The sequence below is a fragment of the Geomicrobium sp. JCM 19038 genome, from assembly GCF_000698125.1.
Classification (GTDB): Bacteria; Bacillota; Bacilli; order Bacillales; family Marinococcaceae; genus Geomicrobium_A.
Window position 1 is genome coordinate 57,672 of sequence record NZ_BAXA01000013.1, and the last position, 54,471, is coordinate 112,142.

58 protein-coding genes, 7 pseudogenes and 1 riboswitch (1 of these 66 cut by a window edge) are annotated in these 54,471 nt (G+C 40.5%); of the genes and pseudogenes, 11 read left to right on the forward strand and 54 right to left on the reverse strand.

Features of this window, described 5'->3' with window-relative positions; all coding sequences use genetic code 11:
• From JCM19038_RS15380 to JCM19038_RS15395, 5 genes are all read right to left on the reverse strand, one after another.
• On the reverse strand, positions 1-716 hold the 5' portion of the coding sequence (locus JCM19038_RS15380; protein ID WP_042419716.1) for a hypothetical protein. Its footprint begins 94 nt before the window's first position; only the first 716 of its 810 coding nucleotides appear in the window; the start codon lies at positions 714-716; its stop codon lies off the left edge, out of view.
• 783 nt (positions 717-1,499) lie between these two features.
• A complete protein-coding gene (locus JCM19038_RS25150; protein WP_307190048.1) occupies positions 1,500-1,721 on the reverse strand; it encodes a hypothetical protein in 222 nt (73 codons plus the stop codon).
• A complete protein-coding gene (locus JCM19038_RS15385; RefSeq protein WP_307190049.1) occupies positions 1,718-2,905 on the reverse strand; it encodes a sodium/glutamate symporter in 1,188 nt (395 codons plus the stop codon). The genes JCM19038_RS25150 and JCM19038_RS15385 overlap by 4 nt, the downstream gene beginning before the upstream one ends.
• Positions 2,906-3,317: 412 nt before the next feature.
• Positions 3,318-4,163 carry a CoA ester lyase gene (locus tag JCM19038_RS15390; protein WP_042419719.1) on the reverse strand — a complete coding sequence of 282 codons (846 nt, stop codon included), beginning with the start codon at positions 4,161-4,163 and terminating at the stop codon, positions 3,318-3,320.
• Positions 4,164-4,230: 67 nt separating this feature from the next.
• Complete coding sequence (locus JCM19038_RS15395) at positions 4,231-4,683, reverse strand: MaoC family dehydratase (protein WP_238554453.1); 453 nt, start codon at positions 4,681-4,683, stop codon at positions 4,231-4,233.
• A gap of 91 nt (positions 4,684-4,774) precedes the next feature.
• Between JCM19038_RS15395 and JCM19038_RS21990 the strand changes: the two are divergent.
• A pseudogene (locus tag JCM19038_RS21990) lies at positions 4,775-5,629 on the forward strand (LysR family transcriptional regulator); the annotation flags it as partial.
• A 31-nt stretch (positions 5,630-5,660) separates the two neighbouring features.
• On the opposite strand, the gene JCM19038_RS23885 reads toward JCM19038_RS21990, so the two are convergent.
• The gene (locus JCM19038_RS23885) at positions 5,661-6,836 is read right to left on the reverse strand and encodes an acyl-CoA dehydrogenase family protein (protein ID WP_042419722.1); all 1,176 of its coding nucleotides are present in this window, start codon (positions 6,834-6,836) and stop codon (positions 5,661-5,663) included.
• A 189-nt stretch (positions 6,837-7,025) separates the two neighbouring features.
• Here JCM19038_RS23885 and JCM19038_RS15405 point away from each other — a divergent pair, with 189 nt between their 5' ends.
• The gene (locus tag JCM19038_RS15405; RefSeq protein WP_042419724.1) at positions 7,026-8,177 is read left to right on the forward strand and encodes a CaiB/BaiF CoA-transferase family protein; all 1,152 of its coding nucleotides are present in this window, start codon (positions 7,026-7,028) and stop codon (positions 8,175-8,177) included.
• An 84-nt stretch (positions 8,178-8,261) separates the two neighbouring features.
• Here JCM19038_RS15405 and JCM19038_RS15410 read toward each other — a convergent pair whose 3' ends face one another.
• The 8 genes and pseudogenes from JCM19038_RS15410 to JCM19038_RS15440 all read right to left on the reverse strand — a co-directional run bounded on the left by JCM19038_RS15410 (position 8,262) and on the right by JCM19038_RS15440 (position 14,017).
• Complete coding sequence (locus tag JCM19038_RS15410) at positions 8,262-8,453, reverse strand: hypothetical protein (protein ID WP_042419726.1); 192 nt, start codon at positions 8,451-8,453, stop codon at positions 8,262-8,264.
• 17 nt (positions 8,454-8,470) lie between these two features.
• A complete protein-coding gene (locus tag JCM19038_RS15415; RefSeq protein ID WP_042419729.1) occupies positions 8,471-8,692 on the reverse strand; it encodes a hypothetical protein in 222 nt (73 codons plus the stop codon).
• A gap of 35 nt (positions 8,693-8,727) precedes the next feature.
• A complete protein-coding gene (locus JCM19038_RS15420; RefSeq protein WP_042419733.1) occupies positions 8,728-9,171 on the reverse strand; it encodes an NUDIX domain-containing protein in 444 nt (147 codons plus the stop codon).
• A 31-nt stretch (positions 9,172-9,202) separates the two neighbouring features.
• Positions 9,203-10,171, reverse strand: a complete 969-nt coding sequence (locus tag JCM19038_RS15425; protein WP_238554454.1) for a proline dehydrogenase family protein — start codon at positions 10,169-10,171, stop codon at positions 9,203-9,205.
• A gap of 37 nt (positions 10,172-10,208) precedes the next feature.
• Positions 10,209-11,399, reverse strand: a complete 1,191-nt coding sequence (locus tag JCM19038_RS15430) for a DUF418 domain-containing protein (RefSeq protein WP_042419735.1) — start codon at positions 11,397-11,399, stop codon at positions 10,209-10,211.
• A 146-nt stretch (positions 11,400-11,545) separates the two neighbouring features.
• Complete coding sequence (locus JCM19038_RS15435) at positions 11,546-12,550, reverse strand: acyl-CoA thioester hydrolase/BAAT C-terminal domain-containing protein (RefSeq protein ID WP_042419738.1); 1,005 nt, start codon at positions 12,548-12,550, stop codon at positions 11,546-11,548.
• Positions 12,551-12,637: 87 nt separating this feature from the next.
• On the reverse strand, positions 12,638-12,958 hold the full coding sequence (locus JCM19038_RS21995) for a CHY zinc finger protein (RefSeq protein WP_081831850.1): 321 nt from the start codon (positions 12,956-12,958) through the stop codon (positions 12,638-12,640).
• Positions 12,959-13,109: 151 nt separating this feature from the next.
• Positions 13,110-14,017, reverse strand: a pseudogene (locus tag JCM19038_RS15440) (DMT family transporter).
• 131 nt (positions 14,018-14,148) lie between these two features.
• Between JCM19038_RS15440 and JCM19038_RS15445 the strand changes: the two are divergent.
• Positions 14,149-14,811: a GntR family transcriptional regulator gene (locus JCM19038_RS15445; protein ID WP_042419744.1), complete on the forward strand. Its 663-nt coding sequence runs from the start codon at positions 14,149-14,151 to the stop codon at positions 14,809-14,811.
• A gap of 119 nt (positions 14,812-14,930) precedes the next feature.
• On the opposite strand, the gene JCM19038_RS15450 is transcribed toward JCM19038_RS15445, so the two are convergent.
• The 7 genes and pseudogenes from JCM19038_RS15450 to JCM19038_RS15475 all read right to left on the reverse strand — a co-directional run bounded on the left by JCM19038_RS15450 (position 14,931) and on the right by JCM19038_RS15475 (position 21,348).
• A complete protein-coding gene (locus JCM19038_RS15450) occupies positions 14,931-16,286 on the reverse strand; it encodes a tripartite tricarboxylate transporter permease (protein WP_042419747.1) in 1,356 nt (451 codons plus the stop codon).
• A 12-nt stretch (positions 16,287-16,298) separates the two neighbouring features.
• On the reverse strand, positions 16,299-16,532 hold the full coding sequence (locus JCM19038_RS15455) for a hypothetical protein (RefSeq protein ID WP_042419750.1): 234 nt from the start codon (positions 16,530-16,532) through the stop codon (positions 16,299-16,301).
• Positions 16,525-16,680 (reverse strand): hypothetical protein, encoded by a 156-nt coding sequence (locus tag JCM19038_RS23890; RefSeq protein WP_238554455.1) that lies wholly within the window; start codon positions 16,678-16,680, stop codon positions 16,525-16,527. Before JCM19038_RS23890 ends, JCM19038_RS15455 begins: the two co-directional genes overlap by 8 nt.
• A pseudogene (locus tag JCM19038_RS15460) lies at positions 16,677-17,815 on the reverse strand (hydroxymethylglutaryl-CoA reductase, degradative). The gene JCM19038_RS23890 and the pseudogene JCM19038_RS15460 overlap by 4 nt, the downstream one beginning before the upstream one ends.
• A 117-nt stretch (positions 17,816-17,932) precedes the next feature.
• The gene (locus JCM19038_RS15465; RefSeq protein WP_052361791.1) at positions 17,933-19,291 is read right to left on the reverse strand and encodes a sigma-54-dependent Fis family transcriptional regulator; all 1,359 of its coding nucleotides are present in this window, start codon (positions 19,289-19,291) and stop codon (positions 17,933-17,935) included.
• A 304-nt stretch (positions 19,292-19,595) separates the two neighbouring features.
• A complete protein-coding gene (locus tag JCM19038_RS15470; RefSeq protein WP_042419754.1) occupies positions 19,596-20,003 on the reverse strand; it encodes a thioesterase family protein in 408 nt (135 codons plus the stop codon).
• 81 nt (positions 20,004-20,084) lie between these two features.
• Positions 20,085-21,348: pseudogene (locus tag JCM19038_RS15475) on the reverse strand (MFS transporter).
• Positions 21,349-21,510: 162 nt separating this feature from the next.
• On the opposite strand from JCM19038_RS15475, the gene JCM19038_RS15480 reads away from it, so the two are divergent.
• Positions 21,511-22,410 carry a LysR family transcriptional regulator gene (locus tag JCM19038_RS15480; RefSeq protein WP_042419757.1) on the forward strand — a complete coding sequence of 300 codons (900 nt, stop codon included), beginning with the start codon at positions 21,511-21,513 and terminating at the stop codon, positions 22,408-22,410.
• Between the two features lie 30 nt (positions 22,411-22,440).
• On the opposite strand, the gene JCM19038_RS15485 is transcribed toward JCM19038_RS15480, so the two are convergent.
• Positions 22,441-22,710, reverse strand: coding sequence for a hypothetical protein (locus tag JCM19038_RS15485; protein WP_042419762.1), 270 nt, complete (start codon positions 22,708-22,710; stop codon positions 22,441-22,443).
• A gap of 4 nt (positions 22,711-22,714) precedes the next feature.
• Entirely contained in the window at positions 22,715-24,067 is a 1,353-nt protein-coding gene (locus JCM19038_RS15490) for a sigma-54-dependent Fis family transcriptional regulator (protein WP_238554457.1), read from the reverse strand.
• Between the two features lie 185 nt (positions 24,068-24,252).
• Between JCM19038_RS15490 and JCM19038_RS15495 the strand changes: the two genes are divergently transcribed.
• The 3 genes from JCM19038_RS15495 to JCM19038_RS15505 are packed head-to-tail and all read left to right on the forward strand — an operon-like array spanning position 24,253 to position 27,205.
• The gene (locus JCM19038_RS15495) at positions 24,253-25,575 is read left to right on the forward strand and encodes an acyclic terpene utilization AtuA family protein (RefSeq protein ID WP_042419767.1); all 1,323 of its coding nucleotides are present in this window, start codon (positions 24,253-24,255) and stop codon (positions 25,573-25,575) included.
• Complete coding sequence (locus JCM19038_RS15500) at positions 25,559-25,867, forward strand: hypothetical protein (RefSeq protein ID WP_238554458.1); 309 nt, start codon at positions 25,559-25,561, stop codon at positions 25,865-25,867. Before JCM19038_RS15495 ends, JCM19038_RS15500 begins: the two co-directional genes overlap by 17 nt.
• A gap of 42 nt (positions 25,868-25,909) precedes the next feature.
• On the forward strand, positions 25,910-27,205 hold the full coding sequence (locus JCM19038_RS15505) for a CitMHS family transporter (RefSeq protein WP_042419769.1): 1,296 nt from the start codon (positions 25,910-25,912) through the stop codon (positions 27,203-27,205).
• 99 nt (positions 27,206-27,304) lie between these two features.
• Here the strand turns inward: JCM19038_RS15505 and JCM19038_RS15510 are convergent, their stop codons facing one another.
• The 22 genes and pseudogenes from JCM19038_RS15510 to JCM19038_RS15600 all read right to left on the reverse strand — a co-directional run bounded on the left by JCM19038_RS15510 (position 27,305) and on the right by JCM19038_RS15600 (position 41,536).
• A complete protein-coding gene (locus JCM19038_RS15510; RefSeq protein ID WP_052361793.1) occupies positions 27,305-28,009 on the reverse strand; it encodes a M15 family metallopeptidase in 705 nt (234 codons plus the stop codon).
• Complete coding sequence (locus JCM19038_RS22950) at positions 28,006-28,161, reverse strand: hypothetical protein (protein WP_193745151.1); 156 nt, start codon at positions 28,159-28,161, stop codon at positions 28,006-28,008. The genes JCM19038_RS15510 and JCM19038_RS22950 overlap by 4 nt, the downstream gene beginning before the upstream one ends.
• A gap of 84 nt (positions 28,162-28,245) precedes the next feature.
• Positions 28,246-29,352, reverse strand: a pseudogene (locus JCM19038_RS15515) (ATP-binding protein).
• Entirely contained in the window at positions 29,345-30,040 is a 696-nt protein-coding gene (locus tag JCM19038_RS15520) for a response regulator transcription factor (RefSeq protein ID WP_238554459.1), read from the reverse strand. The pseudogene JCM19038_RS15515 and the gene JCM19038_RS15520 overlap by 8 nt, the downstream one beginning before the upstream one ends.
• 160 nt (positions 30,041-30,200) lie before the next feature.
• Positions 30,201-31,034: a hypothetical protein gene (locus tag JCM19038_RS15525; RefSeq protein ID WP_042419774.1), complete on the reverse strand. Its 834-nt coding sequence runs from the start codon at positions 31,032-31,034 to the stop codon at positions 30,201-30,203.
• A gap of 16 nt (positions 31,035-31,050) precedes the next feature.
• Positions 31,051-31,350 (reverse strand): hypothetical protein, encoded by a 300-nt coding sequence (locus JCM19038_RS15530; RefSeq protein WP_042419778.1) that lies wholly within the window; start codon positions 31,348-31,350, stop codon positions 31,051-31,053.
• Between the two features lie 21 nt (positions 31,351-31,371).
• Positions 31,372-31,752 carry a hypothetical protein gene (locus tag JCM19038_RS15535; protein WP_152549477.1) on the reverse strand — a complete coding sequence of 127 codons (381 nt, stop codon included), beginning with the start codon at positions 31,750-31,752 and terminating at the stop codon, positions 31,372-31,374.
• A 35-nt stretch (positions 31,753-31,787) separates the two neighbouring features.
• On the reverse strand, positions 31,788-32,438 hold the full coding sequence (locus JCM19038_RS15540) for a saccharopine dehydrogenase NADP-binding domain-containing protein (protein WP_255343391.1): 651 nt from the start codon (positions 32,436-32,438) through the stop codon (positions 31,788-31,790).
• Between the two features lie 67 nt (positions 32,439-32,505).
• Positions 32,506-32,949, reverse strand: coding sequence for a GyrI-like domain-containing protein (locus JCM19038_RS15545; RefSeq protein WP_052361797.1), 444 nt, complete (start codon positions 32,947-32,949; stop codon positions 32,506-32,508).
• A gap of 116 nt (positions 32,950-33,065) precedes the next feature.
• Positions 33,066-33,464 carry a hypothetical protein gene (locus tag JCM19038_RS15550; protein WP_042419787.1) on the reverse strand — a complete coding sequence of 133 codons (399 nt, stop codon included), beginning with the start codon at positions 33,462-33,464 and terminating at the stop codon, positions 33,066-33,068.
• Positions 33,465-33,482: 18 nt separating this feature from the next.
• Positions 33,483-33,677 (reverse strand): hypothetical protein, encoded by a 195-nt coding sequence (locus JCM19038_RS15555; RefSeq protein ID WP_042419789.1) that lies wholly within the window; start codon positions 33,675-33,677, stop codon positions 33,483-33,485.
• A 138-nt stretch (positions 33,678-33,815) separates the two neighbouring features.
• Positions 33,816-34,064, reverse strand: coding sequence for a DUF3923 family protein (locus JCM19038_RS15560; RefSeq protein WP_042419791.1), 249 nt, complete (start codon positions 34,062-34,064; stop codon positions 33,816-33,818).
• A gap of 80 nt (positions 34,065-34,144) precedes the next feature.
• Positions 34,145-34,543, reverse strand: a complete 399-nt coding sequence (locus JCM19038_RS15565; protein ID WP_042419793.1) for a VOC family protein — start codon at positions 34,541-34,543, stop codon at positions 34,145-34,147.
• Between the two features lie 12 nt (positions 34,544-34,555).
• On the reverse strand, positions 34,556-34,702 hold the full coding sequence (locus tag JCM19038_RS22955; protein ID WP_193745153.1) for a hypothetical protein: 147 nt from the start codon (positions 34,700-34,702) through the stop codon (positions 34,556-34,558).
• Between the two features lie 92 nt (positions 34,703-34,794).
• Positions 34,795-35,607, reverse strand: coding sequence for an alpha/beta fold hydrolase (locus tag JCM19038_RS15570; RefSeq protein WP_238554460.1), 813 nt, complete (start codon positions 35,605-35,607; stop codon positions 34,795-34,797).
• Between the two features lie 94 nt (positions 35,608-35,701).
• Positions 35,702-35,878, reverse strand: a complete 177-nt coding sequence (locus tag JCM19038_RS22960) for a DUF6440 family protein (protein WP_193745154.1) — start codon at positions 35,876-35,878, stop codon at positions 35,702-35,704.
• A 216-nt stretch (positions 35,879-36,094) separates the two neighbouring features.
• A complete protein-coding gene (locus tag JCM19038_RS15575; protein ID WP_042419798.1) occupies positions 36,095-36,448 on the reverse strand; it encodes a small multi-drug export protein in 354 nt (117 codons plus the stop codon).
• 123 nt (positions 36,449-36,571) lie between these two features.
• Complete coding sequence (locus tag JCM19038_RS15580) at positions 36,572-37,297, reverse strand: ABC transporter permease (protein WP_042419800.1); 726 nt, start codon at positions 37,295-37,297, stop codon at positions 36,572-36,574.
• 17 nt (positions 37,298-37,314) lie between these two features.
• Positions 37,315-38,334, reverse strand: a complete 1,020-nt coding sequence (locus JCM19038_RS15585; RefSeq protein ID WP_042419803.1) for a LytTR family transcriptional regulator DNA-binding domain-containing protein — start codon at positions 38,332-38,334, stop codon at positions 37,315-37,317.
• Positions 38,335-38,787: 453 nt separating this feature from the next.
• Positions 38,788-39,003 carry a twin-arginine translocase TatA/TatE family subunit gene (tatA, locus tag JCM19038_RS15590; protein ID WP_042419805.1) on the reverse strand — a complete coding sequence of 72 codons (216 nt, stop codon included), beginning with the start codon at positions 39,001-39,003 and terminating at the stop codon, positions 38,788-38,790.
• Between the two features lie 25 nt (positions 39,004-39,028).
• Positions 39,029-40,756 (reverse strand): GMC family oxidoreductase, encoded by a 1,728-nt coding sequence (locus JCM19038_RS15595; RefSeq protein WP_042419808.1) that lies wholly within the window; start codon positions 40,754-40,756, stop codon positions 39,029-39,031.
• Positions 40,757-40,774: 18 nt separating this feature from the next.
• Positions 40,775-41,536, reverse strand: a complete 762-nt coding sequence (locus tag JCM19038_RS15600) for a gluconate 2-dehydrogenase subunit 3 family protein (protein WP_042419811.1) — start codon at positions 41,534-41,536, stop codon at positions 40,775-40,777.
• An 837-nt stretch (positions 41,537-42,373) separates the two neighbouring features.
• Between JCM19038_RS15600 and JCM19038_RS15605 the strand changes: the two genes are divergently transcribed.
• A complete protein-coding gene (locus JCM19038_RS15605) occupies positions 42,374-43,333 on the forward strand; it encodes an arsenic resistance protein (protein ID WP_042419814.1) in 960 nt (319 codons plus the stop codon).
• 90 nt (positions 43,334-43,423) lie between these two features.
• Entirely contained in the window at positions 43,424-44,284 is an 861-nt protein-coding gene (locus JCM19038_RS15610) for a hypothetical protein (protein ID WP_042419817.1), read from the forward strand.
• 64 nt (positions 44,285-44,348) lie between these two features.
• On the opposite strand, the pseudogene JCM19038_RS15615 reads toward JCM19038_RS15610, so the two are convergent.
• The 3 genes and pseudogenes from JCM19038_RS15615 to JCM19038_RS15620 all read right to left on the reverse strand — a co-directional run bounded on the left by JCM19038_RS15615 (position 44,349) and on the right by JCM19038_RS15620 (position 46,685).
• Positions 44,349-45,268: pseudogene (locus tag JCM19038_RS15615) on the reverse strand (ABC transporter substrate-binding protein).
• Positions 45,269-45,346: 78 nt separating this feature from the next.
• A riboswitch (TPP riboswitch) is annotated at positions 45,347-45,449 on the reverse strand.
• A 118-nt stretch (positions 45,450-45,567) separates the two neighbouring features.
• Positions 45,568-45,741 (reverse strand): hypothetical protein, encoded by a 174-nt coding sequence (locus tag JCM19038_RS22965; RefSeq protein WP_193745155.1) that lies wholly within the window; start codon positions 45,739-45,741, stop codon positions 45,568-45,570.
• A 62-nt stretch (positions 45,742-45,803) separates the two neighbouring features.
• Positions 45,804-46,685: a LysR family transcriptional regulator gene (locus tag JCM19038_RS15620; protein WP_042419820.1), complete on the reverse strand. Its 882-nt coding sequence runs from the start codon at positions 46,683-46,685 to the stop codon at positions 45,804-45,806.
• Between the two features lie 126 nt (positions 46,686-46,811).
• Between JCM19038_RS15620 and JCM19038_RS15625 the strand changes: the two genes are divergently transcribed.
• Complete coding sequence (locus JCM19038_RS15625) at positions 46,812-47,993, forward strand: Xaa-Pro peptidase family protein (protein WP_042419823.1); 1,182 nt, start codon at positions 46,812-46,814, stop codon at positions 47,991-47,993.
• A gap of 258 nt (positions 47,994-48,251) precedes the next feature.
• Positions 48,252-49,579 (forward strand): annotated as a pseudogene (locus tag JCM19038_RS23900) (ABC transporter substrate-binding protein).
• 133 nt (positions 49,580-49,712) lie between these two features.
• Here JCM19038_RS23900 and JCM19038_RS15635 read toward each other — a convergent pair.
• The 6 genes from JCM19038_RS15635 to JCM19038_RS15660 form a co-directional block, all read right to left on the reverse strand.
• Complete coding sequence (locus tag JCM19038_RS15635) at positions 49,713-50,831, reverse strand: DUF418 domain-containing protein (protein WP_042419827.1); 1,119 nt, start codon at positions 50,829-50,831, stop codon at positions 49,713-49,715.
• 80 nt (positions 50,832-50,911) lie between these two features.
• Positions 50,912-52,249 carry a gamma-glutamyltransferase gene (locus JCM19038_RS15640; protein WP_238554461.1) on the reverse strand — a complete coding sequence of 446 codons (1,338 nt, stop codon included), beginning with the start codon at positions 52,247-52,249 and terminating at the stop codon, positions 50,912-50,914.
• The gene (locus JCM19038_RS22420) at positions 52,215-52,589 is read right to left on the reverse strand and encodes a gamma-glutamyltransferase (protein WP_042419832.1); all 375 of its coding nucleotides are present in this window, start codon (positions 52,587-52,589) and stop codon (positions 52,215-52,217) included. Before JCM19038_RS22420 ends, JCM19038_RS15640 begins: the two co-directional genes overlap by 35 nt.
• Positions 52,590-52,858: 269 nt before the next feature.
• On the reverse strand, positions 52,859-53,134 hold the full coding sequence (locus tag JCM19038_RS15650) for a GNAT family N-acetyltransferase (protein ID WP_042419834.1): 276 nt from the start codon (positions 53,132-53,134) through the stop codon (positions 52,859-52,861).
• Positions 53,135-53,159: 25 nt separating this feature from the next.
• Positions 53,160-53,735, reverse strand: a complete 576-nt coding sequence (locus tag JCM19038_RS15655; RefSeq protein ID WP_042419837.1) for an NADPH-dependent FMN reductase — start codon at positions 53,733-53,735, stop codon at positions 53,160-53,162.
• A 99-nt stretch (positions 53,736-53,834) separates the two neighbouring features.
• Entirely contained in the window at positions 53,835-54,434 is a 600-nt protein-coding gene (locus tag JCM19038_RS15660) for an alpha/beta hydrolase (protein ID WP_042419838.1), read from the reverse strand.
• Positions 54,435-54,471: the final 37 nt, after the last annotated feature.

Consider the following 54,471-nt stretch of genomic DNA (forward strand, 5'->3'; position numbering starts at 1 on the left):
GTTGGTTGTTGAACGAAGAACGGAATTCCCTTGCCTACAACGTGGCTCCTAACTTCTAAGGCTTGACTCATCTTATCATTGTTAAAGCCAAAGTTATCAAACGTGTACACGTCTCCTGATTGCTCCACAACATGGATGGCAAATAATGCTGTTCTCGAAGGGGGCACATTAGTCGTACCTGGATTCCTCCGGATAAAAGGTTCAACAACGACATGATCCACTTCTTGCCAAGTTGCTTCTTGCCGCTCCGCGAATGATACGATCGACACGCCATCATGATCAATCACACGAACATGATCCCATGATATAAAAATCAACAGAGGCAACATCAGTAAGCTCGTAAAGAAGGGAATAAGCACACGTTTTTGTTTTATACCTTCACCAGACATAAGCGGAGCTACTGATATAATAAAGACGATAAACAGAATAACGATCAGCCACATGAATGAGTCATTCGCGTACAACATCATATAAAGCTCATCGCCTCGATTTAACGTATTTTCTTGAAGATCAAATAACCACATGAATCCGCCTATAGAGAAAGGTAAAAACAAGGCAAGATAAAAGAAAATCCGAGTATGATACCACAATCGTTGCTTAAGATTATGAAATCCATTTCGTACGCCAGTTCCTAAAAACCATACCGGAATTACAAACGTGAGTTGTATAAACAGATAGAATAAGATTTCACCTTCCTCAAACAAAGGATCGATCATTATGAAGGCCATCACCACGCAAACGCTTGTAAGCTAAAGCCAACAATGACACGCCAAGACCTAATCTTTGCTACTCCCTCACGCTTTTCAGTAGAAGTTTCACTCATCACTGATTCCCCCTCCATCGTTATTACCTACGTTTCGGAAAAGGAAAAAGTTTCTAGTGCATTAAAATTGAGAGAGAAATCATCCTAGACATACCAAGCCTTTAGAGGTTTTTGATAAAGTTTAATCAACCAGCTGAGGATTTCACCAATAAAATATACTGAGATAAATGTTCCGAAACCAATCGCCCCTTGCCCCTAACGATGTGCGACTATGCATGTCACTCCTTAATGAAATGGACGACATGAAGCAACGAGTTACCGAAAATGAGAACGGAGATGCCGGCACACATCGTGTCTCTTCGTCTTGTTCAAATTTTTTATTAGATTATATTAAACAGCATCGCAAACACTACCACCACTTGAAAGCTTATCATTAACAGAAAATATTAAGAGTGCTTTTCAAAATAAGCAAGTAGAACCAAACGTTATTATTGATGCAAAGATATTCAAATGGTCATCCAGCTAGTAAGCCAAGAAATGGGTGCCTCTGTTATTCCAGTCCAGTGCCTATCAATACCATATGACTCCATTACACTTAGACCGATTAAGGATTTTGATGATGTGATGGGACCTTCCATTATTAAATTGAAAGACTCACATCAATCTGTCGCCGCACGACAATTTTGGCAACTGATAACCAAAACATCACAACAAAAAATCAGCAAGGGAATCACCCCTACGCTGATTTTTGTTTTCCAAAATAGAATACACCTAGTATCCAAAATAAAATCATTAAGACAGTTACACCAATGAACGACGGCATTAAACCGAACTGGATAATAAACGGCATCGCCGCTGCTGTTACGAGACCTCCACCGACCATCGGTTCAAAGAAGACCTGTTTATATCCAAACGCTTTCATTGCTGGTGTTTCTTGTTTCGGATCGACGATTTTCATAAGCATGATTCCAGTTGCCGCAACCCCCATCGATTGTCCATAATCACCAATACCACGCTCAAACAATGACTTGGAATCATACGAGGAGCAAGATACAGGAACAAGACGACGTTAATTACAATACCAGCAACCGCTAGAATAATGAACTCCCAAATGTTTGCCCCAATAACAGACAAGCTAAGTGTCGCTAATGCACTAAGAATTAAAAAGTCGAGTGCTGTGTTTTGAATGCGTAAAACCGTCTCGCGGTCAACCAACGACTTCTTATCAAAACGAGACATGAACACTTGCAAAATAATACCGCCGATCATTGCAAATGGAAACAACGGAACGTGGGCAATTAACTCTATACCTGATGCTGCGTACCAAGTGACTTGCTCAACCCATAGAAGCCCTTCCAAAATCCAATAACCGATAAAAATGGCGATCGCAACGAGACCTAAATGAAAAGCCAATGGCTCAATCGATACGCTTGAAGTCGTCTGCTTTCCAGAAGATTGACGGTTTTCAACGTCAATAATTCCTGATTGTTGTTCAAACGACAGCTCATCAGGGTGTGATAGCGTTGACAATTTCCCGCGACGAGCAGCAATGTTAAGCATGATGATTCCGATGATTACACCAGTCAAAAGACCAATAGTCGCAAGACCTAAAGCTAAATCATACCCTTCTTCAAACCCTAAGGAAACGAAACTTTCTTGCAAACCAGCAGCCGTACCATGTCCTCCGACAAAACTAATTTCAATCAAAGCACCTGCTGCAGGACTCATACCAAAAACAGGTACAAGAATTGTCATTGCAAGCAAAATACCCACTGCATATTGTGCCCACGTCATCACATAACCAAGTGAAATTTGTGGTCCACCGACTCTCCAAATTTCAGATAGTTTTGGAAGTACAAAGCCAATGAATAACGTTGCAAACACGACATTAATTAATAAACCCGGAAGTTGAGACCAAACGTCCATCATTTCTTCCGTAAATAACCCATAAGAAGTTGAACCCTCTGAGGAGAAAAATCTTCCTAATACCTCTGGTCCTAAGAACAGAGCTAAAAAACCACCAATTAACGAACTTGGCAAGAAAAGTCTTTGCAGCAATGGCGATTTGACGCGAATCCACTTACCAAGCATTAAAACCATGCTAAGCACTACGAGCGCAAAGCCGATAACCTGTAATGACATAACATCCAATCCTTCACTAACCGAGTTTCATATGTAGCTACGTTTAACCAAATACTAAATAATATTTTTATATAATATTATATGGGACAACGCCCTATATTCTATGTGATAAATTATAGAAAAGCAATGCAAAAAATAATTTATCAACTTATAATAAAAGTTTTCAAACAAAGTTTTAGAATGACAATTTTCTGCAAAACAAGTTGTTATTTTGTTCCCTCTTTTTAGAATTTAAATGATCACCTACTATAGAATTTTTCCGCTTCAGACGATCGTACTATCCTTTTTAAGGTCTATAGTGGGATACTTAATTCACAAGGTTCTTTAGCTTTATATCGCATAGTTCTCTGCTCTTGTTCCGCGCTCGCCCTCTCTTGCTACGCGCTCCTTGACCTAAAAAAGCGAAACGGCTCTAGAGCCGTTTCGCTTTTTTAGTCTCATATTGATCTATCATTTTCATAGCTTGATCGTAGACAGGATAGTCGACCATTTTTCCATCGACTTGGATTGATGCTATCCCTTGTTGTTGAGCGTCTTCGAAGGCTTTCTTAATCGTTTTAGCTGTTGTGTATTCTTCACTCGTTACTGAATAAATACTATGAAGGTGTTCAATTTGATTCGGGTGAATTAATAGTTTCCCTCGAAAGCCGAGCGCTTTATGAACGGTGCTTTCTTTTCGGAAGCCATCTGAATCTTTGAAATCCGTATAAACAGAGTCGATCGGTGACTCTAGTCCTGCGGCTCTCGATGCAAGGACGACTTGTGATCTGGCATGAAGTAATGAAGTCCCATCTTCTGTTTTCTCAATGCTCAAATCTAGACAATAGTCTTCCGCACCAAACGCTAATTGACGAATGCTTGGAGAGGCCTTTGCAATTTCCATCACATTCCACATACCTTCAGCACTTTCGATAATTGGTACGATCTCGTTGCATCTCGATGTTTGCGCCTCAATCGTTTGAATGTCTTTTGCACTCGTTACTTTTGGAACCATTAACGAATAGCTGATAAGCTCTTCAACTGCTCGTAAATCGTCTTGCCAATACTCCGTTTCTAAATCGTTAATTCGAATAAACAGATGTTGTGGTGATTGTTGTTGCAACGCGTAAATGAGCATCGCTCTAGCATCAGCCTTACTCTCTTTTGCTACCGCATCTTCTAAGTCAAAAATCACTGCATCGGCGTCTGACTCAATGCCTTTTGTGATTAATTTCTCTGAACTCGCCGGAACGAACAACCAAGAAAGTGGTCGAATCATTGTTGTTTCAACACTTTATTCAAAAGTTCGTGCTTTTCTTTTGGCGCGTAATCTTTCTTGTAAACCATCATTGTGCGAAGGAAATGAATGACAATTTTGCCGTCTTGATTATAGCATACGTCTTAATTCGAACGATACCTACGTTATCTCGAGACTTTGATTCTCGCTTCTCTAGTATTTCACTATAGGAATGAATCGTATCGCCTTCAAAAACCGGATTAGGAAGTTTCACCTCATCCCAACCTAAGTTTGCCATGACGTTTTGGGAAACGTCTGACACTGATTGACCTGTGACAAGCGCAATCGTAAATGCCGAATTGACTAACACTCGGTCGAAATCCGTTTGCTCTGCGTAAACTCTATCAAAGTGGATGGGATTTGTATTTTGTGTGAGTAATGTGAACCATTGATTATCTGTTTCTGTTACGGTTTTGCCTAGCGGGTGAGGGTAAACATCTCCGATTTCAAAATCCTCATAGAACCTTCCATTCCACCCTTGCTTGATTTCATTAACTGTCACATTCAACACCCTTCCTATTTATTATTCACAAACGTTGCAGTAGTATAAAAATAACGAATGTTTATACATCATTGGAGTGAACGCTATGGATATGTCTCAACTAAAAAACTTCATTATTACCGCTGAACAAGGCAGCATGACAAAAGCTGCTGATCTGCTAATGCTCTCACAACCTGCATTGAGCCGTTCGATCACATCACTAGAGACAGAATTAGGTGTTCCATTGTTCGACCGTAGAAACCGAAAGATTGTTCTTAATCGTTTCGGCAAGACATTTCTTACTGAAGCAAAACAAATTCTTCAGCGCTGGGATCACACACGAACGTCAATCTCAAACATGGTCGATCCTGAATCTGGGAGCGTATCGATTGCATTTGTCCACAGTTTGGGAATTGCGTACGTTCCTAAATTGCTAAAGACGGTAAAAGAACACGAACCGAAATTTTCTCTTTCCTTACAAGAAGTGAACGCCAATGCCATTATCAAAAGTTTATTAACGAATGATATCGATTTTGGCTTTGCCACACAGTTCCAAACATTCGCCGAGCTAGAATACCAACAACTGTTCAAAGACAATCTCGTACTCGTCGTTTCCATTAATCATACGTTTGCCAAAAGAGATCAAGCCGTTACTCTTGATGAATTAACCAAGGAACCGCTCATTCAATACAGTCCCGGAACCGAGCTTAAGAAATTACTCGACGCAGCTTTCGCGGACAAAAACAAGTCGATGAACATCGCCTACGAAGGACTCGAGATTAACAGCATTATCGGAATGGTCAAAGCCAACTTAGGTGTAGCGTTTATGGCTGAGTCGATTGTCGATTCCTTATCAATGACCGGTCTTCAGAAAGTTGCTGTTGAGAACTTCAAAGTGGAACGCCCGATCTACTTCATCCACAAAAAACAAGGCTTTCTTTCCAATGCCGCGACTCACTTCAAGCAGATGGTGTTGGACTTCCACCACCTACACTCCGTTAATACGAACGAGGCATTTTTAAGACATGTTGTCCGAGGTATGAAAGAATCATGTTGTTATTCACCGGGGCGACTTGATACATTCTCGTTTCACGGAACTTCCGCTCTACATCGTACTCATCAACAAAACCGTTGCCGCCGAATGTGTTAATACACGCATTTGCGGCTTCCCAACTCGATTCACTAGCCAAATACTTCGCCATGTTCGCTTCTTCCCCGCACTTCTCGTTTTGGTCAAACTTCGTTGCGGCTCTGTCTCGAATGGCTTCTGCTGCCTTAACATTGGCATATGCCTTTGCAATTGGAAATTGAATGCCTTGGTTAGAACCAATTTTCCGATTGAATACCTCACGTTCGTTTGCATAATTCGTCGCTTGATCAATAAAGAAATACCCATCGCCAATCGCTTCAGAAGCAAGCAAAATTCGTTCTGCATTCATCCCATCAAGTACGTACTTAAAACCTTTTCCTTCTTCTCCGATTAGCGCCTTTTTTGGAATGTGCATGTCTTTGTACCAGATTTTATTCGTCGCGTAATTGAACATCGTTCGTACCGGCTCAATCGCAAGGGAATCTGGTTGATTTGCTCGTATTTCCCTAAGATCGATAAGAAATAAGCTAATGCCATCTGTTTTCTTTTCTACTTGTTCAAGTGGAGTTGTTCGTGCGAGTAGCATTAATAAATCCGACTGCTCAATGCGACTCGTCCAGTTCTTATGTCCATTCACAATGTAACCATCGCTCGTCTTCACAGCTTCCGTTTCAATAGCCGATGTGTTCGAACCCGCTTGAGGTTCTGTAATGGAAAACGACTGAAAACGAATGTCGCCTTTTGCAATGCCTGGTAAGTATTCTTTTTTCTGCGCTTCACTTCCATGCTTTAAAAGCGCACCCATCGTGTACATCTGAGCGTGACAACCAGCTGCATGTCCGCCGCTTCGATGAATTTCCTCAAGAACAACGTTAGCTTCGGTAATGCCATACCCTTTTCCACCGTACTCTTCTGGGATTAATACCGATAAATATCCTTTCTCCGTTAACGTGTTCACAAACTCATACGGATACTCGCGGATTAGATCTAAATCTCTCCAATATTTATTTGGAAACTCACGAAGCAACGCACGAACTTCGCTTCGTAGTGTCTCAACATCCACCTCATCATGTTTGACTACCATGCGACACCCTCCTTTTGTTTCTTATATTGTAATCGTTTTAAATGTCAGAAAACAATCGCAACTGTGCATAGAATGCATAACAAAAACGCATCGATGCAAATTCTGAATCTAACTTATGCAAGATTGCGATTGTTCTTCATAAGAGGGATCGATAGACTATGACTAACTTAAATGAAGGAGGCGTAGCGTATGCAACCACTAAAAGGCATTACTGTCGTATCAATCGAACAAGCAGTCGCCGCCCCATTTGCAAGCCGCCAACTAGCGGACCTAGGTGCTCGCGTCATAAAAATCGAACGTCCTGAAGGTGACTTTGCTCGAGGTTACGATGATACCGTGAATGGTATGTCGAGTTTTTTCACTTGGCTTAATCGTTCTAAAGAATCCGTCGTCCTTGATCTAAAGGATAAAGAAAATAAAGAACTACTAGATTCGATCTTGAGTCAGGCCGATGTTTTCCTACACAACTTAGCGCCTGGGGCAATCGACCGACTCGGGTTTAGTAGTAAGCCACTTCGTGAACAGTATCCGAACTTAATTACTTGCAGCATTTCTGGATACGGGGAAACCGGTTCTTACACGAATAAAAAAGCGTATGATTTACTCATCCAATGTGAAACAGGTGCTGTTTCTGTTACCGGGACCGAAGACACCCCTTCGAAAACGGGCATTTCCATCGCTGATATCGCTGCTGGGATGTACGCTTTTAGCGGCATTCTTTCAGCTATTATCGCAAGGGGCCAAACCGGGAAAGGGACTCACTTAGACATTTCAATGCTTGAGGCACTCGGGGAATGGATGGGATTTCCAATGTACTATGAAGGGATTGGTGATAAGAAGTTGAACCGTACCGGTGCAGCGCACGCATCCATCTATCCATACGGCCCTTTTGAAACGTCAGATAAGACGATTTTCATTGGCGTACAGAACAATCGAGAATGGGCAATGTTCTGTGAAAAAATCCTTGAGGACAAGACGCTAGCGACCGATGCTCGCTTTGCGGATAATGCGCGCCGCCTCGCCAACAAAGAACGTTTAGGAGCAATCATTCAAGAGAAGCTGCAAAACCTTCTTTCAGCAGATGTGATCGAACGGCTCGATTCAGCTTCTATTGCCAATGCCAACCTTAACGATATGACTGCATTTCGAAATCATCCTCAATTAAAAGAACGTTCACGATGGACGAAAGTTGGCAGCCCCGTTGGTTTTGTTGACGCGCTGCTTCCACCGATCAACAGTGAAGACTTTGATATTGTTATGCAACCAATCCCAGAGATCGGCGAGCATACCGAGCTTGTGAGAGAAGAATTCCAACAAAAACGAAGAGAACAATCGTTGTGATACTCCCCCTCTTACTTAGATGGGTGGAATGCCAGGAATGATGTAATTCGAAATCAAAAAAAGCTGTTGAGAGTCAACAGCATGCTAATTAATCCTATGCAAATATGTAGCAAAAACGAGCAGGGCGACAGACATTCCTGTCGTCCAGTTCATAAACGGAACATGGAACAGTGTCGTATAAATAAGATTCAAGCCGATGATGACGACACTACAAAGAATGAGAAATGGTACAACAAACCGTTCAAACTGAATTGACCTTCCGAATAATTGAATCATATGATTCCCCCTATTGATCAAACCAATCGTCTTCTTAAAAACTGGCGTATCGATCGCATTCGATCCATAACCCAAGTTGCTACTAAGCCAAGAAGAACAGGCAATAGCGAACGAGCCGCTTGCAACACCTCTTCATAGTTGCTTCCTATGAGGAATGAATGACGAGTGACGTTCTGATCTATAATTGACAAACCCACATAACAAATCCCTGCAAATAGTAACAGTTGGAAAGGCATCACTTAAACTACTCCTCTCATCTAGTATACGTTCATTTCTAATTCACATCACCCAAATAGATAACCGCTTCATCTGTTTGTAAGACTTGGGCTACAAGTGCTTTTGGATATAACCGAATCGATGGTAGTTGGTCTTTATGAATCCACTCCATCCCGACCTGGTGTGAGTCTGGATTGCTTGGCTTCACTTCGTCGCCAATGATCGAGCACGCAAAATAAAACTCAATTTGATGCACATCCCCATCGAAAGACGCGAATTCATGATGTTTTCCAATGTACTCCCTAAGGTGAAGTAACTCTCGTACGTCAACTTTCTTCCCGACTTCTTCTCTACATTCGCGAATGAGCGTTTGTTGGAGTGTTTCACCGTGCTCTTGACCGCCTCCTGGAAACAAATAGAAGTAACCGTCACGATCCTCGTTCTTCGTTAATAATACACAATTGTCGTCAATGATGATGGCTTTTGCTGAGTTACGGATCATGATTATCTCCCTCTTGCACTTCAATGAATGATTAATACTGCTTTAACGCATCTGATTTCCCTTGAATGAGATCCGTAAATGCTTGATAAATGTTCGGAGGGTACTCGGCAATACGGTGAACAAGGTAAAGGTACCATTCACTTCCATAGGTAAGGTAAATTCTTACAGAAGCTCCGTCTGCTTTTAGGCTTTCGCTTAATTCAGGACGAACCCCATATAGAAATTCTGCCTCAATCCATTCATAGCTGAAATACTCTTTTTCTTGAATGTGACTAAGAATGTGTTCATCATGCGTAGCGATCGATACAGCCTTTCTTTCTTTCACACACATTCTAACCAATTCTACATAACGTTCATTTAGCTCATCAGAACGGGCAATATGAAGATCTTCAGGTTCTTCATACGCACCTTTTACAATCCGTACAGGTCCTTTAAACTGAAGTAATGTTTCTAGATCTGATTTCGAGCGATGCAAATGGGCTTGAATAGTTACACCGACGTTCGTGTAATCGAACGCAACGTTTTCGTATACAGCTAGTATATCATCGGTTTTCGAAGATTCTTCCATACTAATCATAAGATGAATGTCTTGTTTCTCGGCCGCTTGCGCTAATTCCCTCAAGTTCTCTTCTGCGAATTCAAGGTCAACGAGCAAACCGATATGAGACAAGTCAAAAGAAACTCTCGCTTCAAATTCGTTTTCGCGACACGCTACGATTAGCGCTAAAAATTCGTCTTTCGCTCGTATGGACTCTTCACGTGTCGTCGTGTTTTCACCAATAAATTCGAGGGAAATCCGATAACCTTTATCTAGTAGCTCCTCACCAATCGCCAACGCATCGGATTTCGTTTCCCCAGTTACAAATCGCTTTGCCGCTCGTTGTAACAACGGAAATAACAAATCAGAATGTTGAATATGCTCTTTCACTTCTAAGTTTCTTGCTACTGATTTCATAGATTTTGCGAATTCTAATTCTACGACACTCATCTCTCTCTTCATGTAGCTTACACTCCTATTCATCTAGCTGTTGATGTTCTCATCGTTTTTTTAGCGGTTGCCTTTTCCCGTACGTTGCCGTACGCCATAGCCACTCCATGGGTCCGTAATGAAATGCTTTTAGCCAGTAATAGCTCACCAGTATTTGAATTAGGAATACAACGACAACAACCGCCAATCCTAATCGTAGATTCAAAGAGCCAAACAACCCGAATCCTGCAAAGAATCCTACACCGATGATGGACTGCAACAAATAATTGGTTAGAGCCATTCTACCTACAAACTGAAATGGCTTTAGGATCTTCTGCCAACGACTGCTTTGCAATAACCATAATAATGAAGAAAAGTAGAATAATGAGTGACTAATCGCACTAAACATCATAAACATTTGGATATAGACATCACTTCGGGCGCCTAGGTCAAACATATCAAAGTAAAGTGAAAACATGACCCCACTGATGGTTAGACTCAGTATGAATGTGATTAGCCACAAACGCTTTATAAAGCTTTTCTTCTCTTCAAAATGGGAGACCAACTTCGATTTGCCAATAGAAAGACCAAGTAGAAACATAAACAATGCCGTCAACATTGAAAATGGAGTACTCTTTAGAACCGGAATGACTTCATGACTAAATCGATAAACAATCCAGTCGATATAGCTTGCGTTATGATAAACCGAAACGGCTTGTTCGACTTGTACAGCATTTGCATCCCTTGTTCCTTCAATCCCAGCTTCAAGTTTTTCCTGAGGTACGAACAGCGTTGCTACCACTAACAGAAACAATAGACTGGCAAATAAACAAATCCATACGATGATTGTCTTCAATTTTCTTCGATAAAATACTAACAACACAACCCCTGCCACCGCGTAACTATGCAAAATATCGCCATACCATATAAAAATTAGATGAAGTAAACCGATGAAAAATAAAATGAGCATCCGTCTTATGTATAACTTGCGATACATGTTGCCTTTTTCTTGTGCACGACTTAGAAAGATATACGACCCAAGCCCAAACAGAATGGCAAACAATGAAAAGAATTTATTTTGAATAAAAAGGTCAATGAATAGCTGAATCCACTGATCACTGCCTTCGCTCAATGGAGGGTCTGAAATAAACAAATGAGGAATTTGAAAAAGCGAAATGTTCGCGATGAAAATCCCAAGTAGTGCGATTCCCCGAATGATGTCAATGGAATGCCAGCGATCTTCGGGTGCAAGCGGAGACAATTCTGAAGTCGTTGCTATATCGATTACCTCCTATCGCCCAATTTTATCTGTTAATTCTAACATTGATTGTTTTCTATACGTAAAATCTTAATAATTTTGTCGCAAAAAAACCTGTAAAACGGAATTTCTTCCTTATTTTACAGGCGTTAGTGTTGAACATTCTCTTCTAAAAACCTAAAAAGCTGTTGATCGCTATGCACTTTCGCTTCTTCATTTGCTTCTTCTGTACCGCCCAATGCCATCCCACCAAGATTCACCGGTCCTCCGAATGTGTGACCTGCGTCTTCATAGATGACGGCTTCCGCGTTATCTCCGATTTCTGCTGCAATTATCTCAGCCGCTTCGTCTCCTTGCCACATCGCATCTTCACGCGCACCAAAGAGTAAGGCTTTCCCGTTAAACATCGACGTATCAATCCGAGCTTCTTCAGTATTATCCGAGTTCTTCACCGCAGATTCATACGTCTCTCGGTATGCAATAGGTTTAGCAACAAGCATATCGACCATCATTCGCATCGTCGGTCCAAAATCCGCTTGATTAAAACTAATGTATGGCAACTCTTCTCCATCATACGTCCATGATGAACCAGCAGCTTCGCTAAAGTCTAAGCCCATGTACGTATAGTGACTCGGTGTGTACAACACTAAATGATTTATTTCTTCATAATAATTCGTCAAATTAAGTCCGAGTTCAGCGCCTTTTGAATAACCGATGACTGTCATCGGCTCACCTTCCAAATCCGAATGAATTAAAAAATCACCAAAGAATTCTAATGGGACTCTGTTCAAGGTTGTCGCCTGATTCGGTGCACCGAAGAAAAACAAAGCATACGTTTCATACCCTTTTGATGCAATGTTTTCTGCTACTTCGAAATTACTACTCCCTTCAGATCCGCCGAATACGATAATCGGCTCAGCTGCGATTGGCTCATCCGGAATAAAATGAAACCCATTCGCCATCCCACTTTCAAAGTGCTCTACCACTCCACCAGCAAATGCATCTGGATAGGCTTCATAACGATGATATTCAGGCACTTCCTCATCACCCCAACCGTAATGCTCCGCATTGTAAAACCGCAATCCAAAAACTCCTACAACTACAATTGCAACAACAATGCCGAGCGATAATAGAATTCGTAAAAAGATCTTCATGCCAACACCCCCTCTTATGTACATTATGTAACACTAACTCGCTTCATCACTTGCCTTAATAGCATTTGAAGAACCTTTTTCTCCCACTTAAGAAGACACATTCATATACAAATGATAGTGGTTGGCACACCTTTCGTTGAACGGTGAATGGCAATGGATACAAGCATCCGTTTTTAGATACTCATAAATCGTATGTTCTTTTTTGCACACACCACACAACATCGCTCGTTGATCAAATTCTTCGCGATCCCACGTTTTGCGAGCGTGGTTTTCACAAGCATCATGACACTGATAACAAGGGTAGTATTTACCACAGCATTTAAATTTGATGGCCACAATGTCTTTACTTGTGTGATAGTGGATACATCGTGTTTGATCGTCGGTAATGTGTCCATATACGTTGACCATACGTCGTTCACTTCCTTTTATGAGAATTCTTGTAGACTTGTAAAGTATCTTCAATTTCACCGAGCCCTCTTATGACGTTTTTTGAATCGAGCAAGACAATGACCTTACTGGTAGAATTTCTCTTCTATCATATATACTCCTATTTTATTCATTACGTTTCGTTATTTAATGTTTTTAGTTGCTCTTCCAACACGTCGTCTGTTCGACTTTGATTTCGCAAGAACATATAAATGCCTACAATAATAAGAATACCACCGCTTAATTCCACGAGCGTTAGCATCTCTCCAAGAACAACAATCGCAAGTAACGAAGCCCCAATCGGTTCTCCGAGTGTACTCATGGAAACCGTTGTCGTACTTACATAATTAAGCAACATGTTGTAGATAATGTGTGCTCCAGTCGGAAAAATCGCCAGTAAAATGAAGATTAGCCAATCGTGGGTTGAATAGCCCGTCAAAGGCACACTGCTAATTACATTAAGAACAGCCATCGTTACGCCAGCAATAAAGAACACGATAAAGCTGTACACCCAATGATTAATTGTTTTTACATTGCGCTGACCAATAAGCAAATAGAAGACGACCGCGAATACAGACAGTAACGAAAGGGCGTTTCCTAACAATGCACCTTGCCCTAAGCCTACGTTACCACCACCAACAATGACGACCCCTATAAACGCAATGCTAAGGGTTAGTACAGTGCTTAATTTTATCTTCTCTTTGAAAAAGATTAGTCCCCCGATTAACGCAATCGCTGGTTGGAGAGCTAAGATGAGCGTTGAGCTTGCCACCGTCGTATGGTTCAACGATTCAAACCATAGGCAAAGTGAGCAGACAAAAAGAATCCCGCAAAAAATAGCGCAAGCCATTCTTTTCTTGTTATCCTAAAGATAGATTGATGATGTTTCATCAAAAATGGCAATAAAATGAGACATCCTAAAAACATTCGATACATGACCATAATCGTTGATGGCGCATCCGACAGTTTCACGAAAATGGCGGATAAGGAAATGCAGACAATCGTAATGACGAGTAATCCATTAATTGTGCTCGCTCTCATAAAACCCACCTCCAACGGGGACAGTCCCCCATCGCGTTAATACATTACCATGCCGGGGGACTGTCCCCGCGAGCTGGTAATCTTAATTGATATATTACATATCAATAATCCTAAAGTAAACAGGTGATTTCATGAACTTTAGCAATAAAAAAATTAACAGTCGTTCCATGCGTGATCACGCGTATCACATTATTAAAGATGCAATTATATCAGGAGATCTTGAGCCACAAAGAAAACTTAAAGATGCGGAACTTTCCGATGAACTTGGAATCAGTCGGACACCAGTCCGAGAAGCCATGCTGAAGTTAGAAGACGAAGGATTTATCGTGAGCAAACGAAACAGCTACACGATGGTGTCTCCAATCAACATAGAAGAAGCCAAAGACGTGTACCACATTGTCATCGCTCTTGAAAGTCTCGCCCTTTCAGATGCCATCCGTGCGAGTGCCGAGGAGGTCGCTAAATTAGAAGAAATAAACGACAACTATAAGCATGCCATCGAGAATAACGACGCAAAACAATGCTTACACTATGACATCCAGTTTCATCGCGCACTCGTTAACCTCTCTTCAAATCAAGAATTAATTAAAATGCTTGGTACGATTAAAGATAAGATCTTGCGCATTGAATCCTCTTACTTTCATGAGGCTTCATCTAAAGAACAATCGTTACATCAGCACTACGCAATCATTGATAGCATGAAGAATCAAGATTTACAACGAGGGAAGCAGTTATTAGAAGACAACTGGATGAACAGCTTGCAGCACATTCTAACGTTGAATGAAAATCAATAAAAAAAGAAAAGTAATCCTCATGTGCAACATAATGGCACATGAGGATTACTTTTTTGTTCGATTCATTGTTTACCTCTATAACGTTCTTTGCTTTTCTTCCAAACAACCTACTCTTACTTTCAACTTCCAAACACACCCATAATCCAAGGTGCAGAATACAGGATCATAAACATAACGCCATAATTGACCCCATTTCGGTGTAATAGACCAGCTACGAGTCCAATTAACAGCACTCCAAAAAGATTAACCCAGCCTGCATCCATAAATGCAAGCATGAGGACAAGTCCCATAAATAGTCCAATGAGGGCTTCATGAGGAACAAGCTTGAATACGAACGTACAGATTTGGTTTGCAAATTTCATCGCTATATAATAAGTAAAAATCATTGCAATTGCTGCTCCAATACAGGTTGCAACGATAATTTCACTCATAGTTAATTGATGGTGTATATTATTGTCTATATCAAAAACAGGTGGTGCATTAAAGAGGGCATTTCCAGGGCCGATTGCGACTGGTGATAACGGCAGTCCGATTGCAATTAAAGGAATTAATATCCCCGACATATACGTCGCACTCGTTAAACTATCCATTGTAGAAATCGCCCGAGACGCTCGCTTTACTGGATCTTTTATTCTCCTTGAGAGCAATTCCCCATAAAACACCGTCATCCCAACAGGAGAAAGAAAAAACGTCAAAGACCCTAATACGGAACCAAAAGAAGCAGAAATCGATTCTTTCCTTGTTAAAATTTTCAATGGATTAGGGAATCTTTCAGTTGTTACGACCTTTTTGAATTCAATTTCTTTATAACCATATCTCGGCATTGAATTTCTTGTGTTCTGATTTAATAATTCAAAGATGCTAAAAATGATCGGTCCAATTGTTATTCCCAAAAAGAACGAAATAAACACCGTTGTATCTTGAGCCACAATTCCTGTAGCCCAGTATAATTCTCTCAGCCCTTGGATTAGAAGGGCAAATGGAACGATAACAATAAGTGACAGCAGCTTATTCTTTGTTAATAATGCCAAAAAGACTGCTCCACTAAAAAATATAAGTCCTTCATAACTTACAATAGTATCGGCAAAAGGCATAATAAACATGGCTAGTCCGATACTAACCGGAATGGATACGATCGTTCCTATGACCGATCCCGATGCCATTTTTTTAATACTTAAATTTGATAAGCCATGTTGCTTTAAAACCATTGCTGGTTCTACCATTGGAGCTGCCATAACTCCTCCTGGAATACCCGCAACCGCTACCGGTATAGAATCGGTAAGTTTCTTTGCCGTTATGGCCGATATAAAAAAAGCTAAGATTGCATATGGGGACACACCCGCTAAGATTAAAGCTAACGTTACAGGCGCTAACACCGCCGTTTCATCTGTACCTGGAGCCACGCCTATAATTGTATAGAGAACGGCACCAAAAAGACCAGCAGCTACCATTTGCATGATTATAATTGGATCCATACAAAATGACCTCTATTCTTCATCAATTTCTTCAAGATGGCGTTTCGGCTTAATGACGATGCAAGCAATAACAAAGCCAACAAATGCACTGCCTAGACCGATCGCTAAGGGCAATGGTGGTTCATTAGGAGCAAGCATGTAACCACCTAGCGCAGGAACACTACACAGGAGGACCGCAATAACAAGATCCTTGATGTGGACATGATCTTCCCATATTTCTACTAGGTTTTTGCGTTGATTACTCATGTGCCTTCTCTCCTCTTATTGATTTCAAGTGGTGTTTAGCAACGTCCACTCTGTATTTCTCATCTTTTAATAAAAGAGAAGCAATCTTTGGAATTTCATCCCCTTTCGCTCCTGCCATGAGAGCAATGTTCTTCGCATGTAATTTCATATGGCCTTTTTGTATGCTTCAGTCGCTAATGCCTTTAACGCCGTTAAATTCTGTGCTAATCCAACACTAGCAATGACTTCTGATAGTTCTTTTGCAGAATGAATTTGCATGATTTCTAAATTTGATTTCGCTTTAGGATGAATTGCAGTTGCTCCGCCAATCGTTCCGACAGCGATTGGCACTTCAATACTTCCGACTAAATTGCCACTTGCATTCTTTTCCCATCTCGTTAATGGTGAGTAGTGCTGACTTTTACTAGCATATGCATGAGCCCTGCTTCAACAGCCCGCGTGTCATTTCCAGTCGCTAAAACAATTGGAATGATTCCATTCATAATTCCTTTGTTGTGAGTTGCTGCACGGTAAGGATCACGTTTTGCGATGTCACACGCTTGCACAATGCGATCAACAACGTCTGCACCTCCCAATTGCTCGTGTTGAACTTCACAATACACACGCACAATTCTACGATCTGCAAGGTTAGAAATAATCTTTAATCGAGCTTCGCCACTCGTTATTTCTTCAATTCTTGGAGCGATTTTTTCTGCCATCGTATTTGCAGCATTAGCCCCCATCGCATCTAATGTATCGACATGCAAATGAACAACGAGTGAAGATGGATCTTCTTGGGCACGTACCGTAATGTCATAGGCCCCTCCGCCTAGTTGTTGTAGTATTGGATCTTCCTGATTCGCTAGTCCGATTAGCTCATCCCGATGATGCAAGATTTTCACTTTAGCTGCGTAAGGATCCTGTACATGAACGATATGTATTTGAGAGAACATATAGCTCCCATCAACTTGTGCATGGAATCCTCCTAATGAACGAGCCAATTTAGCACCATGACTTGCTGCAGCAATGACTGAAGATTCCTCAGTTGCCATAGGAATTACCCGCTCTATATCGTTAATAACAAAGTTCACAGCCACTCCAAGCGGTATTTCCATAACCCCTATTGCATTTTCTACTAGTTGATCAGATAACTGGTCGTATTCGGAATTGCAGTAGAGAGACTTGGCTTCTTCATTCAACTGACTAAATGCAAAAACTGCTGCTTTACGATCCTCCATCGATTTTTCATGAAACTTAGTAAACGTGTGCTTCATGCTTAACACTCCTTCAGCTTTATCTTCCATTCCTATGTAATTGCAAAAAGCGTTCCAAAATTGAGAACGCTTTCAAAGGGTTTCTTTATATTTTTGTGTTTCGATTAGAAACACATTGCAAGTTTTTGTATGCAATCTATACAACTTCTACCGTGTACATTCTGTTAAGTTATAGTGTTTTAGCTTATGATAAAAGCTCTTTCTACTCATGTTTAGCAATGTCATTGCTTTCGTTCGATTGTTATTACTGAGTTGTAACGCTTCAACAATTGCGGCTTTTTCAATTTCATCCATTTTTAAATACAATTCAATATTTGATAACGCCGTTTGACCGTTTGTATGTAACGACGACTCAAGCATATAGCTTGGAAGATGGGACTTTGATATTCTTTCTCCATCGTTCGCCATAACAAATGCATATTCCAAAACATTGTGTAGTTCTCGTATATTGCCAGGCCAATTATAATTGATAAATAGTTGTTTAACCTCTGCAGAGAGCGTTAACTGTTTATGAGTTCGCTCACTATAATCATTGATTAGATCGTTCGTTAAATCTAGTAAATCTACTTTCCGCTTTCGAAGTGGAGGTAGATGTATGGGGATCACGTGCAATCGATAAAATAAGTCTTCACGAAATTGCTTACTTTTGACCCGTTCTATTAAATCGACATTCGTAGCAGCTATAATTCTCACATTTACTGGAATTGATTTGTCATCACCTATTCTCTGAATCTTTTGATCTTGTAGAACACGTAATAACTTCGCTTGCAATGAGAGTGGCATATCGCCTACTTCATCAAGGAATAGTGTTCCGCGATTTGCTAATTCGAATTTCCCTTTACGACCTTGACGCACAGCACCCGTGAAAGCTCCTTCTACGTAACCAAAAAACTCACTTTCAATAAGCGCCTCAGGTATACTTGCACAGTTCACTTTAATCAACGGGTGTTGATTTCTCGGGCTCAACTCATGCAAGAGATCTGCAGCCACTTCTTTCCCACTACCGCTTTCACCAGTAATTAAGACCGATGCATCTGATTGAGCCGCCCTCATCAATTTAAGATTCACTTCACGCTGTAAAGGCTCTTTTGAATCCATTTTCTGCAACAGAGAACTCGAGATTTGTTGCAGTTGACCACTTAAATAATGTGCGTAATCTTTCAGTTGATACAGTTCATCTTCAATTGCCCTCGTTGCAGTAGCATCTCTAAACACGGACATTGCACCAATTTTTTCACCCTCATCATTATAGACCGGCATTAGATTTGCTATAATTCTTACATTTGTCTGCTTAAAATTAAACGCTACATTAATCAGTTTTTTCTCAGAGTGCAGAACCTCTACGATTTTTGTATCTTTTTGGATGTCTTCTAGTTTCAGATCAATGATATTCTTCTGTTTAATTCCTAATATCTCGTAATAAGACTCATTTGCATAAATGACTCGAGAATAACAATCTATAATAATAACCCCGTCATGCATTTGATCCATAAAGGTTTTGTACACAATGTAACCTCCCTGGCATTTTAGTAAAGACAAACATTCAAGTAAAGATGATAATAAGTTTATCATATTGGCTACTCTCATTCGTCAGAAACCTCTATTGCTACGTTATTATGAAACTAAACCGTAATCACTGCTTTTTGGAAATGGCTTGGCAACACAAATCAGACACAGCAGGATGTACTGCTGTGTCTGATTTGTGTTAACTTCTAGACTTTTAACCGATGTACTCACTCTATGCAACCCTTTGAATCAATCATTCTGAATAATAATCGAACAGGTACTACCATTAACTGATTACCTTACTTCACTGTTGCACAGGTTGAAAGCTCGTACGGATAAAGTCAGGAACCGTTCCTGAGACAATTGTCACAGGATCAACGTACACATACACGATTTCAGCAGTTAACAGTGGCTCAACTTCACGATCTTTCGTAATTACAAAGCTCACAGTCATACTTTTCGTTCCGATTTTCTCCATACGACACCAGATCTCAAGACAATCATTGTACCTCGCAGATTGATGATAGTTTAACGTAGACTTCACTAACATGTAATCAAATTGAGCTGCTTCTTCCTCTGTTAATCGTTCTGCAAAATAGTCAGACACAGCAATATCAAGATACGTTAAGTAATGAGAGTTGTAGACGACTTTTTGACCATCCACTTCTGAATAACGAACCTTCAATCGATGCGAAAATTCAAAATCATTCACTTATTACCCCTCCTGCCATCCTTCTTTTTATTTTCAACGAAATTCGCTTATTTTCCTTTTTTCGCAAAAACGTGTTGTGCCTTATGCAACACACTCTTCATGATGCAAATCTTTCTGTTTACGGATCATTAATACGAATAGACTTGCTAACAAACAAAAAACACCTGAAAGGAAAAACGCATACGTATACGAATTAAATACGCTATAAATTAATCCTCCACCGTAAGCCGCAGAAGCTGCACCCGCTTGATGAAAAGCAAAAATCCACCCATAGACAATTCCAGTCTGCTTCACCCCAAATCGTTCTCTCGTTAAATTAATGGTCGGCGGAACGGTCGCAATCCAATCTAGCCCATAAAAGATTGTAAAAAGAGCAATAAGTACAACGTTTCCTTCCATCAATGCGAAAGGAAGAATGGCTAATGACACTCCTCGCAAGCTGTAATACCAGAACAATAGCCAACGGTTATCAAAACGATCAGATAACCACCCTGATAATGTCGTACCGATTAAATTAAATACACCCATAAACGAGAGGATCGACGTCGCCGTCACTAAAGGAATCCCAAAACTAAGACAATAGGAAATAAAGTGCGTACCAATTAATCCATTCGTAGAAAACCCACAGATGAAGAAACTTAACGATAATAGCCAAAATACTCTCGATTTAACTGCTAGCCTTAACCCTCGAAACGCATCTGAGATGACTGGTTTCTTACCCGCACCCATCTCTTCACCTACACGGTTGTCTGCTCCATAAGGCGGAGTCCAACATCTTCTGGCTTGTTTTTCATAAATAAAAGGATGAGCAACAACATGACGCTACAAATCCCTATCATCAAGCCCATCGCTATCCGCCATGAATAATTGCTAATGAGTACAGCGAGTAATGGCAATAAGATTAATTGACCGGTAGCAGTGCTCGCCGTTAAGATCCCAACAACAAGCCCTCTTCGCTTTTCAAACCAATAATTTGCGACAAAGGGACTGATTACGGTTAAGAATAGACTCGCCCCTAACCCAATAATCACACCCCAAATGATAATTAAGTGCCAAGCTCTGTCATAACGAGCGTAAGTATACTACCTGTTAACAACGTCAGCATAGAACCGATCATCATTCGCCTTAAACCGACACTTTCCAATAACGCTGCAATAAAAGGACCTGCAATGCCATATAAAAATAAGCTAACCCCAAACGCCAAGGCAATGGCGGAACGATCCCAACCGAAGTCACGTTGGAACGGTGTCATCAACACACCCGATGAAGCAATCGTGACACCCGCTGCAATAATTGAAAAGAACGTGATGGCTAGTATCACCCATCCGTAATGAAGGTTTCTCATAGGATACAAATCCGTTCACCCTTTTTGAGCGACAGAATCGAAGTTTTCATCATGCACCCCTCCTGTTTCAATCATACTCGCCTCTTAACCATTCGTTAAATTAAAGTTTATGATCGCTATCATCATTTTTTCTGATACTATGAAACATAAAGAGGTGAGTACATGGATATTAAGCATTTAGTTACCTTTCTAAAAGTCATAGAAACCGGGAGTTTTACTCGAGCAGCAGAACTGTTAGGATACACACAATCGAGTGTTACGGCACACATTCAAACCATCGAAGAACATTTAAACGCCCCACTCTTTGATCGATTGGGTCGTAAAATCCATTTGACCGATGCCGGAAAAGAAGCACTCCCGCATATTAAAAATGTGCTTGAACACTACAAACGCCTTGAAAGTATCGGAAGTGACAAAACCACCATTAAAGGCGAATTAAAAATTACAGCTACAGAATCCATTACCTTATATCGCCTCGAACCCATTCTTAGTGCCTTTAAGGAACAACATCCAGATGTGAAACTAACGCTAAGCAATGCAACATGTAGCATGAATAAATCTGCCGTTCTAGACGGCGATACCGATCTTGCTTTCGTTTTACTGCCTATCGTTGAAGAAGCCGACCTTATTTCACACACCTTGACACGAGAAAATATCGCCGTTGTCGGTAACCGCCGAATTTCAGATGATGTACTTCATCCTAATCAATCGCTTCAAGAAAGTATCCTGTTAAATGAAAACACCTGTAGTTACCGAAGTATTTTTGAGCAATCGTTAAAAGAACAGAACATCACACCTCTTCAATCTATGGAGTTGTGGAGTGTTGAAGCACTTAAACGTTGTGCAATCAGTGGCTTAGGCATAACTTGTTTACCAGAAATGACGGTTGAAACGGAGCTTGAAACTGGCACATTAAAAAGGATTCCCTTTCATATGGAACCTACATTGTATTCCCAGTTAATCTACAGAAAAGATAAATGGCTCTCCCCCGCAATCACGGCCTTTATTGATATTGTGTTAGAGCAACCATTCGTCCAACAAACAAAAATAAGCTTCGATTGATCAGCTCAATCGAAGCTTATTCCTATACTTCTACAATGTTATGAAAGTAGCAACTGCGGACCCTACAGCAATGAGAACAAGCAAAGTCAAAACAATCGGTTTACCAATCGAGAACTTGTTATAGATAAAGACACTTGGACAAATGATAATAAGAACTGCCAAAGCAAACCCTATACCCTCAACCATATAGAGAGTGTCATAATAATTGTTGTGAATTAAAAAATACAGTCCTGCTCCAACGAGTAATAACAACCCGTAAGAGTAGACAACCATAGTATTCATTTTTGCTTCTTGATTCATGTAATCATCCTTTATTATTTCTCTTTAATTTATTGTACAACGTCGCAACAGAGATTTCTAATTTTTGAGCTGCTCGTTGCTTACCAGAATACGAGTCTTCAAATTGTTCCAACACTTGCTCAATATACTTTTGTTCTGCAATCTGAACATAGTCAGCTAAAGATGAGTCGGTGTGAATTTGAGAAGAGGGATTAACAGTTTGCTTTTGTGTACGAACAGTTTCAGGGAGGTGGTTTACTTCGAGCTCGTGAGTTGTCATCATACTTAATGCATAATATAGAGCATTCTTCAATTCTCGAACATTCCCAGGCCAAGCATTAGAAGAGAGTGCGGTCATCGCTTCTCTGGATACAACCACTTTAAGATCATTAATTGTATAATTTTTGGAGATATGCTCAACTAGTTCAGGCAAATCTTCCTTACGATCCCTTAATGAAGGAACCTTTAAGTGAATTACACATAGTCGATAATACAGATCTTCACGAAACAGACCTTTTTGAACACGCTCATATAAGTTTTGATTAGTCGCAGCAATAATTCTCACATCAACTTCGGTTTCTTTTACTCCTCCTACTTTGCGAATCTTCCCTTCCTGTAACGCTCGAAGTAATTTCACTTGTAGCTCTAAAGGCATTTCTCCAACTTCATCAAGAAACAAGGTTCCTTCATGTGCCGCCTGAAATAACCCTGATTTCCCCATTTTGTTCGCATGAGTAAATGCCCCTGTTTCGTAACCAAATAGTTCACTTTCCATTAATTCTTTAGGAAAAGCTGCACAATTCACTGGTATAAACGCACGACTTCTGCGCTCACTCGCTTGATGTATTGCTTGTGCAAACATTTCTTTTCCTGAACCACTTTCACCAGTTAATAGTACTGGAAATGTTACATTTGAAGCTTTTTTAGCAACTTCAACTGTCCCTTTTAATCCTCCTTGATTACCTATGATATTCTCAAACGTATAATTGCTACGGTAGTTAGAGTGAAGCACTTCCTCAAGTTGCTGTATGCGTTGTTTTTGAACATTAAGTTGATCTAATAATCCAACAACTTCTTCCTTTCCTTTACATACAGACACGGCTCCAATAACTTTCCCGTCTTCAAAGATTGGTGCCATATCTACGACATACTCTCTCCCTTGTAATTTCCGATACACACCTGTACGTTTTTTTCCGTCAATTAGTGTTTGCACAAGCTGTGCATTAGGTCTGACAGTGCTAAGTGGTCGACCTAGAATCTCTTTTTGCTCAACCCCAGTTATCAGGGTATATTCAGTATTTATTTTAACGACAATTCCTTTTTCATTAATAACAAGAACGCCATCTTGAATTGATTCAATTATGTGATCTTCTAACAACATTAGACCTCCTCGATTTTAGAATAGTGTATCAACAATTATCACTTCACACCACTCCTCTAATTTCTTAGAACTTGAATCTAATAACTTAGAAATATACGGATAAACGTATATTGTTTCTGTTCTTTTACATTGGCATAGTAATTGCAAGTTAATACATTGACATTCATTGAGAGGTGAACATAATGAAATCGATTCGCATTGGAACTGGTGCTGGGTTTGCAGGAGACAGAATTGACAACGCTGTCAACTTAGCTCTACACGGAGATATTGATTACTTAATTCTAGAAGGGCTCGCAGAACGAACAACAATTCAAGCACACTTAGAGCGATTAAGTGATCCACAAAAGGGATATGGTCAGTTCCTAGAAGAACGAATGAAAACTTTATTACCTATTTGCAAGGAAAAGAACATTACCATTATTACAAACCTAGGTGCCGCTAATCCTAATCAAGCAGCAAAAATCACTGAAGAAATCGCAGAAACATTAAATCTACAAATCTCAATTTCTATCGTTACACAACCATTGCTAAGAAATGTCGTCCAGAACTACAATCCTACTCTTTGGGAAACGAATGAACCACTCTCTATGAGTCGCAATGAGTTTATTTCTGCTGATGCGTATTTAGGTGCTGAAGAGATGCTTCCAGCTCTTCATAATCGACCAGATGTTGTCATCACAGGAAGAGTCGCGGACCCGTCCCTTTTTCTAGCACCTATGATTCATGAGTTTAATTGGAAACTAGATGATTGGGACCTTCTCGGTAAAGGTACGGTAATCGGTCATTTACTAGAGTGTGGTGCTCAAGTTACCGGTGGGTACTTTGCCGACGGGGTGACGAAACAAGTCAACCAACTTGCTACAGTAGGGATGCCAATTGCGGAAATCTCTAGTAATGGCGAAGCAACGATTAGCAAAACACCTAATTCTGGAGGAGAAGTATCCATTCGCACATGCAAAGAGCAACTGCTCTATGAAGTTATGGATCCAGCTACCTATCTTACTCCCGACGTATGTGCTGACTTTAGCCAAGTCACCTTTACAGAAGTTGCAAAAGACATCATAAAAGTGGACGGTGCGACAGGAAGAAAACGCCCCGATGATTTTAAGCTAACCATTGGCATTGACCAAGGATTTATTGGAGAAGCAATGATTAATTATGTTGGTTATGCTGCCTTTGAACGGGCGAAACTTGCAAAATCCATTGTTGTTGAACGGTTATTAGCTCATGGCTTAGAAACAAATGCAATCCATACGGAATTACTTGGTGCTTATCAAACGACTCACCCATCTGAAGTTCTACTGCGTGTAGCTGTAAAGAGTCCCAATTATGACACTGTAGGTCTCGTCGGTTATGAGGTGGAGGCACTTTGGTTAAACGGTCCAGGAGGACCAGGAGGAGTTAGAAAGTCTATTAGACCGGTCTTATCTGCTTATTCAGCAACAATTCCTAGGTCATTAATTACTAATCTAAGAGAGGACGATGAACATGATACCACTTTATAAACTTGCTCATGCCAGAGCTGGGGATAAAGGTGAACATACAACAATTAGCATTTTTGCTTATGATGATCAAGATTATCCTATTTTAGTAGAACAATTAACTACGCAAGCCGTTTCAACTTTTTTCGCAGATTTACATGTTCAAGATGTTGAGCGCTATACTCTTCCAAATTTATCGTGCGTCCATTTTGTCTTGTATGGTACCCGACCAGGTGGCGTCTCGTCAGCACTAACTTTTGATGCTCATGGGAAATCGTTGTCTTGGAGAATGTTAGATTTTGAACTCAAGAACTAACCATAAAATGAAAGCGCTTTAATCAAGTTAGGGGGAAAAACTGTGCTAGCTATTTTAGGCTTTTTAACGATTGCGATTTTCTTATACGCTATTCTGTCCAAACGTTTATCCGTCATCGTTGCTTTAGTACTTATACCGATAATCTTCGGAATCATCGGTGGGTTTGGACTCGAGCTGGGAGAATTTATGTTGGAAGGATTACAATTGGTCGCTCCAACTGGTGTGATGCTTGGATTTGCAATTCTTTATTTTGGAGTTTTAAGCAATGCTGGAATGTTTGATCCGATACTTTCTCGGATCTTAAAAGTCGTGAAAGGCGATCCATTAAAAGTTGTCATTGGAACGTTACTTTTTGCAATGATTGCCCAATTAGACGGTTCTGGGGCTTCTACTTTCCTCATCGTTATCCCTGCACTGTTGCCTCTGTATGATCGATTAGGGATGAGTAGAATTGTTCTTGCAGGTATGGTCGGTCTTGGAGCAGGATTTATGAATATTATGCCTTGGGGAGGTCCAACAGCTAGGGCAGGAACTGCTATAGGGATTGACCCAGGCGAAGTATTTATTCCTTTATTGCCTTCGATGGGGGTGGGATTTTTATGGTTATTATTTGTCGCTTACTGGGTTGGGAAAAAGGAACAAAAACGATTAGGTATTCAAGACTATGAGTACGACCTACAAACAGAAATGAGCGAAGAGGAACGCGGAATGCGACGCCCAAAATTATTCATTCCAAATGTTCTTCTTACTATACTCACACTCACTACGCTCGTCATGCAGTGGCTTCCCTTACCGATTGTATTTATCGTTGCTTTTGTAATTGCTTTGATGCTGAATTATCCAAAACCGGATCAACAGATGGATCAAATTCAGCTACAAGCCAGGGGAGCTATTCCAGTGCTAGCAATTATTTTTGCAGCTGGTATATTTACTGGTATTCTTACCGGCACAGGAATGATTGACGCCATGGCACTAGCTTTAGTTAGCACAGTTCCAGAAGGCATTGGTGGTTCGATGCCTGCTTTAGTTGCCTTAATCAGCGTTCCGCTTAGTCTAGTCTTCAATCCAGATGCTTACTACTTTGGGGTAATGCCCATTTTAGCTCAATCTGCTGAAATGTATGGCGTACCCGCTATTGAAATTGCACAAGCATCAGTACTCGGCCAAATGACTGTCGGCTTTCCTTTAAGTCCACTAACCGCTTCTACATTTTTACTAATCGGATTGGCAAAAGTAGAGCTAGCAGACCACCAAAGATTTATGTTTAAATGGGCCTTTCTTACAACCATTGTAATGGCCATCTTTGCAATCCTAACTGGAGTTATTTCTGCTTGGTAAACAAGTGGTTAGAAACAGCATTCCTGCATTTACTTTTGGAATGCTGTTTCTACACTTGCGTAATCTTTAGAGCTCTTAACTATCACTCTTATAGAAGCTTTAAAGCTCAACCACCACCACAACGCCATCTTTGTTCGTGCCTGATATCTCGTAAGGTTGCTCGTTTGGAATGACAACACGATCGAGGTGTTCTTTTGGGTAATAGTTAATGGCATAAGCTTCGTTCGAGTCGAGTTCTACGACTAACGACTTTTCTTCTTCGAGAAATTCAATATATTCTTCAAGTACGAGATCGTTCTCTTGCATAATCACACTGTGAGGGACTCCGACATAGCGCAAATGCCAAGGCTCATATTGAATGCCTGTGATCTCTTCTTTTCCTTTAGGATAACGGATGACAAATCCATACTTCCAACTATGTTCCTCCACCCATCTCCCTTCCGTAGAAGATTCAATCGGTCCCTCCATATTACTAATATCGAGCGCTAACCCCGTGTTGTGTTCACTAAACCCTGGGGGCAGTGCATAATCAGATCCTCTCTCATCATAAAGCCTTGCTTGTGCCTCGTTGTCCCGGTAGCCACTCGTTAACAGAAACTGCTGAACACCATCTTCGTTTGCATCTTTCACCATCTGGTTAAACGCCTCTGCAATCGGAAGTGGCAATTGAATCTTTTCATTCAACAACGAATAAAAAGTCGTTACTTGTTGTTGTTCAAACAACGTTACGAGGTCACCTTCGATTGTGAAAGCATCAGTCATCGGATATTCTTGATTAACTAAGACGAGACTTCCTTGATTCACTCGTCTGGATCAATCGTAATTTCACGTCCATCAAACTCATGGGACGCTGTACGGACGTTCACGTCTGCATGGTCTGTTATTGCTTGAAATAAAATCATGCTTACAATAAATGTAATAACTAAAAAAAAGCCATATAAAACCCACGTTCTCATGTTCAAAAACTCCCTCAATTACGATCTACTATGATCATAAAAAAGTGTTCTTAACTAAAACGTGGGTAGAACCTTAAAGATTTCTTAAATGTCTTGATTACGAACTGGTAATTGGACACGAAAGGTCGTTTTTATCGCATCACTTTCTACGTCAATCGTTCCTTCATGTTGCTCTGCAATGTTCTGAGCAATAAAAAGACCTAAGCCACTACGTTGGCTCACCTCATGATTTCTTGCTTTATCACCGGTATAAAACATATCAAAAACGTGAGGTAAATCTTCAGGGATGATTTGATTGCCATAATTGATCACGCGTATCTCAATGGCTTCTTCGTCGACCGCTATTCCTTCAACATCGATGTACAACCTTCTGTGCCGTACTTCCCTGCATTTGATAACAAGTTCTCAAATAATCTTGCTAGTAAACTACCATCACCTGTAATCATTAGTGATGTAGGGAGATGAGTCCTTACTTCAACCTGTTCCGCTTGAAAATAGGTACATCTCTTCCGTTAACTGTTGAAGTAATTCAGTAAGATCGATCGTTTCTTTACGTAACGGTGCTTTTCCGTAATTCAACTTTGTCATTTCAAACAACTCATCGATTAACCGCTCTAATCGTTGAGACTTTGTATGGACAATTTTGAGGAAATGTTGCTTTTGTTGTTCTGTGAGTGATTCATCTTGCATGACGATTTCTAAATACCCCATTAAAGACGTCAATGGTGTTCGCAAATCATGCGCTAAGTTCCCGACCAAGTAATCTTTACTCGACTCTTGAAACTCTCCCTTTTCAATCGCCATTTTTAATTGCTTCTTCGCCGTATTAATATCGGTAGCTACTGATTCGAACTCATCGTTCGATTGAATGTTCACTTCTTTCGTAAAGTCTCCAATCGCTAGATCATGAATACCACTCGAGATTTTTGAGAAATAAACCGAGTATTTCTTCGTTAAGATAAAGAAAAACAAAATAGCCATCGGGATAAATAAAAGCAAGAAGAAATACAAATCCCCCACCATATTCATAAACAACCGAACCCGAAAAAGCACACCACCATAATCCGCATGATCATAATAATAGTTTTGTAAAAAGCGATAAATCACATATGTACTTAGCCCAGATAACAAAAGACTTAGACCGAATGTATACACCATCTTTAAGCGAAATCCACTTTTATATCTAGCCATTGAATGTGTACCCCACGCCCCATACCGTCTTAATTAGTTTATGACGACGTTCAGGTTCCTTAATTTTCTTTCGTAACGTTCGAATATGTACCATCACCGTGTTCGTCCCATACGCCTCGTCAATTCCCCAAACCCGATTTAAAATGTGCTCGGCACTAAATACTTTTTTCGGATGCGTTGCCAATAAGACGAGAATCGCGAACTCTTTCGGGGTAAGAACAATGTCTTCACCCGCGACAATAACACGATGTTCATCAACAAGGATTTCTAAATCACCGAAGTTAAGAGAATGATCTTCAGTAGCCGATTGCTGATGAAACGTTTTATATCTTCTTAAATGAGCGTTTACTCGAGCGATCAGTTCTATCTGCTTAAACGGCTTTGTCATGTAATCATCCGCCCCAATAACGAGACCTTGGACTTTATCAAAATCACTTGTTTTCGCACTCAAGAAAATAATCGGCACGATCATTTTCTTTTCACGAATCGTTTTTGCAACTTGAAACCCATCCACTTCTGGCATCATCACATCTAAAATAATAAGATCAACGATATGATTCGATACGAGATGCAATGCCTCTTTCCCATCACCTGCTATGAGAACTGAATAACCTTCTTGATGCAACTGATACGAAACGAGTTCAGAAATCTCTCGGTCATCATCAACAATTAAAATCGTTCCTTCCACACAAGTCACCTCAACCCTACCATTCATTAACCTACTAACTGTAAGATAAAAATATCCACTTCACAACCGCTCTCTTATCTTTCCTCTTTTTCCCAACTTTATTTGATTGCATGAAAAAGAGACACAGCAAGAACTACCCACGCTGTGCCTTACTCCCTTATTATTCTTGTAGGTTATAAAACGAATGGATCGCCACCAAAGAAGCAAATGCGAGTAGTCGTCGATCTTCTGGTAAACCGTGGGCAATGTCGATGATGTGTCCCCCGTTTGGGAATAACGCTAACGATTCTTGCGGTACACCACCGACGCGGATTTTCATCCAATCTTCGCCTTCTACATCTCGTAAAGTAATCGTATCACCGTGGAACCCACCGTTTAAAAGTGCTAAATATGTACCATCTGGACCCTTCAAATGAATCTTCAAGAAGATCAACTCATGCCACTTGTATGTAAATTTGGCAATCACATTTCCTTGTGAATCGTTTAAGTAAAAAGGACGTAAACCGAACTTCTTTTCAATCGTGTACTTGTCGTCTTCGGAGAGATGGAATTCAAACGTCATGTTCATCCAAATTCTTAAATTGATGATTCTAAGAATAGCAATTAAAACCATATTCGCTGCATTCACTTCTTCCGCATAAGCCATTCGCTTACCCTTAACCGTAAAGAAATGAATACCATATCGCCAGTGTGTCTCGCGCATCGCCATGACTCTTGAGCTTTCAAGTAGCGGTTTCATAGACCCTTCAAGCTCTTCTGGTGAAACACTCATGACCCCTTCGACCGTTAAATGCTTGAGCCAAAATGCGCCGGCGTATGTTAACACCGCCATCACGAATATCGTGATAAACCACGAAATCAACGAAACGAAGAGAGTAGCATGTTCGTAGAATTGATACAATAAAAAACCGAAAACAACGGTTAGCACAGATAAAATGTGTCCGATAATAAATGCACGGCGTATTCGCCTTTTCTGTAAATCTTCAAAATTCATCCAATGCCTCCCTTAACTAAAAGCTATGATCTTGTTCTTTTGTATAGTGCAACAAGAACGGCTGGAACAACACGTGGTTAACAAAGACAAATGCAACGATAAATATCCCATTAAAATAACCAGGTAGGCTCGTAAAAAAACCAATATAAATCATTATGAAAAACGCAACAACATACGGCAACACGATGAACATCTTAGACTTCTTACTTAATGTGTTCACACCTAAACACTCTGTACACTGATTTCGATCAACCCGTCCAATGCATTGTTTCCACGTGAAAGAGGCTTGGCAATACGTACAGATCGGTAAAGTCATACTCTCACACCTTTCTTTCTATTATGAATGGTTCATATATGTAACGTTGGCTCGCTCGTCGAGTAAAAATAAGATTTCATCTAGCTCCATCATTTGTTCCAAATAATACACCCCCGCTTGTTTCTTACCACTCTGTAGGTAATCTACAACAACAGCAGCCACTTCTCCTGTTATCTTCGTGTTATTATTTCCTGTAAGACTCGCTTCATATTGAACGCCTTTTCCTTGTTTCTCACCGCTCACCTCTACTTTAACGGTATACAAATCCGTACCAATGCGTAACTTCTCAAACAGTTTCAGTGATAACGAAAGAAACATGCGGTACGCTCGTTTTATTACTGCCACACGTAACAAATAGGATAGTCCAAGCTTCTTGGCTACGACAACCCCAATCGTCGCCAACTTTGAGTCATAGAAAAAACGTGAAGATGTCTTCGTTACGTCGGCTGTATGTTGCAAGATGTATTGGTCGGCAAGGTTAAATCGATATGCCGTTCGTTTGCCAATACTATGATGAAATGTTGATCTCTTACCATACTAAGTGGCTTTACTTGTTTTTCCAAACCATTCTCCATCAAAGTATAATTTTTTTGTATGTGATATAATAACCAATTCACACCATCGTGACCATGAACTTCACCAATGCCTAACATTAAATACGTATCAATCTGTTCTACTTGATGCATTTCATTAGACAATTGGCTAGCTAACAGATTCGATAGACCTGGGGATAGCCCTACTCCTATGACTGCGCTAGACTGGGATTTTTTTGCTAGCTCATCGAATACCATTACTTGTGATAGCGATTCGTACGATGGAGAGATATCAATGTAATGAATATGATGCTGAAAACAAAACTTGATAAAATTCGGGTGTTTCTGCTCGATGCACATGACACAGATATCAACCTCTTTTAACCAGTCTGGGTATTGATCATTACTCATTACATCGATCAACTGAGGGACTACCTTGTTGTCTACCTCCTCTGAGAAGGCTTTTGCTTTTTTAAAACTTCTGCCGGCTGCAATCACTTTATTCGAATGTTGCATCATCAGTCGCTTACAAATGACTCTTCCTACTTGGCATATCCCCCTATGACTGCAATTGTTCCTGTTTTCATTCCATCCGTACCTCTTCTTGTTTTTTTATATTTTTCTATTCGATTGGCAACAACAGTTCACATACGTGTCGCTCAACGTACTCCCATTTATAACGCTCCACTATTGGTGCAGTTCGGAGTGTGAACTGCTCTGATTGAGCAATCTTAGGTAGGCGACCCCAAAATTGTTTAAGTGGTTCTTCTGTATGCTCAATTAAAAAAACCGCAAAACGTCCTCCATTAAAGATTCCGAGTTGGGCTGACTTTATGATCTGTTCTTGTCCACTAATCATTATCCCTACATCGTATCGGCACTTTTCTTTCGCTGTACTACTCGGGTTGTCTTGTGGAATTCCGTACACAGCTGTCCGTAAATTCATTTTTTTCACCCACACTTTAAATGACTCCATCAGCTCCACTTGCTGCAAAGAACCGTACTCCCCAATATGTCGATCATAAGCAAATCTCGATGCTGGAATTTCTTCTACGGTATAGTTCAAGATTCCCATCCCCTCTCTAAGAAAAAGGTATAGGTAGTTAAAATGATTTGCAAGAATCTTTTTAAAATAAAGAAGTTCCTTTTCTTAAAACTCAGAAAAGGAACTTCTTTATTTTCCTATGCGGATAGTGCCATCGATTCAATACGCTTTGAACGGCCCTTTTGAACAGCAAACGTGACAATTGCGCTCGCTAAACAAATAAGCGTACAAACAATCGAGACCATCATCAGAAGAATTCCATCCGTTGCGATGACCATTGAAAGTACGACGAATAAGTAGACGAATACTAAAAATAATTGATAGACACCCGAAATGATCCGGATCGCAAGGTGATGAAAAAACGCCAAGATCACAGGAATAACAAAAACTACGCTAATAAAGCCAAGCGTTTGAATAAGATGCAAAGGATTGGTATACGATACACCATTTGGACCAAGTTGTTCTGATGCAATCACTAAAATCAATCCGATGGCAGCAAGCCAACTAACCGTTGCAACGCCTACTCTAGAAACCATAACACGCCTCCACGTAAGTCATGATATAACTTGTCGGTAACGCCCAAGTCCACTATTCATTTGGAATAATGGTTGAGCAAAATAAAACCCTACTACTGCGATGATAAAGCTAAGCATTTCAACGGATGTCCAATAGTTGAAGTAATTGAGGAATATAACAATACCAATGAGAACATACAGCATTTTCCTAAGATCTTTTCGATTCACCTTCATATGTTCAACCCACCATCAATTAAATTGGAGTTCTCGCATTCACTTAACTAGGTCATTTTACCATATTGCAATTTGAAATTTTAGACTTTAATGGAGTTGTAACATCCGAATACGATCTAACAGAAAAGAAGAAGATCTTTACGTTTGAACGTCTGCATCCTTCTTCTTTTTCTTCAACACAATCATAACAATCAGCCAACCGATTTGAATAAGCAACGGTAAAATAAAGATTGATGCGAAGACGAGAATATTGAGCAAGATAATTTCCGGCGTCTGCACAGCTCCTGCACCATCGACTTCTCTTTGTGCCAAAAAATAACTTCCAATGACAAAGGCAACGATCCAAAAACCAGTAATCAACCACCAAAAAAACCATGAAACCTTCATGAATTCACCTCAAATTCATTCTTATTTAATTGAAAGTTAAAACTATATAAGTGAATACTTTTCATCATACATTTAATGACTTACTCAGGCGCCACTACTTCAACTTTCATTCGGTCTGGATCTTCGAAATAGACCGCATAATGACTGTCTCCACCTGCATATGGATGATCATCTTCATATAACACCGTTACTCCTTGACCTTTTAACTGTTGTGTAAGCTGATCGACATGCTCTCGAGAGTCTGCATAAAAGGCAAGGTGATTAAGTCCCGTGCGTTTACGATGATACGCAACATCTAAATAACGATCTTCCGTTTGCACAAAAACGAGGTACGTGTCACCAAGCTTCCAACTCATACCTAACTCCCACTGTTGATGTACACAATACCCTAAGCTTTCTAACAACCATCCCCAAAAATCAGTAGACCTCTCGAAGTCGGACACATAAATCTCAATATGATGAATTAATCCCCGTTTCATTTCTACCCCCTGTTACGATCGTCCACCAACCCAATTAAACAGTGCAATCGTTACAAAGTATCCGACCAAACCAGTAGCTAAAAGGATCATCGGTATATTTAAGATCGTTCCTTCAACCCAATTGTAGTACATGGAGAGTCCAAACAATGACGTCCCCAAAAGACAAACACACTAAATAGCGCTTTTTGTAATACAGACCTTGGTGTGTTACTTTTCTGGAAAAACATTGAATCATCCTCGGATTTTATAATCTAATTATATTCTTTAACGTGCAATCCAATTGCTTCATTCACGTCGGTGGCATTATCTAAATTCGTGGCATGATGTGCATTCTTAATCGTAATGAGACTAGCGTTCGCTAGTTGACGAGCCAAATCGGCTTGTTGCCTTTTGATCATTTGATCATGATCTCCTTGTACAATAAGCGTTGGACACTTCACTTCGGCTAACCGATCGCCACTTTCCATTCTTGAGACAGCAGACCACAAGCGTACCCAATCGTTTAATTTCATCGCTGGCACAACATCAAGAATGTAGGCTTTATTGTCTTTGTTAAACGTGGATAACGTACGCGCTTGGATTTTCGCTAACAAACGCATCGGAATCAGTCTGCTAGAAAAGCGATTAATTGGAACGAATAGCTTTTCAAACCAATTGTATGTATTCGTATAAGGCGTTCCAATGAGAATTAAAGACTTTACACGCTCAGGATATTGAATAGCCACTTGCAAAGAAATATGTCCACCCATTGATAAACCACAGAGATGAGCTTGCTCAATCTCTAAATATTCTAGAAGATAAACAAGGTCTCTGACTAATTCATTGGAATGTACTTCACCTGCAGGCAAAGACGACTTCCCATGCCCTCGCACATCCCAGACAATGACCTTGTAGCCTTGTGAGAAGTGCTCAACTTGCGGTCTCCATTGTTGATGATCCCAAGACGCACCGTGCGTGAAAACAATCGGCTCACCTTCTCCATATACCTCATAGTAAAGCTGAACATCCTTCATGTTTGCATAAGGCATCGCATTCACTCGTTTCGTACAACGACTTGTGATCATTGTAACACGCGTTTAATTCATCTATGACGAAAAAGCGTAAATCCTAAGGAGGATTTACGCTAAGGCATTCCGTGTATTCAACTTTAGATTGTAGTTACGGTTTCTCGATAAACACTTCTCCATTTTCATCAAGCAAAGGAGTTAGCCCAACACCTTGCGGCTGCCACGTTTGCAAATAATGAACACCCGTGACGTTGTCGACAATGACCATCGTTAAACCGTACTGATAATGTTGCACATCCTTTTCTGTAAACCGCTTCTCTTTAGACATTGTGTATCCCTCCGTGAATGAGTGATTTTACGAAAGAGTGGAGCAAAAAATCCAAAAGGCTACATACGTTAACTTACGAAAACACCGTGATGCCTGAGATAAATAGTACGCCGATCACGACTGCCCAAAGTACAATACCAATGGTCATCCAAAGACTGACGTATGCTCTGTTTGCTCCTGCGGCAAGTGCAATTCCCGCTGCAAGATGAAACGCTATTAGAATGCCGCTAATGCCACACCCGGAACTCCGTATTTCTCAAAATAGTGTTTCGCACGAATCGCTCGTTTACTCGGTTCTTTCTCTTTTTTCTTCTTTTTACTTTTTATTTTTGAGCGAAGTTTATCGATCCCCCAAATGAAAGCCATGACCGATACCCAGTTCCCGATGATTGCCACAACCATAACTGGAATCGTCGGGAAGCCTAACATTAGACCAAATGGAATCGCCCCGTATGATTCAAAAAATGGAATGAGAGATAAAACAAAAATAAAGATCAGTTGTAAAAGTACGTTTCCTTCAAGAAATGGTAACAGTGAGAAGTACGTTTCTTGAATTTGTTCAAGTACCATTAAAAAAACTCCCTTCGTCGATGTCTGCCTTTAGTATCCACGATTTAATGAGAATGAGCAGTACATTGTGCATGAAAGGAGGGAGATTTGGGTTAAACGGAGGCATATGAGCAACCATTTCCTCTACATATTCTGTTGATCAGAGGCATTCCATTTCTTTTTGAGTAACAAATAGAACAGAACGGCCCATAATATCGGTATGATTATATATAGACTAGCTGTTGCCCATTCTCCACGTAAGATATAGTCAAAACCTTGCGTAACGTGAAAATTCGGGAACACTTTAATCAAATTAACATTCAAGTTCGAGTTTACGATTCCTTCTAGCATGAAATAAACGATAATAATCGGCCACCCGTACAAACTCACTTCAATTGTATTCTTGGAATACTCTGCAAGAAGCGTTCCTAAAAAGAGAAACATGAACAACATCGGCAAAGAAAACAATAACCCACCAACGACATGTAAGAACTCATAACGAAAAACAATCATCGCAACAAGTAATAGCCCCATCGCAATGAAGAGTGTGATTGCTGACTTCGCCAAAAAGAGCTCCGCTCGACTTACTTTGTATAATTGCAACACTTTTAGCGTCCGATGTTCTCGCTCCTCAACAAGAATGTTCCCTTGAATGTACATGACGACAAATGCTGAAACAAACCCTAAGACAGAAGGAATTGCGTTAAAGAATACGATCTCGTACTCGTCTACATTAAAGCCGAATTGATTCAATATATACACGGTGCCAACCATGAGAAGTGCACTAAACAGCACAATCATGACTTGACCATTCCAAATAATATCTTGAAATTCTCGCTGAATTAATATCCGAATTCGTCTAACATCCATGCGCTTCCCTCATCTTTTTACCAATTTAGTAACGCCTTTAACTCTCCGTACTTCGATTTCGATAAAGGTACGACTTGTTCATTTCGGTTGTCGAGCGTGAGACTATAACTGTTCTTACTCCACACGATGACTTCCCTGACTCGTTGTAAATTCACTAAGTACGACCGGTGGCAACGATAAAACCCATACGGTAAAAGCTTAGTCTCTAGATCTTTCATTGTAACGGTTGAATAGAACTCTTCATTATTAACGTGTAAAACAGTTTGACGTTCCCTGGTTTCAATGTAATCAATCTCTAAAGGATCAAAAAGAATAAACTTATCTTCAGTCTTCGCTGAAATCTTCTCAAATCGTTGTTGAAACAGTTCTTCATCGTTCGGGATCTCGTCTTTCACTTCTTCTTGCTCGATGATTTCCTCATCAAGTTCGACTTCTTGCATTCCCCGGTCATTTAATCTGTAGACTTTTGATCCTAAGCGAATGCCTTCTTCTAATGATGAGGTTAGTAAAATGACAACACCATGCATCTTCTTAATTTCTTCCAAGACATGGTTAAATACCTTTTTGGATTGCAAATCCAACTGGTATGTTGGCTCTTTAAATATATAGATACTCGTTTTTTGAATGAGGCTTCGAGCAAACTGTAGCCTTTTTTGTTCATAATACGTGAGTAGCTTTATTTTCTTCGTTCTTACGTGAGTGAGTTCTGTTAACGTTAAGATTTTTGATGTATCAAAGTCAACGTTATACAATTGCCCCCAAAAGCGCACCATTTTCTCTGGTGTTAGACGAGGATATTCTCCCATATCTGGAGAATAGATAAACAACTCCTTCTGTCCAGCAACCGCGTTCCCGTCATACATAATTTCATTCGCAAGGTAACTTTTATCCTGTTCGAAAAGGGACAAAAAAGCGTCCATATGTTCAATATCAGCTTGAATTGCTGCAACGTCATGATCCTGGACAGTCAAATCAATTGGAGGAAGCAACTCTTTATTGCCGATTATTTTGCCTGAGCCTTTGAGTGTAAGTGCCATCCACATCGGTCTCCTTTAAGCTTCTTAGTATGACAATCGCTCACGAAAACGTCTTATGTATTGCATAGAAAGAGGAATTTCCCGTCTAAACGGTGGTAGAATCCGTTCGAAAAGAGATCGGAGTCTTCCTTTAGTGTGGGGTATTTTAATCATTTCTATGATTTGTCTTTTTTATAGAGTTGCATTACTCCATCCTTTATGAATTCAATTAAATTCCTTATAGATTCACTAAAGAAATCATTAAGATTCTACATAACTACAACTAACTGTAGATTAACTACCAACACATGATACCACATCAAAGCTCGTATCTTTACTCGCAAGCAACCATTCTTTAAAAACAGCTAATAAAATAAAAAAAAGACTGCACGGAGCAAAGCGAACACTTACGTTTCTACTCTACCCGCACAATCTTCCTGTAACGTTCAATTATTAAACTAATTTAACCAACGCTTAAGCTTTAGAATCAGTTTGCTCATCTGCAGCAATCTTTTGTGTCTCTTTAGGATCAACGTCATCATCCATGAGCTTGCTTGTTGACTTTTTGAATTCAGAAATGGTTTTCCCAAATGCGCCGCCAATCTCTGGCAATTTTTTGGGTCCAAAGATAAGCAATGCTAATAACAAAATTAGAATAAGACTAGGAATTCCAATGTTAAGTGGACTCATTTCATTATTCCTCCTTTAAAATCAATTAATCTTCGTCGTCAACGAGGATTCCTGGATTGTCAAAGTACTCAAGCATTCCTTCAGCCGCTCGATACGCTAATGCGCCAACTGTTGGTGTTGGGTTGTTACCACTATTATGTGAAAACGTAGAAGCACCAACGACGAAGAGATTTTCACAATCCCATACTTGAGAGTAGTTGTTTACAACCGATGTTTCGCTTGAAGCACCCATGATCGTTCCGCCTGTATTATGTGTCGTTTGATATGGAACAATGTTGTAATCACCAGTCGCTTGATTTGTTTGTCTAACGATATCTGCACCCATTTGCTTCATAATCTCTTCAGAACGCTCAGCTTGGTGCGCAGCTAACTTGCGGTCTTGATCCGTAAAGTTATACGTCATACGAAGTAATGGGTCACCATTCTCATCCGTATACGTTGGATCAAGATCAAGATAGTTGTATCGATATGGCATACTTGCACCTTGGCAACCGATTGAAAGTGTGCGGTAGAAATAGTGTGTTGACGCTTTCTTGAACTCACTACCCCAAGACTTTGTATCTGGTGGTACTGGATTCGTTTCAATTGGACGAATTCCTGTCTGGTTTAATGAAAGTACACCGCCATGGATAAAGTCTAAATCACTATGGTCAAAATTGTCGGCATTGTAATCTTCAACACCACCACCTAGTGCTCCAGCGCCAGCGTACAAGTTGAATTGCTTGTCTTCAAACATTCCTTGAGCACCAGACATAATTTGATAACAATAATGTTTTCCAACAACGCCTTCCTCTGTTTCTGGATCATATGGTCTACCAATCCCTGATTGAAGCATAAGACGAGTGTTGTTTAGCACATATGTCGTAAGAATAACCATATCAGCTGGTTGGAAATACTGTTGTCCATCGTTACCATCAATATAATAAACGCCTACTGCTTTACCATCTTCATGCGCAACTTCACGGACGTTAGCGTGCGTCTTAATCTCAAAATTACCTGTGTCTACAGCTGTTGGAATAACCGTAATTAATGGGTCAGACTTTGCTTGGTAGTCACAACCGAAACGCTCACAGAATGAGCAAAACTGACATTGGTAAATCGTTTTACCGTCAGGATTCGTGTAATTCTCTGAAAGGTTTGCTGATGGACGTTGATGTGGATGTAAGCCAAGTTCAGATGCCGCATCTTTAAATAAGCGAATGGCTGGCGTCTCTTTCATTGGAGGCGTTGGATAGTCTTCAGACATCCAAGGCGTCATGTCATTTTGCTCACCAGAGATTCCCGCTGTTTTTTCCCATTGTGTATAATAAGGCTCGAGCTCATCATATGTAATGCCCCAGTCTTGTAAGGTAATGCCTTCTTCAATTTTTTCTTCGCCATATTTTTCGATCGTTTGTGAACGAATTTCAAAGTCATAAGGGAAGAAACGAGGAGCTTGACCGTTCCAGTGAATTCCAGCTCCACCAAGGTCCGTACCAAGTACGAATGAACCTGTTTGACGCATTGGAAGTGCAGTCATGTCATTGTCGTTACGGAAACTAACCGTTTCCTTCGAAAGATCTTGCATTAAATCATGATCCAATGCATATTTCATTTCGTCTTTTTGCATGATGAAATCTGCAGGAGTTCGATCCGCTCCACGCTCTAACCCGAGTACTTCGATGCCTGCTTTTGCAAGTTCCGCTGCAATAATTCCGCCTGCCCAACCGACACCGACGATAACGGCTTGTTTTTTTGGTAATTCAGTTGCCATATGTTATTCAATCCTTTTTTAGTTGTGATGTTCGTGTAAGCTAATTGGTTCCATGTCGTGGAATTCTTCGTCTTCAATAATATTCATGTATGCCATTTGGCCACCTGGATATTTTTTCATTCTCCAGCCGTCCATGTTTTTGTTTCCACCGTACACAGGATCTGAGTAGACGCCACGGAGCGTTGCTGTTCTTAATAAACTAAAGAACTGTGAGGAAGACATTCCGTTCATCTCAACGTCTCCTGCCTCGAACTTCTCTAAGATCGCATCTTGTTGTTCCTCTGTGAGATCGAAATAGTTTTCACCGTCATGATTCGCTTTTGCTTCTTTTTGAATCAAACGAACACCTTGTAGAAATGCATCGCGACGTAGTAACGCTGACTGCGTCCCTTGAGTATCTTCACCCTCTTCAAATGGACCGTCCATATACTCACGTGCGTTAAATCCCCATGAACCTGCAAGCTGGCGGTCAATAAAGTAAGGTACAGAAAGTGCAATTGCTCCTGGCCCTACTTCATCTTCAGGGAAGATCCGCTCTACTGCTGAACTTAATACACGAAAATCTTCCTGGCGCTTAAAGAACAAACGCGCTTCCATGTAATCATTACTGCCATTCCCATGATTATGGTCTCCATTGCTCGTTGACGTTGATGTTTCTGAAGACGTATTGAATAGCATTCCGCCAATCAGACCACCACCAATTAATCCACCGACTGCAAAGCTACCGTTCTTAATAAACTCTCTTCGGGTAAGACCTGAAGGTTTTTTCTCATCTGCCATAGACGTTTACTCCTTTTGTGTTTTCATAACAAAGCGACCGGTCACAATTGACCCGCCTCGTTAATCATGTTGTTAAGCCCTGCTTACAACATGCTCAGCCCTGTAACTCCCGACCGATAGACGATCAAAAATTCACAATCATACCAATTTATGTATATTGCACCTTGCATCCAGAATCCATTTGTCTAGTCTATTCTGATTCCATCAGCTTTTTACGGATGCAACTCCTTCGACTCTCGAAGCAATGATTAGAGTTTGACCTTGTATGTATATCTTAGGAAGAAACTAAACATATGTAACCTACGAACTTACATGGAAAGGTCCACCTCCGATTTCCATAATTTATAGTAACATACTATACCAAGATTTGCAGTCTCTTATTTATAATAGTTATAAATTCTTTTTTACAATAATGAGCAGACATCTAGCCTAACAAAAAATCCTCCATACACAGAAATGTATGGAGGAGCTAAAAATGGTTACCAACCGTTTATAATATTAACATGTATATTCATTATTTTGCAGGGGTTTTTATACATACAAAACACTGTTTATCTTCTAACTACAGCTACAGTTTTTTTATTTCTGCATATTTATGACTTTTTCTTCAGTTGTTTTTTCCCCATTCGTATAGTTCGTGAATCGAAATTCATAGGAAAAGAAAATTTCTGTGTCCTATGAACCCCTACATGATTCACCAAAACCAAATCATGGTTTTTTATTTAATTTTATGTAAAATTATATTTTTAACCATCATTTCAGCTATTCTCTTATAGTAATGACTCATTACACCTTGTGATCGTCATTGCAGAAGTCATTTTAAGGCGGGTCTTCGTTATGAATGTTATTGAAAAATACCAATCACTTCTCATCCTCGTTGCAATTGGTCTTGGTCTCCTGCTCGGTCAAATCGTGATGATCGAACGCTATGCAGAACTATTCATCTTGCCTCTTTTAATCGCTATGCTTTATGGACTGTTCCTATCCATTCCGATTAAAGGATTTCTGAGTGCTTTTCAACACCGCAAGTTTTTAGGTTCGAGTGTGTTGCTTAATTTCGTATGGACACCTATTCTTGCTTGGGCGTTAGGTGCTTTGTTTTTAGCAGATCACCCCGCTCTTTGGTTAGGATTTATTTTGTTACTCGTCACCCCATGTACGGACTGGTATCTTATTTTCACATCCATTGCAAAAGGTAACGTGCATTTGTCTACATCAGTGTTGCCCGTTAACCTCTTATTGCAAGTGATCTTGTTGCCACTTTATCTCATAATTTTTGCTGGCACGATGGAAATGGTGCACCTACCGACAATCTTTGAAAGTGTGTTCTACGTTCTCTTTCTTCCATTTATTCTCGCTACATTTACGCGTTTTATTTTTCGTAACAAAACCAATTTCTTACAATCAAAGGTCCTACCTTTCTTTAACACTGCTCAACTCGTCTTTCTCTGCTTGGCGATTGTGGCGATGTTCGCTTCACAAGGCACCTATTTAATGAACAACCTGGAAGTCCTATGGTTGCTGCTTCTTCCGCTGTTGTTGTTCTTTCTAATTAATTTTTTTATTTCCTTATTTGCTGGGAGGATTCTTCGTTTTCGCTACGAAGACACCGCAAGTTTAAACTTAACGATCATTGCAAGAAACTCTCCAGTGGCACTTGCAATTGTATTAGCCGCATTTCCAGAGCAGCCCCTTATTGCTCTAGCACTCATCATTGGTCCGCTCATTGAACTGCCCGTTCTCGCAATCATTTCTCAAGCATTATTAAAGCGAAGGAAAAAATATTTAGGTCTTTAAGATCGATAATTTCCAAAATCTAGATTGTTAATTGCCATTTCAGGGTACATATACAGAGTAAATAGATAAAGAGAAAAGGGAGCGGTCAGCTTGAAGAAAATGTATTCATTAATTGGAATGACGAGCGTTGCGATGATTCTCGCGGCATGTGCGACAGACGAAGGAACTAATAACGAGCAACAAGACGATTCAATTACTGAGAGCGATGAAGAAGTCGCAGACGCAGATGAGCCAGAAGACAGTTCAGATCGTAACCAAACAGCAGAAGAAATTATTGAAGCTGCAATTGCTGCAGAAGAAGAGCGTCAAAGTTTTTCCATGCACTCAGTTATGACGATGGGGATTGACGCTAGTGTTGATGAAGGCATTCCCGAAGAAGAAGACGGTGAAGCTGAAGAGCGGGAATTCGTTGAGTACTCCTACAGTCATGACGACGGAACCGTTAGCACTCGAAATGAAACGATTGTCGACGGAGAACCGACTGAATATACAGCTGGAGACAGTGAGTATACATTGTTCTACACAGAAGGTGATGACGTTGCTTACCGTGTTGAACAATTTGAGATTGAAGATGATCCTGCAGACGTAAATCCAATGGCAAATCAATTTGAGCAACTTCTTGAAGACTATGAAGTGGAACTAGTCGGTGAAGAAGAAGTCAACGGGTTCATGAGTTATCACATTACATTTAGCGATGACGTCGAAGTTCGCCATTATTGGATTGAACAGGAGACGTACGAAATTGTGAGGATGGATAATGAACATGAAGACAACCCGTTCCGCATCGGATTAGACGTATTGGAATTTGAAGAGAGCATTGACTATGATGAAGCTTTCTTCAAACTTGAAGATGTACTGCCAGAAGACGTTGAAATTGAAGACCGAGATCAAGATGAGCACCTAGAACAAGAACTTGAAGATTCACTAGATGATCTAGACGAAGATCAATAACATTACAAAGTGAATGAAAGCAGATCAGCACAACCTATTGGTTGTGCTGAATTTTTGCCAACGACTAATGGTTTGTAACTGAACGTACAGTATGAATCAGCTCATTTGTCCAATAGTTGGTAGGCTCAATCACTTGAGCAATCTTTCCTGAGTTCTTCAACCACGTTTGCAATTCATCATAATACACTTCTGTCATCGAAAAGTCGTACGTAAAGCACGGAAGGGTTGCGTTCATAATTGACTGGTTAAGTGGATGGCTTTCATCAACTTGTGTGAATGCATAATAAATGGCTTTCGCTTCATCAGGGTTCTCATAAAGATAATCAATTGACTTTCTAATTACTTTCATAAATGATGCGAGCACATGTTTTTGTTGTTCGAACACCTCTGGAGATGTAATAAAGATAAGCTGGCAAAAGTCAGGAACTCCAAAGTCCTTTAAAGCAAAATAGTCAACATCCAGTCCACGATGCTTCGCTTCTGCCACTTCAAAATTTCTAAAAACTAAGGTTGCAGCATCGGCCATATCTTCTACTAATGCATCCGTATGATAAAATCCGTTATTCACGGGCTTAAACTGTTCCAACTCACACGCTCCACCGTCGTGTTCAACCATCGTTTTAACAATCGCAAGCCCACCTAAACCTGGTGCGCCTGGGTATTGGATTCTCTTTCCAATCAGATCGACTGGGCGTTTAATCCCTTTTGCTTTGTTATACATCACACCACCATTGGTATGTAGAAATCGTGCAAAGCCTACCACCGGCTCGCCAGCTGCACGATCTTCGACGAGGTGTAACGGTTCTGTAATTGCAATATCCATCTTACCTGCTTTAATTTCATCAATTGCATCGAAATGATCTTCTGGTTCAATCATCGTCACATCAATGCCTTCGTTCGCAAACCACCCTTTTTCTATTCCGATCATTAACGGAATGTGATCTGGTTCATAAACCATTCAAGCCCTACTGAAATCTTTTGCATTTTTCATTACTCCCTTATTAAATAATAAAAAATCCACTTCTTGTCGTAAGAAAGAAGTGGATTTACGTAAACTGGTTATGTAAAAACGACTCACTTCCCTACGCTGGGATCAACCAGATCAGGTTCTAAGGGTCAAAGCTTTGCTTTTCTCAGCCTACAGTTGGCTCCCCTAGTGAAAAATATGAACTTTTCTAACTTTATTAAAACACAACCTTTTGCCGTGTACAAACTGATTGCATAAAAAAGAAAGGCACACTCAGTGCCTTTCTTACACTGCATACGATTTAAGACAATAGAATCTATTGATCGGTTCGTGAAGATGATTTTGATGCTTTTTTGTCCTTTTGATCTTTCTCTTCACGATACACTTCATCTACTGGAACAGGGTCTTCAAATTCGTTATCTTCAACATCGTTTTTCTTCGGACGATTTTTCTGGAATTGAATAGGGTCGTTTTGTTTGCGATTTTTCATTCAAATCACCTCTTAATACTTGTTTTCCACGAAACGACAGTTACGAAACATACTCAAGTCAATTAAACTTTGAATGTTTTTAGCAACTCAACAACTCCGTGGACGAGAGGTGTTTGCGTATGTTTATGCCATGTTAGTACAGTTTCTTTATAGTGAGTAACGTCAATTTCTTTATAGACAACGTTATGATGCTGGATATGTGATGTCGATTCGGGTACAAACGAGATGCCGAACTCCGCGGCAACAAGTGAAACCATCGTTTGTTGTTCTGTTGAATACTGTGCGATATTCATGACAGTGTTCGATTTGATATATAAAGAACGCACCGCTTCAAAATACCCTTCTCCTGCTTCTCTTGGACTAATGATTAACGGCTCATTAGATACGTCTTCCATTGCGATTGGTCCAGTCGACGAGGCTAGCGGATGACTTTTAGGTAAGCAGACGATAAACTTCTCTTCATAGAACGGATGCGTATTTAACTCTTCATCACCTACAGGCGGTACAAGTAACGCTAAGTCAATGTCTCCCGTTAATAACGCTTGAATTTGCTGCTTTGTCGTTAATTGTGACACGTGAATTTCGAGCTTCGGATATTGTTTTTTTATTAGCGTTAAGACCCGTGGCAAAATTTGAAAAACAACCGATCCTCCAAAACCAATCGCTATTTTCCCTCGTTCTCCTCGGTCAATTTCTTGTAAAATTGCAGTCTCCTTCTCAAGACGAGCAAGCATCTGAACGGAGAGCTCATACAAATACTCACCAGCTTCCGTTAAGGCAACAGAACGATTCGTTCGTTTCAATAATTGTACATTTAAGTTCTGTTCGAGCTCTTTGATTTGCGCACTTAATGGCGGTTGTGAAATGTTCAAACGTTGTGCAGCATTACCAAAGTGCAGCTCTTCAGCGACAGCGATAAAGTAACGTAAATGACGAAGTTCCATCTTTAATCCTTCTTTCCATACGTAATACGTATCAACATCATAGTAAAGAGTATCATTATTTTGTACAAGGTTTGTTAGGATAGATTAAACACTGAATTGCTAAAATTTTTAATCAGAGGAGATTATATGATTTTAAAAATACCAGATACAGAGATCTTGGCACGTCAACAATCCTTCAAAGAAAGATTCAGAAAAGAAGGAATAGATGGTGCCATTATACACGCATCGATTGATATATTTTATTTAACAGCATTTCATTTCAGGCCATCAGAACGACCGATTGCTCTTATTTTTGATCCTCAAGGAGAGAGTCACCTCTTCGTACCACTTATGGAGAAGGGACATGCCGAAGCTTATGCGCATGTTGACCATGTTCACGATTATCCTGAGTATCCAGGTATCCAGCATCCAATGAATATTTTAAAAGACTATTTAACCTCGATTGGCATGGCTAACATTCACGTTGGAATCGATGGAGACGGGTATTCCTCACCAAAAGGTTATCGTGGACCGAAGCTAAGTGATATTCTCGTTAATCAGTATACGTCGATTTACGGACTCATTGAATCGATGAGAATGGTAAAGTCTGAAAACGAACTGGCACTTATTAAAACGTCTGTACGTTGGGCCAACTATGCGCATGAGCTTCTCGTCAACTATTCAAAGGTTGGTCGTTCAGAAATTGAGATTGAAACGAAGGCAACATCTGAAGCAACCATCGCCATGGTTGAGACACTCGGTCCAGATTATATTCCTAACGGGTCACCTGCTCATGCCTTTTACCGAGGACAGATTGGACCACACTCTGCATTTCCACACTCACAAACGCAAAACTTACGACTTGAAACAGGATATAATGTCGTTTCTCAAGCAGCCGCTCACGTGTACGGCTATATTAGTGAACTAGAGCGAACGATGTTTATCGAAGAAGTAAGTAAAGAACAAGAGAAGTATTTTCATCACATAAAGACCGCCCAAGACATTGCATTTGAACATATTAAGCCTGGTGCAAAAGCTTCTGCTGTGGATGCTGCTGTGCAAACTTATTTCAAAGAAGAAGACGTACATCATTTAACACTTCACCATACGGGTCATGCACTTGGACTTGTTCATACGCACGAAGCTCCGTTCTTCGACTTAGGAGACGATACGACGCTTGAAGCAGGAATGGTTTTTTCCGTTGAACCGGGTCTATTCGTAGAAGGACTTGGTGGGTTTCGTCATTCCGATACGATTGTTGTTACCAAAGACGGAATGGAACAACTAACCTATTATCCACGAGATCTAGAATCATTAATCATTACATAAAGGGGACAAAACAACATGAAAAAGCAGATGATTTTTTTACCTATCTTTTCTGCAATTGCACTTGCAGCATGCTCATCTGATCCAGGGGACAGCACAAATGCGACCGATTCTTCAACTACTAGCGATTCGTCAGACGAGACGATTACGATGGCAATTACAGCAGATATTCCTGACTTAAACCCACAAGGGGCGAGTGAGCGAATGTCTGGTTCAATTAAGTTCCATGTATTTGAAACACTCGTTGCGCCTGATGAGAATATGGATTTACAACCTTTACTCGCTGAGAGTTATGAACAATTAGATGATTTGACGTGGGAATTCAAACTCAAAGAGGGCATTTCATTCCATGACGGTGAGCCGTTCAACGCTGAAGCGGTGAAGACGAATTTCGACCGGGTTCTTGATCCTGATATTGCTTCTCCGATGTTCGCCCAATTCAATGTAATTGACGAAGTTGAAGTCATCGATGATTATACGGTGCACTTTATAACTGGGGAACCGTTTCAATCACTACCGAACAACTTATCTCACTTTGGCGGAGCCATCATTAGCCCGAAAGCAATAGAAGACGCTGAAAACGGAGATCACAACTTAGATCTTGATCCTGTCGGTACTGGACCATTTGTCTTCGAATCTTGGACTCAAGGAGAAAGCATTAACTTTGAGAAGAATGAAGACTATTGGGGAGATGCTGTTGATTTTGATGCGTTAACCTATTTGATCGTTCCTGAACAGTCGACACGTATTGCAATGCTTGATACGGGTGAAGTAGACATTATTGACGACATTGAGCCCGTTAACACCGGACAAATTGACGCAATGGATGACGCTAGTCTAGTAGCCGTTGAAAGCATGCGTTCCAACTATATTGGTTTTAACTTAGACGTTGAGCCACTTGATGATGAACGAGTACGCCAAGCATTCGCCCATGCGATTGACCGTGATACACTTGTCACCGGCTTCTATGGTGAGTATGGCTCAAAAGCAACGGTCCAATTAGCGATTATATCTTCGGTTATAACCCTGATTCTGACTTTCCTGAATACGACATTGAACGTGCCAGAGAACTTCTTGCCGAAGCAGGGTTTGAAGATGGATTTACAACGTCGATCTGGTTAGAAGAAAGTGATTCGGTGGCAGTTCAAGTCGCCCAACATGTTCAAGATCAGGTAGCTGAAATCGGCATTAATCTTGAAATTCAACAATTAGAATGGACGACGCTGATTACCGAGACGACAGAAGGTAACCATGATCTCTTCTTACTCGGATGGTCGAACAACTTAGGGGATCCTAATGATGCCATTTACCGCCAGTTCCACTCTGATAACATCGGTGCAGCGGGTAACCGCATGTGGTACAGCAATGATGAAGTTGATGAACTGTTAATTGATGCACGTAAAGAAAGTGATGACGCTGTACGTGAAAGCATGTACCAAGAAGTACAAGCGATCCTCGCTGAAGAGGTTCCACGAATTGATTACGTTCACCCGTACTATATTCTAGGTGTAGGTGACCACATCGAAGGATTTGAACAATTCGTAAGCGAGCACCACTCCTTTAGAAACGCCTCCATCATCGAAAACTAACTGGGGACAGTCCCCCATCGCTTTAGAGAACCAAAGTAAATAGACCAAAAGGCACTTCTGCTAGTAATGCAGAAGTGCCTTTCTTCATGAACTCAGACTCATGATAGAGGACTACAATTAATTTTCCACTGCGTCACTTTTTCTTCTTAATCGAAACAAATGACCAGTACGTACCCATTCTCCACAACCACTCAAATGGACCGTAGCGAAACGGCTTGAGCCACAAGTAGCTAACTAGCATCTGGCTAATGAATAGAAGGATTCCAATACTAAGCGCAAACATGTAACTCGGTTCTGTCCAAATCCCTACATCTTCAAAGATCGTTCTTCCGCTTCCACGGAATAAGCAAACGAACACGAGCGATTGCAAAAGATAGTTCGTAAACGCCATCTTTCCAATTGAATTAAAAGGAAGAAGTGCTTTCGACATTGCCGTCTCACTCGTCCCCCACAAAACAATGAACAAGATCATACCAATCGTCACAACGAATGGGAAAAATCCATTTAACACTTGAATTGATTCATTATAATAAAGCATCGTCTTTCCAGCTAAACCGATCGCTAGACTGAGGAAAGTGAGTACCCACATTTGTTTTCTGCGATTTGAGATGACAGTGAATATGCCCTTATAAAAGGCAAACATCCCAAAAAGAAAGAAACCTAAATGCTCAACCATCGAAGAAAACTCTATAATGAGATATTCCGTTCCTTTAAACGGTTCTTCAGAACTAACAAGAACGCTTTTCAAACCTTCTTCAAGGGAAAGCTCACCAGAGAAGAAGTAGCTAATGACTTCAACTCCAACTGTATACCCTAACCAGAGGATTAACGCAGCAAACAACAAGCCTCTCACAGGCAACGTTGTAAATAACAGCAGAACAAACCCTGCCATTGCATACATCAATAAAATGTCCCCTGCCCAAATCGCATAACCGTGTACAGCACCGACAATCGCTAACAATAAAAACCTTCTTAACAAAATAGGATAAGGGTTCATATCCTTTTCTTTTAATCTGTTATAGATGAGCATTACACTCATCCCGAACATAAATGCAAATAATGGTCTTGCACTATCCGTCAAAATGATGGATAGAACATCATTTAATCCTTCATTAAGTGCCGATGGATGTTCCTTGTTGATCTCTGCAAGACCAGGTATATTGGCTAAAAAAATGGCGAGTAATGCAACTCCACGCATTTGGTCTAATATCGCTATTCTTTGATGTTGATTTATATCATTACTCTTTGTCATAGAAACCTCTTCAGTCATTAAGCTTGGAAAGAGTCAAGCAAACGAACGATCAATGTAATTAAAAACACATCTACCTATCTTTACTGTCTCGTCTCCTTACGCCAAGCACCTTCACGTCTATCGTCGGTTGCTCCTTCTAATTCACCAGTTTGTCGGTCGATGGCTAATGCTTGAATCGATCCAAAATATAGCGGTGTCGGAGGTTCACGAACGTCTTGATAGCCTTTTTGAAGAAGTGCTTCACGTTGGTTAGAGTCTACTTCTCCTTCCATAACTAGCTCATCTTCAGTCAAGTGAAAACGTTCCGTTTCTACTGCTTGTTCTAGATCAGCTTCTCCACTAACCCAATCAGTAATCACTTGTGTAAGCATAATAGGAATTCGCTCTCCTCCGGGGCTACCGATCCCCATCACCGGACCTTTTTCATCTGCTAAAATAAGCGGAGAAGACCACGTGATGGAACGCTTCCCTGGTTCCGGTTCATTATTCCCCTCACTACCTATGCTAAACCTCGACATCTGATTGTTAAGAAAGAAGCCTTGGGAATAGTCTCCTGAGCCAAAAAAGTCAGTCAATGTATTTGTCATTGAAACGACGGTTCCTTCATCATCTATAACGGTAATATGTGTCGTATTCGGGTCTGAGTCATGAGCAACCAGATCATCTCCAGACAACAAACGGTCAGAAGAGATCTTTTCTGCTAATGCTTTGTTTTGTTCTGAGTCTGTAAGGTGATCAATTGGAACATCAACGAAAGAAGGATCATCATACTCTGTTTCAATCGTGTAGTGTGCAATTCTCCAAGACATCGCAATGTCATGAATAAAGTCCGTGCTATTACGACTCTCACTGAGAGTCCCTCGTTCTTCAATCATTTGCAACATCTGTATGACGCTTGCGCCAGGAAGCGGTAATGGAGCCCCAATCACTTCATATCCAGCAAACTCTCCAGTGACCGGTTGATGACGGCCGACACGATAGTCTGAAAGTGAGTTCATGTTTAAACCTTCAATTTCAGAGACAAGGCCTTCCGCAATCTCTGCCTCGTAAAACGATACTCCTCCACTGTCTCGAATGAGACGTAACGTATCTGCTAGTTCTGATTGTTCGATGTCGTCTCCCGCAGAAAGGGGAGTGCCATTAGGATAAAAGTGCTCTAATCGTTCGACTGGCAATCGACCTTGGGCGGACTGAAGTTGCTCAGCGAACGTTTCTGAAACGGTCGCATGTTCAGCTAAGTCAATGGCTGGATTAAGCACTTCTTGCCAATCTGATCTTCCATAGTCATCATGCATCGTCATCATGCCAGCAACAAAACCTGGGACACCACTATTGGATGAGGGAATGCCGTTTTCTGGTACAATTTCACGATAATCATAGGCTTCAGCGTCTTCTCCTTGCTCTTGCACGAGCGTCACTCCGCCACCACCAATTCCAGAAGCAAAGCTCAACGACCGAAATCGCATACGCCGAGGCGATGGCAGCATCAACTGCATTTCCACCACTTTCAAGCACCTTCATTCCAGCTTCTACAGCGTCTGGGTGACCAGCACTCACACCATATGAAGTTAGACGTTCAGCCTCATCTACAGACCGCTCAATTACTTCTTCATCTTCTGCATTTGGTTTCTTAGAAAGTTCGATTTCGTTCTCCTCCTCTCCACCTGATGCACAACCGCCAAGCAAAAACACCGCCATTGACGCTTGAATAAAGAGAACGTGGTAGTTGACCTTGATCCTCTTCATTTTTCGTTGCAATCCATCCACCTCATCATCGCTACAAATTCTATCAACATCGAATTGCTTAGTCTTTGTCATTTAACTTGCTGTCATTTTACAAGTCGTGATCAACATGTCAATAGAATAACTTTTAAAGAATACGAATGATCTACTTTTAAAAGTTGAAAAATCAACGTCTCTAGTCTAATACGTCTACCTTTTACTTCTAGTGATAAAAAGGGGCTATAAGCGTTATCATCGTATAAAAAACTAAGCCATAGCGAAATGCTAATGGCTTAGTTCTCAGATTATTTCTCTACTTGGATATCTTGATACGATGGATTGCGCTCAAACTCCGCTTTCGCAAATGGACATAGAGGGAGAATGACCTTCTCCTCACTTCTCATTCTTTCAACAACCGAATGCACCAACTCTTCAGCGATCCCTTTTCCTCGATGTGCTTCCTTTACAATCGTATGGTCTATAATGATTTTCTTAGTACCAATTGGCTTAAACGTTATTTTACCCATTTCTTCTCCGTGCTGATCTTGATATACATGTTGTTTCTCTTCCTTACTAATCATGTTATCCTTCACCTCACATGTACGTTTACTTAAAATGCAACATCCATTCCTCAAAGGCACTGAGGAACTTTTCGACACGTTTAATTGTAGCTTCATCCGCAATTTCAGACTGATCTTCACTGAGTTTGTTATGAACAGAGCCGACCATAATTTTTGGACCTGGCATAATATAGGCGTCTAGTGTGAGTAACGTTTGACGTGTTTGCCCTTGTGATTGCACCGTTCCCGCTCCACCGGGGCTTGCACCTGCTAGCGCAAACGGTTTGTGTTTTAGGACTGTGCCTTTGGCAGGGCGTGATGCCCAGTCTAAAGCGTTTTTCAGAACAGCTGGACTGCCCGAATTGTACTCTGGCGAGACGACGATTACACCATCCGCTTCATCAATCGCTTCATCAATCGCTTCTTTCAACTGTTGTACACTCTCTGGATCCCCTTCTGCCTCAATATCTTGATTGAAAAAGGGAATCGTATCAATCTCGATCTCTTTCATTTGCCAATGGCTCGGTTTCTTTTCAATCATCACTTCCAATAACTTCCGATTGTACGATTGCTTTCGTAGACTCCCACAAATCATTGCAATCTTAAGATTTCTATCCGCCATAATTACCTCCTGATCGATTAAAGATTACGACTAGATTGTATAAATCATAGCACAGGTCGACCACAACTCGGATACGACACCCATTCACCGCAACAAAAACTACGCTTTCACCTCAGTGTTCCACCAGCTTGTCGCCTGTTTTATCTCTTCATCTGTTAATTCGTGCCCGTAATCGGTCAGTTTCACCATCACTTTTGCTCCATTGTCACTTAGTTGTTTCTTCACAGCCATAACGTCTCCAGGAGTTGTGATGACATCCCTTGCTCCAGATGTAATGAATACAGGAACATTGTCGAGTGACTTCGATTCAACATGGGAAAATAAATGACTCGGATGAAGTAAAATCGCAGAATAAAACAAGTCCCTATGTGAGAGCAATAAATTAATCGCTAGATTTGCTCCATTAGAATATCCAACGAGATGAATGGATCGACCCGTTCCTACTTGTTCTTTAATAAAGGAAGCGATTTTGTCTGTATTCTCTTGGATCTCTGCATAATTAAACCGTCCGTCTACCGGTCTGTTAAAGTACCGAAAGCCTTTATGATTGTTCGATACATCACCACGAATTCCTAACACAGAAAGGGAATCATCGATTTCACCAACAACATGTAGTAAGTCTGTTTCTCTTCCTCCGCTACCGTGTAAAACGATGAAGACATCTTGACTCGTTTGGCTATGATGATAGAACGATTTCATTGTGTTGCCCCTCTCTTTCTTGATATTGACTTACCAT

Bases quoted from the DNA above. Each gene is read 5' to 3' on its own strand.
- JCM19038_RS25150 (WP_307190048.1), bottom strand. From the start codon at position 1,721: ATGAAAATCGTCGATCCGAAACAAGAAACACCAGCAATGAAAGCGTTT.
- JCM19038_RS15385 (WP_307190049.1), bottom strand. From the start codon at position 2,905: ATGTCATTACAGGTTATCGGCTTTGCGCTCGTAGTGCTTAGCATGGTT.
- JCM19038_RS15390 (WP_042419719.1), bottom strand. From the start codon at position 4,163: ATGATTCGACCACTTTCTTGGTTGTTCGTTCCGGCGAGTTCAGAGAAA.
- JCM19038_RS23885 (WP_042419722.1), bottom strand. From the start codon at position 6,836: ATGGTAGTCAAACATGATGAGGTGGATGTTGAGACACTACGAAGCGAA.
- JCM19038_RS15405 (WP_042419724.1), top strand. From the start codon at position 7,026: ATGCAACCACTAAAAGGCATTACTGTCGTATCAATCGAACAAGCAGTC.
- JCM19038_RS15410 (WP_042419726.1), bottom strand. From the start codon at position 8,453: ATGATTCAATTATTCGGAAGGTCAATTCAGTTTGAACGGTTTGTTGTA.
- JCM19038_RS15420 (WP_042419733.1), bottom strand. From the start codon at position 9,171: ATGATCCGTAACTCAGCAAAAGCCATCATCATTGACGACAATTGTGTA.
- JCM19038_RS15425 (WP_238554454.1), bottom strand. From the start codon at position 10,171: ATGAAGAGAGAGATGAGTGTCGTAGAATTAGAATTCGCAAAATCTATG.
- JCM19038_RS15435 (WP_042419738.1), bottom strand. From the start codon at position 12,550: ATGAAGATCTTTTTACGAATTCTATTATCGCTCGGCATTGTTGTTGCA.
- JCM19038_RS21995 (WP_081831850.1), bottom strand. From the start codon at position 12,958: ATGGTCAACGTATATGGACACATTACCGACGATCAAACACGATGTATC.
- JCM19038_RS15445 (WP_042419744.1), top strand. From the start codon at position 14,149: ATGAACTTTAGCAATAAAAAAATTAACAGTCGTTCCATGCGTGATCAC.
- JCM19038_RS15450 (WP_042419747.1), bottom strand. From the start codon at position 16,286: ATGGATCCAATTATAATCATGCAAATGGTAGCTGCTGGTCTTTTTGGT.
- JCM19038_RS15455 (WP_042419750.1), bottom strand. From the start codon at position 16,532: ATGAGTAATCAACGCAAAAACCTAGTAGAAATATGGGAAGATCATGTC.
- JCM19038_RS23890 (WP_238554455.1), bottom strand. From the start codon at position 16,680: ATGAAATTACATGCGAAGAACATTGCTCTCATGGCAGGAGCGAAAGGG.
- JCM19038_RS15480 (WP_042419757.1), top strand. From the start codon at position 21,511: ATGGATATTAAGCATTTAGTTACCTTTCTAAAAGTCATAGAAACCGGG.
- JCM19038_RS15485 (WP_042419762.1), bottom strand. From the start codon at position 22,710: ATGAATCAAGAAGCAAAAATGAATACTATGGTTGTCTACTCTTACGGG.
- JCM19038_RS15495 (WP_042419767.1), top strand. From the start codon at position 24,253: ATGAAATCGATTCGCATTGGAACTGGTGCTGGGTTTGCAGGAGACAGA.
- JCM19038_RS15500 (WP_238554458.1), top strand. From the start codon at position 25,559: ATGATACCACTTTATAAACTTGCTCATGCCAGAGCTGGGGATAAAGGT.
- JCM19038_RS22950 (WP_193745151.1), bottom strand. From the start codon at position 28,161: ATGAGAACGTGGGTTTTATATGGCTTTTTTTTAGTTATTACATTTATT.
- JCM19038_RS15525 (WP_042419774.1), bottom strand. From the start codon at position 31,034: ATGAATTTTGAAGATTTACAGAAAAGGCGAATACGCCGTGCATTTATT.
- JCM19038_RS15530 (WP_042419778.1), bottom strand. From the start codon at position 31,350: ATGACTTTACCGATCTGTACGTATTGCCAAGCCTCTTTCACGTGGAAA.
- JCM19038_RS15550 (WP_042419787.1), bottom strand. From the start codon at position 33,464: ATGGTTTCTAGAGTAGGCGTTGCAACGGTTAGTTGGCTTGCTGCCATC.
- JCM19038_RS15555 (WP_042419789.1), bottom strand. From the start codon at position 33,677: ATGAAGGTGAATCGAAAAGATCTTAGGAAAATGCTGTATGTTCTCATT.
- JCM19038_RS15560 (WP_042419791.1), bottom strand. From the start codon at position 34,064: ATGAAGGTTTCATGGTTTTTTTGGTGGTTGATTACTGGTTTTTGGATC.
- JCM19038_RS15565 (WP_042419793.1), bottom strand. From the start codon at position 34,543: ATGAAACGGGGATTAATTCATCATATTGAGATTTATGTGTCCGACTTC.
- JCM19038_RS15570 (WP_238554460.1), bottom strand. From the start codon at position 35,607: ATGATCACAAGTCGTTGTACGAAACGAGTGAATGCGATGCCTTATGCA.
- JCM19038_RS22960 (WP_193745154.1), bottom strand. From the start codon at position 35,878: ATGTCTAAAGAGAAGCGGTTTACAGAAAAGGATGTGCAACATTATCAG.
- JCM19038_RS15575 (WP_042419798.1), bottom strand. From the start codon at position 36,448: ATGGTACTTGAACAAATTCAAGAAACGTACTTCTCACTGTTACCATTT.
- JCM19038_RS15580 (WP_042419800.1), bottom strand. From the start codon at position 37,297: ATGGATGTTAGACGAATTCGGATATTAATTCAGCGAGAATTTCAAGAT.
- JCM19038_RS15585 (WP_042419803.1), bottom strand. From the start codon at position 38,334: ATGGCACTTACACTCAAAGGCTCAGGCAAAATAATCGGCAATAAAGAG.
- tatA (WP_042419805.1), bottom strand. From the start codon at position 39,003: ATGAGTCCACTTAACATTGGAATTCCTAGTCTTATTCTAATTTTGTTA.
- JCM19038_RS15595 (WP_042419808.1), bottom strand. From the start codon at position 40,756: ATGGCAACTGAATTACCAAAAAAACAAGCCGTTATCGTCGGTGTCGGT.
- JCM19038_RS15600 (WP_042419811.1), bottom strand. From the start codon at position 41,536: ATGGCAGATGAGAAAAAACCTTCAGGTCTTACCCGAAGAGAGTTTATT.
- JCM19038_RS15605 (WP_042419814.1), top strand. From the start codon at position 42,374: ATGAATGTTATTGAAAAATACCAATCACTTCTCATCCTCGTTGCAATT.
- JCM19038_RS22965 (WP_193745155.1), bottom strand. From the start codon at position 45,741: ATGAAAAATCGCAAACAAAACGACCCTATTCAATTCCAGAAAAATCGT.
- JCM19038_RS15620 (WP_042419820.1), bottom strand. From the start codon at position 46,685: ATGGAACTTCGTCATTTACGTTACTTTATCGCTGTCGCTGAAGAGCTG.
- JCM19038_RS15625 (WP_042419823.1), top strand. From the start codon at position 46,812: ATGATTTTAAAAATACCAGATACAGAGATCTTGGCACGTCAACAATCC.
- JCM19038_RS15635 (WP_042419827.1), bottom strand. From the start codon at position 50,831: ATGACAAAGAGTAATGATATAAATCAACATCAAAGAATAGCGATATTA.
- JCM19038_RS15650 (WP_042419834.1), bottom strand. From the start codon at position 53,134: ATGATTAGTAAGGAAGAGAAACAACATGTATATCAAGATCAGCACGGA.
- JCM19038_RS15655 (WP_042419837.1), bottom strand. From the start codon at position 53,735: ATGGCGGATAGAAATCTTAAGATTGCAATGATTTGTGGGAGTCTACGA.
- JCM19038_RS15660 (WP_042419838.1), bottom strand. From the start codon at position 54,434: ATGAAATCGTTCTATCATCATAGCCAAACGAGTCAAGATGTCTTCATC.